Here is a 55,746-nt window from a genome sequence, read left to right as displayed (position 1 = left end):
CGCATGCAGGATATCGAGCCGCGTGCCATCGCCATAGTAGACCTTGAAACCGAAGTCGGCCGCCGCCTGGATCATCTCGACGTCGTTGTCGATGATCGACACATCGATGCCGCGAAGCAGCAGCGGCTGGCTGGCGATCTGGCCGAAGCGGCCGAAGCCGATGATCAGCACGCTGCCGCTCAGGCCGTCGGCGACATCGACCCCATCGAGCGACTGCTCGTCGCGCGGCGTCAGGTAGCGCAACGCCACGATCGCCAGCGGGGTCAACACCATCGAGATGATGACAATGGCGGTGAGCGTCGCATTGGCCTGGTTGTCGATGATGCCGACAGCGGCGGCGGCGGAATAGAGAACGAAGGCGAATTCGCCGCCTTGCGCCATGAAGACCGCGCGTTCCAGCGCTTCGCGATGGCCTGTCTTGAGGATGCGGGCGACGGCATAGATGCCGAACGCCTTCATTGCCATGTAGGCGACGACGTAGATGGCGATCAGCTTCCAGTTCGCGGCCACCACATGCAGGTCGAGCGACATGCCGACCGCGAGGAAGAACAGGCCGAGCAGGATGCCGCGGAACGGTTCGATGTCGGCCTCGAGCTGATGGCGGAAGGTCGATTCGGACAGAAGCACGCCGGCCAGGAACGCACCCATCGCCATCGACAGGCCGCTGAGCTGCATGGCGAGCGCCGACCCGAGCACGACCAGAAGTGCGGCGGCCGTCATGACTTCGCGGGCACGGGCATCCGCCAGGATGCGGAAGAAGGGGTTGAGCAAATAGCGCCCGGCTACCACCAGCCCGATGATCGCGGCAATGCCGATACCGACCTCTGTCAGCCGCTCCGACAGGCTGGTGTCGGCGCCGCCGGGCGCCAGGAACGCGATCAGGGCCAGCAGCGGCACGATGGCGAGGTCTTCCAGCAGCAGGATGGAGACGATGCGCTGGCCTTTCGGCGAGGCGATCTCACCGCGTTCCTCGAGGAGCTGCATGACGATTGCCGTCGAGGTCAGCACGAATCCGGCGCCGGCGACGAAGGATTGCGAGACTGGAAACCCGCCGGCCATTCCAACGCCGGTCAGCAGGACCGCGCAGACCCCGACCTGAAACGCGCCGAGCCCGAAAATCTCGCGGCGCAAGCTCCAAAGCCGCGACGGCTGCATTTCCAGCCCGATGATGAACAGGAACATGACGACGCCGAGTTCGGCGACATGGAGGATGGCTTCCGATTCGGAAAAGATGCGCAGTCCGAACGGTCCGATCACCACGCCGGCGGCCAGGTAGCCGAGAATCGAGCCCAATCCCATGCGCTTGAAGATGGGAACGGCGACGACGCCGGCGGCGAGCAGCGCCACCACCTGGACCAGATCGCTGCCCGATACCTCTGCCGCCATGCCGTCATTCCGCTCGTTCGAGGATCGTTTCCGATTGTGAAGTCGTGTGACAAGGGCGCAAAGATACGGGCTTCGGCGGGGATCGAACAGCCCCGAATCCCGAACCAGGGCGATGTTGCAGGGCGATACACAAGTTGACGCCGCAACCACGTTGCTTCTTGCCACAATCAGAGGTTAAGGACGCTCGGCTTCGGCCATTGGAGGGCGCGACGATCAAGTCGCGCCCTTTTTGAGGAGATGACTGACATGAAGAAGTTTTTGTTTGTGGCCGTCGGCCTGGCGGTGCTGGCCGGTTCGGCTTGCTCCAAGGCGCCCGAGTGCACGGCGGAGATCGCGACCAAGAAAGCGCAGGACATGGCCGCCGCGCTGCAGGAAGCGATCACCAAGGATCCGTCCAAGGCGGCTGACCTGACCGCCAAGGTGCAGGCGGTGACAACGAAATACCAGGGCGCCACCACGCTGGCCGACGCCTGCAAGGCCTATGACGAGTTGACTGTGGCGATCAAGGGCTAAACGCCTGATTCGATGGGATCAAAACCGAGCGGCGGCCTGTTGGTCGCCGCTTTTTTGTTTCGGGCAAGATCCAGGATGGTCAGTTCGGGGCGATGGAACCGACTTCGACGGTGTCGACGCGTTTCAGGCTCATGCCGATCACCGGGACAAGCTGATCGGCGACGCGGACGGCAACGGTCACGGTCATCGAATTGTCGTCGGGAATGCGGGCCTGCATGACGCCGCGCAGCTGGTTTCGGTTGATGGTGAAGACCACTTTGCGGGCATCGACCACATTGCCGCCAATAATGTCGAGGCCGGAACCGGCCGCGCCGCCCATGAAGGAACCCTTGTAGTCGCGGCCCCTGCGCTCGATCTTGGCCGACATCTGCTGGGTGAACATGCCGACCCGGCAGCCGCCGTCGAGCGTCATGCCCATCTGGCCGTCGGGCGTCGAGCCGGTGAAGCTGCAGTTGAATTTCGTGCCCTTGTACTTGCCGGCGACGATCTCGCCCGGGCCAACCCATTTGCCTTCGGCCGAATGGAAGAACTGTTTGTCCGGCTCCGCCGCCGACGCCCCCGAGGCGATGCCGGCGACCGCTGTGATCGCGGCGGCGAGAGGCAGGATGCTGGACAGAATTACGCTTTTCATCGACGACACCCGGCAACAAAGAGGCTGTTTGAAACCGGTTCGACCATGAAGAAGATTGGTTAATGCTTCGTCACTTTCGGTGTTCGAAAGCGCAATCTGTCAACCATCTCGAATGCTCGAACCTTGTTTGCCGGGCTCGGCGGTTTCGGCGCCTTTCCTTGTCGCAAACGATGTCAGCGCCGAGAGGAAATCGCCCAGGCCCGGGCGCTTCGCGGCGCTAAAGGGCAGGGGACGAGCGGTCTCCATCGCGGCGATGCCGATGCGCGCCGTCATCATGCCGTTGACGACGCCCTCGCCAAGCTTGGCCGAAAGGCGTGCCGCCAGGCCGTGGCCGACGATCTGCTGGACGAAACTGTCGCCAACGGCGATCGAGCCGGTGACCGCCAGATGCGCCAGCACGCTGCGCGCCAGGCGGAAGAACCCCAGCGTTCCCGGCCGCCCGCCATAAAGTTCCGACAGGCGGCGAATGAGGCGCCCGGCCTCGAAGACGACATAGGCGACATCGACAAGCGCCCGCGGGCTGACCGCCGTCACCAGCGAGACGCGTTTGGCGGCCTCGAGGATCATCACCTTGGCCCTGGCGTCCAGGGGGCCGAGAATTTCCGCTTCGGCCAGGCGCACCAGATTGCCGCCATCGATGATCTCGCCGCGCAGTTCGGTCAGGGCGCGGCGGCCAGCCGCCGTCTCGGGTTTGGCCGCGACGAAAGCCGACAGTTCGTCGACCACCGACCGTGCCGCCTTCGGATCGTCGCGGGCGATGGCGTCCAGCGCCCGCTTCTGCAGCTTTTCGACTTCGGCGAGGCGGGCGATCGCCAGGAATTCGCGGATGAGTATCACCAGCAACGCCAGTACGGCGACTGCGGCCATGCCGGCGGCCAGCCAGCCCAGCCATTCGGCGCGCGCGAACAGATCGCGGATGAGCTGGTCGGTCCACAGGCCGACAGCCAGCGAAACCAGCACGCCAATGGCGCCGAAGAAAATGCCGCCGAACAGCGAGCGTTTCCTGGGAGCGATCGCCGGTGGCGGTTCGGCGGCGATGATATCGGGTTCGTCGAAGACGTCGACTTCCGCCGGGATGACCAGCGCGACGCCGGGCTTCATCGCACGAGGTTTGCGCGAGGGCTCGTCCGGGCGCGCCTGTGGCGTCTGTTGTCTCGGCGCGGCCTCCGGCTCGATGCGGAAGGCCGCCGGCTTGCGGGGCGCGGTCATGCCAGATGGTCTCCGATCAGGAACTGCAAGGCACGGTCGAGCCTGATATGCGGCAGCGACAGCGTGACGCCTTCGGCAGTGCGTTCGAGTTTTGGCGGACGGAACCGGACAAAACGGATTGCCGGGTCGGCAGAGTCCTGCCTGTGGTCGGGACCCGAAACGTCGAACACCGCATCAATTTTTTTCGGTAAATCACCGGGAAATATAGCAGTTTCCGTCTTTCCGTCGAACGTTTCACCGTTGATCTTCTCGCCGGCGATCGGCGTGCCGATGATAACCGGCAATGTCTCGCGGCCATGCTTGACGGTGCCTTCGCGGGTCGCGCGCACCGCCGCCATGGCGACCACATCGACGTCGGCGCCGGTGAAATTCGCCCGCGCCACGGCACGGTCGGCCAGGCGACGTACGATCGCCTGCAAGCGGTCATGGCTTTCGTGGTGCAGGTGATCCGCCTTGGTCGCCGCGACCAGGATGCGGTCGATGCGCCGTGAAAACAGGTCGGTGAGGAAACTGCCCCGCCCGGGACGGAAACAGGCCAGAATCTCGGTTACCGCCCGCTCCAGGTCGGCCATGGCGCCGGGGCCGGCGTTCAGCGCCTGCATGGCGTCGATCAGCACGATCTGGCGGTCGAGACGGGTGATGTGTTCGCGGAAGAAGGGTTTGACGACATGCGTCTTATAGGCCTCGTAGCGCCTTTCCATCATGGCATGGAGCGAGCCGCTGCGTGGGCGCCTGTCGCCGAGGCCGGCCAGCGGCGCGAAGGTCAGCGCCGGCGAGCCTTCGAGATCGCCAGGCATCAGGAAGCGGCCGGGCGGCAAGGTCGAAAGTGCCCTTTCGTCGAGCTTGCAGGCCTTGAGATAGGCGGCGAAGCTTTCGGCCAGGCGGCGTGCGGTCATCTCGTCGGCGTCGGCATTCGGGTCGATCTCGGCAGATATTGCCCGCCAGGCCCGCGACAGGTCCTCGCGCACCGGCAAAGCGGCCATCTCAATGGCCTCGCGCGAAAAATCGGCGAAGGATTTGCCGAGCAGCGGCAGGTCGAGCAACCATTCTCCGGGGTAGTCGACGATGTCGACCGACAGTTTGCCTGACGAGAACATGCGGCTCCAGCCGGAGGCCGATTCATACTCGATGGTCAGCCGCAGTTCCGAAATGGCGCGCGTCGAATCAGGCCAGACGCGGTCGTTGACCAGTGCGGCGATGTGATCCTCGTACTGGAAGCGCGGCACGGCGTCATCCGGCTGTTCTTCGAGGAAGGCGCGCGCGATTCGCCCGGACTTCTGCGCCTCGAACAGCGGCAGGCGCCCGCCGTGGATCAGATTGTGGACCAGGGCGGAGATGAACACCGTCTTGCCGGCGCGCGAAAGCCCTGTAACGCCCAACCGCATCGATGGAGAAAAAAGCCCTGAGGCGCGTCCCGACAGCGTATCGAGGGCAATTCTCGCCTCGTCGGTGAAGGTGGTCAGCGATGATGCCAAAATGTGATCTCTCGGGCTTCGGTCCGTCCGATATAGGCTCTGGAACCCAGCTTTGAAATGGCGCCGGAAATCGGGATCAAAGATCGGCCGGTGTCAGAAACGCTTCGAGATAGCCCGCGTGCTGGGACGCTTTCGCCAGATCGTCGAGGAAACGCACCACCGCCAGGCCCGAGGTCGGGAACCCATGATTGAGCATTGCGCGCGCCGTCTCGTCGCCGTCGCCGGAAACCGCCATGGCCAGATCCTCCGTCATCGGGTTGTGGCCGATGACCAGCAGCGAACCCGAGCCGCCGTGCTCCTGGATGAGGCGGAGATAGCCGGCCGCGTCCTCGCTGTAGAGCGTGTCGAAAAACAGAACCTTGCCGGTGTCGGTCTGGCCGGCCAGGCCCTCGAGTGTCTCCTTGGCGCGCTTGGCATTGGAGCACAGCGTCAGGTCCGGAACATAGCCCCGTGATCGCATGGCCGTTCCCATGATCTCGGCATCGGCGCGGCCGGATGCATCGAGCGGGCGATCGAAATCGCGCATGCCGGGCAGCGCCCAACCGGCCTTGGCGTGTCGTAACAGATAGAGCCTGCTCACCCAACCTCCATGACGCCGAAAGCCGAAACCGCACCGCGATTAGCCACGAGAACGGCTTGGCGCACAATGGTTCGTGTTCTCGGCTCGATGAATCACAGGAGACTGCGCGGCAAAGGGTTGACGCACTTTCTCCATCGAATCAGGGGCATCTCGCCCCAAGGAGGGCCGCCGGGATACTTTAACAATTGCGTGAGTCGGTCGCCGATTGCGCTTGTGCAGGCGTTTGGTCGCGAATATATAGGCGCCAAATTTGGGGCTGTTTGGGTGAGTCGAATGAACGACATCGTTACCGCCGATTACGTACCCTCCGAAGACGAGCCGTTCATGAACGAACGACAGAAATCCTACTTCCGCCAAAAGCTCGTCACCTGGAAAACTGACATACTGCGCGAAGCGCGCGAAACTCTCGAAATCCTGCAGCAGGAAAACGCCAACCACCCGGACCTCGCCGACCGCGCCTCTTCGGAAACAGACCGCGCCATCGAGCTCAGGGCCCGCGATCGCCAGCGAAAGCTCATCTCGAAGATCGATTCGGCGCTGCAGCGCATCGACGAAGGCACTTACGGCTATTGCGAGGAAACCGGCGAGCCGATCGCGCTGAAGCGGCTCGATGCGCGCCCGATCGCGACATTGTCGATCGAAGCGCAGGAACGGCATGAGCGCCGCGAGAAAGTCTACCGCGACGACTGAGCCGTACTTCCCGCGCTGAGGTGCAGTGACATCGATGTTGAAATGGCCGGGAAACCGGCCATTTTTATCGAGAACTCAGCGCCGAATCGGCCCAGCCCACCGGCAAGCGGCTCAGGCGCGCTACCTCTTCTGGCTGGACAGTTCGCCCAGAAGCTTGGTCATTTCGTCGTCGAGGGACTGCGGCGCCTTGGCCGCCGGTTTGCCCGCCGGGACGCCGGAGCGGGGCTGGTCGAGCGAAACCTCGAGTTCCCTCATCAGCGTGTCGTCGATGCTGTCCTGCCTTGACGGCGGCGGCGCGTGCTTGACGACATTGGCGTTGGCGGAGCCATAGGCGGGCAGCGGCGTGACATTGGTCGACTGATAGGGTTGCGTCGCCGGCTTCGGTGCGGGCGCCGGTGGCGGCGCTGCCGGGCGCGGGCGGGCGGGCATCGCCGCGGTCACCGGCTGCGGCGCCGGTGCCTGTCTTGGAGGCGCGGGGGCGGGCTGGGGCGGCCGCGGTTTTGCCGGGGCCGCGGTGGCAGGGACAGGCTGCAGGCCGCCATCTCCGGTCAGCGCCGGACGGCGCGGCGCGGCAAGGCGAATGTCGCGTTCGACGACGACATCGGTCGGGCCGCCGATCAGAAGCAGGTGCTCGATATCGTCGCGGCGCACCAGCACCAGCCGGCGATGGCTGTCGACGGCGGTGGCGTCCATGACGGCCAGCCGCGTCTTGCGGTTGCGGCCGCCGGCGACAAAGGTTCCGAAGGTCAGGTTGCGGACAAGCCTGATGATGACGAGCACGATGACCAGCAGGATCAGCGCGGCGAAGGTCCACAGGAGTGCTGCCGCATAACCGGGGCCCGCCACGCTATCCAGCCACTGCATTGGTTTCCCCTGGTCGGTTTTGGAAAGTGAGGCGACACTAGACCGTTGCGGCTGGCCACCGCAAGTTACCTTTCACGCATCGTGAACAGCTTGAAACACTGGGAGGCCGGTCGGCATCATTTTTATCTGACATTTGCCGCCCGGGCCTTTTCCGGACTAGGAGAATGTGATTCAACCGGCTAAAGCGCGTCGCGCTGAAGCCGATTCATGCGACGCGCCTTAGGTCCTTGTTTTCATGCAGGTCGTTTTCCCAAAACCGAAGTCATTTTTGGGCGACATGCATTAGGGGCGGGTGTCGGAACGTCGGACTTCACGAGCAGGGGGCATATGGCCAAGGAAGCGCGAGCCGATTTCTATCCGGTACCGATCGTCGACCAAAACACGCGACCCGGCGCGGTCACCCGGCTCATCATCTTCATCGTCGTTCTGACGGGGGCCGCGATCGTCTTCGGCCTGTTCCGCGAGCGCCTTGGCGATCCCTTCCTGCTCGGCATGCTCGGCGTGCTGGCGATGATCGGCGTCGGCTTCCTGTTCGCGACCGCGATCGGCTTCGTCCAGATCACGCCTCGCTCGACCGGCGACGAACTCTCCAAGGCCTTCGTCGATTCGATGTCGCAGGGGCTGCTGGTCACGGACACCAAGGGCCGCGTCGTCTACGCCAACCGGGCTTACGCCGACATGACCGGGGCGTCGTCGGCCGCCGACCTGAAGACAGTCGAAGGGCTGCTTTCGGATGTTCCCGAGGCCTCGGTGACCATCTACCGGCTGGCCTCCGGCCTGCGCGACGGCCAGCCCGGCGACGGGGAATTCCGGCTGGCGCAATCGATCCGGCCCGGCGCCGAACCGGGCGCCCGCTGGTACCGCGCCCGTGCGCGCGCCTTCAGCGTTCCGGGCCAGCGGCTGCCCATGCTGGCCTGGCAACTCGCCGATATTTCGCAGGAGCGGGCCGAGCAGGAGCGTTTCTTCCTCGACCTGCAGAAGGCCATCGACCATCTCGACCACGCCCCGGCCGGCTTCTTCTCCGCCGATCAGGACGGCCGCGTCACCTACATCAACGCCACGCTCGCCGAATGGCTGGGGATCGATCTCGCCAGCTTCACGCCTGGCGCGGTGAGCTTGCCCGATATCGTCGCCGGTGACGGCATGGCGCTGGTGCGCTCGGTCAAGGCCGATCCCGGCACGACACGCAACGCCGTCATCGATCTCGACCTGACGACGATGACCGGCGAAGCCCTGCCGGTGCGCTTCATGCATCGCGTTTCGGCCAGCCGGGAAGGTATCGGCGGCCCGACGCGCACGATCGTGCTCAACCGCACGCAGGGCGAGGATGCTTCCGCCGATCTGCGCGCTTCGGAAGTGCGCTTCACCCGGTTCTTCAATTCGACGCCGATGGCGATCGCCGGCGTCGATGCCAGCGGGCGCATCCTGCGCACCAATGCGCCGTTCCTGTCGCTGTTTTCCTCGGTCGTCGATCGGGATGCCGTGGATCGCCGGGTGCGGCTCGATACGGTGATCCACGGGCGCGACCGGCCGGCCTTTGCCGCCGCCTTCGAGAAGGCCCGGCAACGGCAGGCCGACATCGATCCGATCGACACCGTGCTGCCCGGCAACGAAGACCGGCATATCCGTTTCTACGTCAATGCCGTCGCCGACGGCACCGGCGGCGAGGGCGCCGAGGAATCGGCCATCGTCTACGCCGTCGACACCACCGAGCAGAAGGCGCTCGAAGGCCAGATGGCGCAAAGCCAGAAGATGCAGGCGGTCGGCCAGCTTGCCGGCGGCATCGCGCATGATTTCAACAATGTGCTGACCGCCATCATCATGGCGTCGGACCTGCTTTTGACCAATCACCGGCCGTCGGATCCGTCCTTCCCCGACATCATGAACATCAAGCAGAATGCCAACCGGGCGGCTTCGCTGGTCAGGCAGTTGCTGGCATTCTCGCGCAAGCAGACGCTGCGGCCGGAAGTGCTGAACCTGACCGATGTGCTCGCCGATCTCAGGATGCTGCTTGCCCGCCTGGTCGGCAACGACATCAAGCTGAAGGTCGACCACGGCCGCGACCTGTGGCCGGTCAAGGTCGATATCGGCCAGTTCGAGCAGGTGGTGGTCAACCTGGCGGTCAACGCGCGCGATGCGATGCCGGCCGGCGGCGATCTCACGGTGCGGACCCGCAACGTCACTACCGAGGAATGCAAGACCTTTCCCTACCGGGAGCTTACCGCGGCCGACTATGTCGTGGTCGAAGTCGAGGACACCGGCAGCGGCATCGCGCCGGACGTGCTGAAGAAGATCTTCGAGCCGTTCTTCACCACCAAGGAAGTCGGCAAGGGCACGGGCCTTGGCCTGTCGATGGTCTACGGCATCATCAAGCAGACCGGCGGCTTCATTTTCTGCGATTCCGAAGTTGGCAAGGGATCAACCTTCCGCATCTTCCTGCCGCGTCACATCGCGGAAGCAAAGACGGCAGGCGAGCCCGGTGAAGCGCCGAGCGCGGCGCCGGCCAAACCGGCCGACAGCACCAAGGACCTGTCCGGATCCGCCACGGTGCTGCTGGTCGAGGACGAGGATGCCGTGCGCATGGGCGGCATGCGGGCGCTGACCTCGCGCGGGTATACGGTGCACGAGGCGTCCTCGGGGGTCGAGGCGCTGGAAGTGTTCGAAGCGCTTGGCGGCAAGGTCGACATCGTCGTTTCGGACGTGGTGATGCCGGAAATGGACGGGCCGACCCTGCTTGGCGAATTGCGCAAGCGTCAGCCGGACATCAAGTTCGTCTTCGTGTCCGGCTATGCCGAGGACGCATTCGCCAGGAACCTGCCGGCGGACGCGCAATTCGGGTTCCTGCCGAAGCCGTTCTCGCTCAAGCAACTGGCAACGATCGTCAAGGACGTGCTCGAATCGTAAATTAGGTGCTCCTGCTGCTCTGCCCTTGCGCAACGCGCTGACAACGCCATGATTGCGGGTGAAGGGCAGGCGGGTTCGGGAGCAGCTGTTGACGCCGCACATCGAAGCAGACAGGGGCGACTACGCCGATACGGTATTGCTGCCGGGCGACCCGCAGCGCGCCGAATGGATGGCGCGGACATTCCTGGAAGCCCCGCGCTGCGTCAACCGCCGGCGGGGTTCGCTCGGGTTTACCGGTCTGTTTCGGGGCCAGCCGGTCAGCATTCAGGCGACGGGTATCGGTGTTTCATCGTTCCTGATCTATGCCCATGAATTGCTTGACTACTATGGCGTCCGAACATTGATCCGCACCGGCACCTGCGGCGGTCTGAGCGCGGAGGTCAAACTGCGCAGTCTCGTGATCTCACGGTGGGCACGGCCGGAAAATACCGAGAACGGTCAGGTCTTTGGCCTTTACGACGACGACGCCGGTCCGGATGCGGGCCTTCTCGCTTGCGCATTGGCCAAGGCAGCCGAATTGGGCATCGACCACCACGCCGGTCTGACGGCCTGTACCGACATATTCTACCATCCTGAAGCGCATGCCCGCTATGCCGAAGCAAGAGCGCTTGGAGCGCTGGCCGTGGACATGGAAACCAGCGCGCTCTACCGCATCGCGGCGCATTTCGGAGCGAGGGCGTTATCGCTGCTGACCGTCGTCGACAATCTGGTTACCGGCGAACTGACCGACTATTCCGAACGCCAGGGACTCTTTGCCGATATGGGCCGGCTGGCGCTCGAAATCGCTGCGGAAGGGCGCCAGAGCGGTCCACGGTTTCACCGAAAACCGCCCTAACTCTTTGTTTTGTCGCAATTCCCAAGGGAAAGCGCTACGCGCTTTTCCCAGGAAAACTGTTTCACTCTTTCCTGAAATGTCTCTAGGCCGCTTCCCGCTTCAACGCCATTCGCTCATCCATGTCGGGCCGATGGCCGCGCAGATAGAGCGCGCAGGTCGTCCGCAGCATGGAGGCGAAGTTCGGGATTTCGCCGTTGATCTCGATGGCCTCGTCGTACAGCTTCGAGATGAATTTGGGCGTCGTCAGGTTCTGGCTTTCGGCGATTTCATCGAGCAGGGCCCAGAACGTCGCCTCGAGCTGGATGCTGGTCGAATGTCCGTCGATGCGGATCGACCGGTTGATCTGGCGATAGCCTTCCGGATCCTGCGCGGCAAAGACTCGGCACATTGTTACCTCCCGTTTTTGTTAGTCTTGGGTGCCGACGGAGCCGCCGGCGCCTTTTGAACACTGCCTGCAATTTCATCTTCGGTCGGACCGCCGACAACGGCAATCAGACTTTCGTCCTTGAGACGGCATGACACTAGCCGTTTTCCTGTCCCACGCGTGGTAATCGGCTGCCACCACCTTTCCTGGCCGGCGCGCATAATCATCTTCGAAGCATGAAAGCTGCGGAGACTGATTTGGCGAAGGCGATCCACACCATGATCCGGGTTCTCGACGAGATCCGGTCCATCGATTTCTACAACAAGGCCTTCGGCCTCGATGTCGCCCAACGGCTGGATTTCGAGACCTTCACGCTCGTTTACCTCAGCAACGCCGATACCCCTTTCGAAGTCGAGTTGACCGTCAACAAGGGTCGGCAGGAGCCTTATGCGCTCGGCGATGGCTATGGTCATCTCGCTGTCTCCGTCGCCGATCTCGACAGCGAACACGACCGGCTTGGCGCCCTCGGCCTTAACCCGAAGAAGATCGTAGAGTTCGATCGCGACGGTTCACTCATCGCCCGCTTTTTCTTCATCGAGGACCCCGACGGCTACAAGATCGAGGTCCTGCAGCGTGGGGGACGCTTCCAATAGGAGATAACCCGCCGCGCGAACCGGCGCGGCGCCAGCAACGGCACCTCAGGGTGCGAACAGCAAGCAGGGAGGAAACTATGGTCACGATCTATGAGAGTAAGCCTGGCTACGAAAGGAAGCCTGGCCTGTCACGGCGCGAGCTTCTCAAACGCGGCGGCATCGGCGCGATGCTCGTCATCTCCGGCAGCGCCGTCATCAGCCCCGAACATGCCTGGGGGCTTGAGACATCGGCGCTGAAACCCGAGACGATGGCGACGCTGATCCAGGTGGCGCGCGACATCTATCCGCACGATCAGGTTCCGGACAAATATTACGCTGTCGCCGTCAAGGGCCATGACGAGATGGCCGGCAAGGATTCGGCCCACAAGGCGCTTATCGAAAACGGGATCGCCGACCTCGACAAGAAGGCCGGCAAGGACGGCTACCGCGGGCTTGGCTGGGAAGAGCAGCGGGTCGCACTGCTCAAGGACATCGAGAACTCGCCCTTCTTCCAGGCGGTTCGCGGCGGCCTCGTCGTCAGCCTCTACAACCAGAAGGAGGTCTGGCCGATCTTCGGCTACGAGGGCGAGGCCTATTCCAAGGGCGGCTACATCGCGCGCGGCTTCAACGACATCGAGTGGCTCTGAGCTGCCTGGCTCAACCGCATCCAATTGATTTCATGGGAGGAAACCATGGCAGCAGCATTTGATCTGAAGAACGATGGCGTGGTCGTCATCATCGGCTCGGGCGCCGGTGGCGGTACGCTCGGCAACGAACTTGCGCAGAAAGGCATCGACGTCGTTATCCTCGAGGGCGGCGCGCGACACGAATATGAAGATTTCATCAACGACGAGTGGGATTCCTTTGCCCAACTCGCCTGGAAGGACAAGCGCACGACCTCAGGCGACTGGCGTGTGGCCAAGGATTTTCCGAACCTGCCGGCGTGGATCGTCAAGTCGGTCGGCGGTTCGACCACGCACTGGGCCGGAGCGTCGCTGCGCTTCCAGGAACATGAGTTCAAGACGCTGTCGACCTACGGCAGGCTGGAAGGCGCCAACCTTCTGGACTGGCCGGTCACATTGGCCGAGATGGAGCCCTATTACGCCAAGGCGGAAGCCAAGATGGGGGTGACCGGCACCAATGACTGGCCGCGGCTGCCCGGCAACAACAACTTCAAGGTGCTGAAGGCCGGCGCCGACAAGCTCGGCTACAAGGAATGCCACACCGGCAACATGGCGATCAATTCGGTCGAGCGCGACGATCGCATGTCCTGCCAGCAGACCGGCTTCTGCTTCCAGGGCTGCAAGTGGGGCGCCAAATGGTCGACGCTCTACACCGAGATCCCCAAGGGGGAGGCGACCGGCCATCTCGAAGTCCGGCCGAACGCCATGGCGGTCAAGATCAATCATGACGCCTCGGGCAAGGTGACCGGCGTGGTCTATGCCGACAAGGACGGCAAGCTGCAGGAGCAGAAGGCCCGCATCGTCGCCGTTGCTGGCAACTCCATCGAAAGCCCGCGGCTGCTGCTCAACTCGCAATCAGCCAAGTTCCCGCATGGCCTCGCCAATTCGTCGGGCCAGGTGGGCAAGAACTACATGCGTCATACCACGGGCTCGGTCTATGCCATCTTTGACAAGCCCGTGCACATGTATCGCGGCACCACCATGGCCGGCATCATCCGCGACGAGGCGCGCCACGATCCATCGCGCGGCTTCGTCGGCGGCTACGAGTTCGAGACGCTGTCGCTCGGCCTGCCGTTCATGGCGGCTTTCCTCGATCCGGGCAGTTGGGGCCGCTCCTTCACCACGGCGCTCGACCATTACGACCATATGGCGGGCCTGTGGATCGTCGGCGAGGACATGCCGCGCGCGGAAAACCGCATCACGCTGCATGCCGACGAGAAGGACGAGCACGGCATGCCCATCGCCGACGTGCATTTCGACGACCATCCCAACGACACTGCGATGCGCAACCATGCCTACAAGCAGGCTTCGGCGCTTTACGCCGCGGTCGGCGCCACACGCACCTTCCCGACGCCGCCCTATCCCTCGACCCACAACCTCGGCACCAACCGGATGAGCGAGAAGGCTGAGGACGGCGTCGTCAACAAGCATGGCCAGGCGCATGACATCAAGAACCTGTTCGTGTCCGACGGCAGCCAGTTCACCACGGGTGCCGCGGAAAACCCGACGCTCACCATCGTGTCGCTGGCGATCCGCCAGGCCGACTACATCGCCGCCCAGATGTCGGCCAAGACGATCTAACCTCCCGACTGCCTGCTGGCGCGGGGCCCGACAGGGTTCCGCGCCTTTTTTCGTTTTAGTTCTTGGTGCAGGTCGAGGCGGTGAAGGCGCCGTCGGGCTGCTTCATGATGATGTCGAAGGAGGGCGGGTCCTGGCCGTCCAGCGTCGCCTGGGTCATCGACAGCGCGTTGCCGCCGGTGGTGTAGCCGCCCAATGGCCCCAGCCAGGTGATGACGCCGTTGGCATCCATCTGATAATTGTAACCCTGTTGGGCGGTGCCGAAGGTGACAGGGCCCGTATAGACATTTCCCTTGATGGTGATGTCGCCGAGGCTGAGGAACATGCCGAGCAGATAGACTTCGCAGTGGTAGGTGCCGTCGGGCATCTTGCCGTCGCTGAAGTCGGCCCGCGCGGCCCCGGTTGCTGTCGCCAGAAACGCGATGCCGATGAAAATGCGTGAAATCAGGGATGCCATGACGTCGCTCGGTTGAGAAGCGAGCTTGCCCTATTTTTGCGCTGTGCCGCAACATTTGTAATTCGCGACCTGTGCATTTAGACCAAAATCTAGGCATTTACTAAAAATGGGCAAAATTTAGGCAGATGCCGTATGCGGTGCGCAAAATTCCCTCAACCGATTTTTAACCGGCTCTCTTTGATTTGCTCAATTTAATATAATAACTGCCTGATAATGTTTGTCTATTTGTCGGTTTTCTATGCCCCGGAGGCGTTTGGCATGGGGGTTGCATTGCATTGTTGCGGTGCAATCAACCAGCTTGGGAGTCTTCGCTATGAGGGGTAATTTCTCGACAATAACAAAAATATTCTCGGCAGGTGCGGTCGCCGCCGGCCTGCTGATGTCGGCGCCCGCCAGGGCGGCCGACGATACGATCAAGGTCGGCATCCTGCATTCGCTGTCGGGGACCATGGCGATTTCGGAGACGACGCTGAAGGACGCCATGCTGATGCTCATCGCCGAGCAGAACGCCAAAGGCGGCCTGCTCGGCAAGAAGCTCGAGGCCGTTGTCGTCGATCCGGCTTCAAACTGGCCGCTGTTCGCCGAAAAAGCGCGCGAGCTGATCTCCAAGGACAAGGTCGCCGCGGTGTTCGGCTGCTGGACCTCGGTATCACGCAAATCGGTGCTGCCGGTATTCTCCGAGCTCGACAACATCCTGTTCTATCCCGTCCAGTATGAAGGCGAGGAAAGCGAGCGCAACGTGTTCTACACGGGCGCCGCTCCGAACCAGCAGGCGATCCCGGCTGTCGATTACCTGATGAGCGAAGATGGCGGCTCGGTGAAGCGCTGGGTGCTTGAAGGCACCGACTACGTCTATCCGCGCACCACCAACAAGATCCTCGAAGCCTATCTGAAGGCGAAGGGCGTCGCGGCCGAGGACATCATGACCAACTATACGCCGTTCGGTTTCTCCGACTGGCAGACGGAAGTTTCGGCGATCAAGAAGTTCGGTTCGGCCGGAAAGAAGACCGCTGTCGTCTCGACCGTCAACGGCGACGCCAATGTGCCGTTCTACAAGGAACTCGGCAACCAGGGTATCAAGGCCGAGGACATCCCGGTCATGGCCTTCTCGGTCGGCGAGGAAGAACTTGCCGGTCTCGACACCAAGCCGCTGGTCGGCCATCTCGCCGCCTGGAACTATTTCGAGAGCGTCAACACGCCCGAGAACAAGAAGTTCATCGCCGACTGGCACAAGTTCATCAAGAACAACAAGCGCACCACCAACGACCCGATGGAAGCCCACTATATCGGCTTCAACATGTGGGTGAAGGCGGTCCAGAAGGCCGGCACCACCGATCCGGACAAGGTCATCGATGCCATGATCGGCGTTTCGGTGCCGAACTTGACCGGCGGCTATTCGACGATGATGCCGAACCACCACATCACCAAGCCGGTGTTGATTGGTGAGATCCAGGCCAATGGCCAATTCGAAACGGTTTCGAAGACACCTGGTCTCGTGATGGGCGACGAATGGTCCGACTATTTGCCAGACTCCAAGGATTTGATCTCCGATTGGCGCAAGCCTCTGTCCTGCGGCAACTTCAACGTCGCTACCGGCAAGTGCGGCGGCAAGGGCACGAACTGATCCTCCCGGGCTGGACCTTGCGGTCCATGCCCAAGACCGCGCGCGTCCGGACGGTTTCCTCCACTGTCCGGACGCCCATTCAACCTTCAAGGATCACCAAGACCCGATGAAGATTTTCCATGCGATGGGCCTGACGCTTTTGTTCCTGGTGACGACGCTGTCGTCTTCGGGCGCCGCGGAAGCCGATCTGCGTGCAATTATTGCCAAGTTCGCGACGGTAACGGACTTTTCCGAGACGGGAGCCGTCGTTCACGAATTGACCGCCACAGGCGATCCCGCCGCCGAACCGACGCTTGCTGCATTGGCTGACGGCAATCTTTACATTCGCACCGCCGACTCGATGGTGTTTGTCGGCAAGGAAGGCGATGAAAGCGTCCAGCTTTTTGACCCGTTAAGCGGTGAGGCCGCTGGCGAGGCCTCCGAGGACGACATAACCAAGATCACTGTCAACAACACGCTGCGCCGCACCATCCGCGACGCGCTGGGCACGCTGACGCTTGGCGCCAAGGATCCGGCAGTGCGCATCAGTGCGGCCGACACCATGTTCAAGACACCCGACGCGGCCAACATCGAGCCGCTCGACGCGGCGATCGCCAATGAGACCGTCGCCAGCGTCAAGGCTCTGCTCGAACAGGCCCGCGCCGCATCGGTCCTGGTCTCGGATCGGCCGGAGGCCGACAAGCTTGCAGCCGTGGCGCTGATCGGGGCGCGGGGCGATCGCGACGCGGTTTCACTGCTGACGTCGGTCGAGGCGAACGCTTCGGGAGCCGTGAACGAAGCCGCGACCGCAGCGATCGCCAACATCAATTCGACGCTGGCCTTCTGGGATGCCGGCCAGAACATCTGGTACGGCATTTCCCTGGGCTCGGTGCTGTTGCTTGCCGCCATCGGCCTTGCCATCACCTTCGGCGTCATGGGCGTCATCAACATGGCGCATGGCGAGATGGTCATGCTCGGCGCCTACACCACCTTCGTCGTCCAGCAGGTGATCCGCACATCCTTTCCCGGCCTGTTCGACTGGTCGCTGGTAATCGCGCTGCCGCTTGCCTTCCTGGTTGCCGCGATCGTCGGTCTCGCCATCGAGCGCGGCGTCATCCGCTTCCTCTACGGACGGCCGCTGGAAACGCTGCTGGCGACATGGGGTGTGTCGCTGATCCTGCAGCAGGCGGTGCGCTCGATCTTCGGACCGACCAACCAGGAGGTCGGCAACCCCTCCTGGATGTCGGGTTCGTTCAATGTCGGACAGCTTGCGATCACCTGGAACCGGCTTTGGATCCTGGTCTTCGCGCTCACCGTCTTCGGCGTGCTGCTCTACGTGATGAAGCGCACGTCCTGGGGGCTGCAGATGCGCGCCGTCACCGCCAACCGGCGCATGGCCGCCTCGATGGGCATCAGGACGCCATGGGTCGACGCGCTGACCTTCGCGCTCGGCTCCGGCATTGCCGGCATTGCCGGCGTCGCGCTCAGCCAGATCGACAATGTCTCGCCCAATCTCGGCCGCGGCTACATCATCGACAGTTTCATGGTCGTCGTCTTCGGCGGCGTCGGCAATCTGTGGGGCACGCTGGTCGGCGCCTTTTCGCTCGGCATCGTCAACAAGTTCCTCGAGCCTTACGCAGGCGCCGTGCTCGGCAAGATCGTCGTGCTGGTGCTGATCATCCTGTTCATCCAGAAGCGCCCGCGCGGCCTGTTCGCGCTCAAGGGCAGGGCGGTGGAAGCATGATCACGGGGCGCTTCTTCGCCGCCGGCGCGGACCGCCGCATCGCCATCACCATCTTCATCTTGTTGGCTGTCGCCATCATCGTGCCGCTGCTCAATCTCGCGGTGTCCCCGGCGAGCGCCTTCTACATCCCGTCCTATATCGTGGCGCTGACCGGCAAGTATCTTTGCTACGCGCTGCTGGCGCTGTCGCTCGACCTGGTCTGGGGCTATTGCGGCATTCTCTCGCTCGGCCACGGCGCCTTCTTCGCGCTCGGCGGCTATGCGATGGGCATGTATCTGATGCGCCAGATCGGCTCGCGCGGTGTCTATGGCAACCCGATCCTGCCGGATTTCATGGTGTTCCTGAACTACAAGGAATTGCCCTGGTTCTGGACCGGTTTCGACCATTTCTGGTTCGCGGCGATCATGGTGCTCGCGGTGCCCGGCCTGCTTGCCTTCGTCTTTGGCTGGTTCGCCTTCCGCAGCCGCGTCACCGGCGTCTATCTCTCCATCATCACCCAGGCGATGACCTATGCGCTGCTACTTGCCTTCTTCCGCAACGACATGGGTTTCGGCGGAAATAACGGGCTGACCGATTTCAAGGATATTCTGGGCTTCAACGTACAGGCCGACGCGACGCGCTCGGCGCTGTTCGCGGCCAGCGCCGTGATGCTTGCGCTTGCCGTGTTCCTGACCTGGGCGATCGTCGGCTCGAAATACGGCAAGCTCCTGATGGCCGTGCGCGACGCCGAGAGCCGCACGCGCTTCCTAGGCTGGCGGGCGGAGAACGTAAAACTGTTCGCCTTCACTGTCTCTGCCGTGATGGCCGGCATTGCCGGCGCGCTCTATGTGCCGCAGGTCGGCATCATCAATCCCGGCGAGTTCGAGCCGTCCAACTCGATCGAGGTGGTGATCTGGGCAGCCGTTGGCGGCCGCGGCACCATCGTCGGGCCGATCATCGGTGCGTTGCTCGTCAATGCCGGGAAATCCTGGTTCACCGGCGTGCTGCCGGAACTGTGGCTGTTCGCGCTCGGCGGCCTGTTCGTCGCCGTCACGCTGCTGCTGCCGAAGGGGATCGTCGGCATGTGGGACAGCTGGCGCGGCAATGCCAGGGCGTTGCGCGCGGTCGCCGCCGCTGAGGAAGCCGGCGCCAGGGTTGGAATGGCGCCCGCGACACCGAAGCCCGTGCGCTCGCCGGCAAGGAATCCAGGCGAATGGTCCTTGTCCGACCCTGAACCGCAGGCGGCGGAGTAGGCGACCATGAGCAAGTCGAACACCATCCTCTACCTCGACGGCGTCTCGGTCTCCTTCGACGGGTTTCGCGCCATCAACAATTTGTCGCTGGTGCTCGACAAGGGCGAGATGCGGGCCATCATCGGCCCCAACGGCGCCGGCAAGACGACGATGATGGACATCGTCACCGGCAAGACGCGGCCCGACGAGGGCGAAGTGTTCTTCGACGGCCAGGTCGATCTGACCCGGCATGACGAGGCCGAGATCGCCATGATGGGCATCGGCCGCAAATTCCAGAAGCCGACGGTCTTCGAAAGCCACACGATCGAGGACAATCTGATGCTGGCGCTGAAGGGACCGCGCTCGATCTTCCCGGCGCTGTTCCATCGCCACTCCGCAGCCGAGGCGCGGCAGATCGACGATATTCTCGGCATCATCCGGCTTGGCGACAAACGTGGCGAAATCGCAGCCAATCTCAGCCACGGCCAGAAGCAGTGGCTGGAGATCGGCATGCTCCTGGCGCAGGATCCGAAGCTGTTGCTGGTCGACGAGCCGGTCGCCGGCATGACCGATGCCGAGACCGAGGAAACCGCGCGGCTGCTCAGGGATATCGCACGCGATCATTCGGTCATCGTCGTCGAGCACGACATGCATTTCGTGCGCGAGCTTGGCGTCAAGGTCACCTGCCTGCATGAGGGCTCGGTGCTCTCCGAAGGCTCGCTCGACTTCGTCTCGGCCGACGAGCGCGTCGTCGAAGTCTATCTGGGGAGATGAACATGGTGTGGCGGGTGCAATTCCATCGCTTCGATCTGTCGTTCCTCCGCTTCTGGAAAAGGCGCTGACATGCTCGAGGTTTCCAATGCCACGCTCCACTACGGCGCCGCCCAGGCGCTGCGCGGCGTGTCGCTGAAGGCGGGCGCCGGCAAGATCACCTGCGTGCTCGGCCGCAATGGTGTCGGCAAGACCAGTTTGATGAGATCGATCGTCGGCCACCACCGGCTGACGAGCGGAAGCGTTGCCTTCGAGGGGAAGGCGCTCGACCGGAGCGCGGCGTATGACCGCGCCCGGTCGGGCATCGCATTCGTGCCGCAGGGCAGGGAGATCTTTCCGCTGCTCACGGTGCGGGAAAATCTCGAATCCGGCTTCGCGCCGTTGAAGCGGGCCGACCGCAACGTGCCGGCGCATGTCTTCGAGTTGTTTCCAGTGCTCAAGCAGATGCTTGGCCGCCGCGGCGGTGACCTGTCCGGCGGCCAGCAGCAGCAGCTCGCCATCGGTCGGGCGCTGGTGATGCGGCCGAAACTCCTGGTGCTCGACGAGCCGACGGAAGGCATCCAGCCGTCGATCATCAAGGATATCGGCCGCGCCATTCGCTATCTGCGCGACCAGGCCGGCATCGCGGTGCTGCTGGTCGAGCAGTATCTCGACTTTTGCCGCGAGCTCGCCGACGAGGTCAACATCATGGACCGCGGCCAGATCGTCCATACCGGCCCGGCCGAAGATCTAGACCGGGCTGATGTGCGGAAGTTCCTTACCGTCTAGAATCGGCGGTGAACTTCAGTTGACGATCCGAAGTTCTTGGCAAGGCCAATATTTCTCCGATCCGATCACCTGTGTCTCTGGCACGCTCAATATCGCGTGCTAGTCTTTCCCTTGGCTTTGTGAGTCGGCCGCTTCCGTATCAGTCTGGTTATCGCGGATCGAGGAGCACGGCCAATGCCGGGCAAGTTTCACGCAAGCAAAGCTGCCTAGCTTCCCTCCTGCGATCTCTGTCGTTCAAACGCGTTTGGGCACACAGGCTAAGGGACAGCCATGGAACGTTACGTCGAGGATTACCAGAAGCGGCGGCTTACCGAACGCGTCGACATCATCGCTGCCATCAACATCTTGAGATCACAGGGCTGCGACTACGACGATCTGATCGAGGAGATCACCAAGGTCTTCTATGTCGATCTCGATACCTTCAATGAGATCGTCATTGCGGCATAGGAGCCGCGTTCGTCCACCCGCGATCAGAGGCTGGTATTAATAGGCGTGATCAGCTCGCGCGCCGGAACGGAGAAGCGATGACGACGCGGTTGCGGCCGCCGCGTTTGGCGTCGTAGAGTGCCTTGTCGGCGGCGCTGAGCACCTTGTCAAAGCTGGGGCCGTCCTTGGCGCCGAAGGCAAATCCGGCGCTGACCGTGCATGTCAGCGAGCCCATCTCGGTTTCTATCCGGCGCGCCGCGAAAGCGGTCCGGATGCGCTCTGCCGCTGCCTCCACGGTCTCCGGCAGGGTGCGTTTCAGCACCAGCGCGAATTCCTCGCCGCCCATGCGCGCGGCGACATCGGTCTGGCGAAGATTGCCGGCGAGTTCGCTGGCGAACACCCTCAGCACCTCGTCGCCCGCCGCGTGGCCGAATTCATCGTTGATGGTTTTGAAGTTGTCGAGGTCGAAGACGACGACCGCGGTAAAAGCTCCGACCGGCGCATTGCCATGCATGTCGAACAGCGCGCGCCGGTTGAGCAGGCCGGTCAAGGGATCGGTCAATGCATCGCGGCGGTGATGCCTGGCCAGACGCCCCTGGTTGAGGGCAAGCGACAACGCGCCGATGCCGGTCATGCTGGCGATGACCACGATCAGGCTCAGTTCCTCGGCCCAGTTGCTCGGCGCATGCCCCAGGACCAGTCTTCCATCCCAGGCGAGAACCATGGCGCACAGTACAAAGGACGTGGCCGTGGCCGAATAGAGCGCGGTGATGCCGATCGTCAGGGCGGGGGCTTCGTCGCGACCTCTCCAATATTCGAACGCCGTCGCGAACAGAAGCAAGGCCGCGAACAGGTTCTCGAACATGAAGCCAAGGCCGTCATAGCCCAGAGCCATGGGCGGCAGCGCCACCGCCAGTGAAACGCAGCCCAACAAAGCTCGCGGCATCGGCGAGCCACCGGTCCTGAACTGATAGGCGGCGCCCAGCATGGTCGAAAAACCAATCAGCAGGAAGGCCAGCGCGGCGATGCCCAGCAGGCGGCCGGGCATGTCGATATAGGCGTCATAGACAAAGATATCGCCGACAACGAACACCAGGCTGGTCGCCCATGTCAGCAGGAATCGCTCCGACCGGGCGGTCAGCCACATGCCGAACAATGTCAGGCCGAGGCAAGCAGCGGAAAAACCGACAGCCAGCAGAAGTGAAGTGTAGTCGAGCGACATGCCCCTCTTTCCCTGCCGACGGCGGTTCCAGCTCTGCGGCTTGGCGTCGTCGCATTCATGCGGCAAGGAAGTGTCGATAAGGTTACGATCATGGCGAAGATGCCGCGAATAGGCGCTTTGCTACGCGTACAAAGCATAGATGACGCGCTTTAAGCATGTGGCCGGATACGACTGAAGCTCGTCAGCCAGCCACTCGCTTCATCAGCGCCATCGCCCCGAACGGCGCGCGCACCTTGCCCTCGGTGATGAAGTAGACGAACACGTCGCGCGGCTGGACCGGCGCATCGGTCTTGGGATCGGCCCGCCGCAGGTCTTCCGGCTGCTTGCCCTGCGCCCAGGTCTTTGCCCGCGCCGCCCACTCGTCGAGACCCTTTGGCGTGTAGCAATCGGGATTGTCGTCCGAGCCCGTCTGAAGCCGCGCATAGACGAAATCGCTGGTGACGTCGGCGATGTCAGGATATTTGGCATGATCGGCATAGACGATCGCCGCCTTGTATTTGCGCGCCAGGGCCGCGAACTCCGGCACCACGAAACTGTCGTTGCGCACTTCGAGCGCGTGGCGCAGCGCGACGCCATCCTGCTTTTCCGGCAAGAGTTTCAGAAAGGCCTCGAAATCGTCCGGATCGAATTTCTTGGTCGGCGCGAACTGCCACAGGATTGGCCCGAGCTTGTCGCCAAGTGCCGCAACGCCGGAGCCGAGGAAGCGCATCATCGATTCGCCGGCTTCGCCGAGCACGCGCCGGTTGGTGACGAAGCGGTTGCCTTTCAGCGAGTAGACGAAACCATCCGGTGCCTCGTTGGCCCATTTGACGAAGGTCGGTTCCTTGAAGCTGGAATAATAGGTGCCGTTGACTTCGATGCTCGGCACCTGCCGGCTGGCATATTGCAGCTGCTTGGCCTTCGACAGCTTGTCCGGATAGAAGGACTTATCCCATGGCTCGAAGGTCCAGCCGCCCATGCCCGCGCGGATTGTTCCGGATTTGGTCATTATCATCCTCCCAAGTTCAGAAAAATCAGCCCGTCGTGTTCTCGTCGATCGGTTTTGCCATGTCGACAAGCATCCATCCTGGCCGATAGGGATTGGGCCGGCGACCCGTTTCGCGATAGCCGTATGCGAGATAGAGCGCGATGTTCCGTTCCATTTTCGCATTGGTGTAGAGCCGTGTCTCCGGCAGGCCCCACAAGCGCGTCTGTTGATCCGCGTGATTGAGCAGCTTTATGCCAAAACCCTTGCCCTGGAAGGCGGGCGACACCGCGACGGAGAAGATCATCGCGTGGTCCGCATGCCGCTCCAGTGTAAGCACGCCCGCCAGTTCGCTGCCGCTCTCCAGCAGCCAGACCTCGCCGCGCCCGATCCGCGGCGCATAGTCTTCGGTGACCGGGATCGGCGGTCCGCCGAACAGCGCGGTATAGGGCGCGTACGCCGCTTGCGTCAGCGAAACGATTGCGGCGAGATCCTCTGGGCGGGCCGCTCTGAGGTTCATACTCACTCCGCCGCTTCGCGCTTGCCTCCGGGGCGCCGCTCCAGAAGCTCCTTGAGGAACTGGCCGGTGTAGCTGCGTTTTTCGCGCACGATCGCTTCCGGCGTGCCGGACGCGACAAGCTCGCCGCCGCCGTCGCCGCCTTCGGGGCCGAGGTCGAGCACCCAGTCGGCGGTCTTGATCACTTCGAGATTGTGCTCGATGACCACCACCGTGTTGCCCTGGTCGACCAGTTCGTGCAGCACTTCCAACAGTTTGGCGACATCGTGGAAGTGCAGGCCGGTGGTCGGCTCATCGAGGATGTAGAGCGTCTTGCCGGTCGCCTTGCGCGACAGTTCCTTGGCGAGTTTTATCCGCTGCGCCTCGCCGCCGGACAGTGTCGTCGCCTGCTGGCCGATATGGATATAGCCGAGGCCAACCTGCTTCAGCGTGTCGAGCTTGTCGCGCACGCCGGGCACGGCGGCGAAGAAATCGACGCCTTCCTCGACCGTCATGTCGAGTACGTCGGCGATCGACTTGCCCTTGAACAGCACGTCGAGCGTCTCGCGGTTGTAGCGCTTGCCGTGGCAGACATCGCAGGTGACGTAGACGTCGGGCAGGAAGTGCATTTCGATCTTGATGACGCCGTCGCCCTGGCAGGCCTCGCACCGGCCACCCTTGACGTTGAAGGAGAAGCGGCCGGGCTGGTAGCCGCGTGCCTTGGCTTCCGGCAGGCCGGCGAACCAGTCGCGGATCGGCGTGAAGGCGCCGGTATAAGTCGCGGGGTTCGAACGCGGCGTGCGGCCGATCGGCGACTGGTCGATGTCGATGACCTTGTCGAGGAATTCGAGGCCCTCGATGCGGTCATGCTCGGCCGGATGCTCGCGCGAGCCCATGATGCGGCGCGAGGCCGCCTTGAACAGCGTCTCGATAAGGAAAGTCGACTTGCCGCCACCCGACACGCCGGTGACGGCGGTGAAGGTGCCGAGCGGGATTTCGGCGGTGACGTTCTTCAGATTGTTGCCGCGCGCGCCGACGATTTTCAGGCGGCGATTCTTTTTCGCCTCACGCCGAACACCAGGGGTGGCGACTTCCAGCGCGCCCGACAGATATTGGCCGGTGATCGAATTGGGGTTGGCCATCACCTGCTGGGGCGTGCCCTGGGCGATGATCTCGCCGCCATGGATGCCGGCGGCCGGTCCCATGTCGACGACATAGTCGGCATGCAGGATGGCGTCCTCGTCATGCTCGACGACGATCACCGTGTTGCCGATGTCGCGCAGGTGCTTCAGCGTGTCGAGCAGCCGCGTGTTGTCGCGCTGATGCAGGCCGATCGACGGCTCGTCCAGCACGTAGAGCACGCCGGTCAGGCCCGAGCCGATCTGCGAGGCCAGCCGGATGCGTTGGCTCTCGCCGCCCGACAGCGTGCCGGAATTGCGCGACAATGTCAGGTAGTCGAGACCGACATCGTTGAGGAAGCGCAGCCGCTCGCGGATTTCCTTCAGCACCCGCACCGCGATCTCGTTCTGCTTGTCGTTGAGCTGGGCGGGCAGGTCGGTGAACCATTTGTCGGCATTGCGGATCGACTGCTCGGTGACCTCGCCGATGTGTTTGCCGCCGATCTTCACCGCCAGAGCTTCCGGCTTCAGCCGGTAGCCCTTACAGACCGGGCAAGGCGTCGCCGACATGAAGCGCTCGATCTCCTCGCGCATCCAGGCGGATTCGGTCTCCTTCCAGCGCCGTTCGAGATTGGGGATGACGCCTTCGAAGGTCTTGGTTGTCTTGTAGGAGCGCAAGCCATCATCGTACTGGAAGGTGATCTCGCGCTCGCCGGTGCCGCGCAGGATCGCGTCCTGGGCCTCGGTGGTCAGATCCTTGAACTTGTCGCCGAGCTTGAAGTTGTAGGCCTTGCCAAGCGCTTCGAGCGTCTGCGAGTAGTAGGGCGAGGTCGATTTCGCCCACGGGCTGACGGCGCCGTCGCGCAGCGATATGTTCTCGTCGGGCACGACGAGGTTGGGGTCGATGGCACGCTGGCTGCCGAGACCGTCGCAGGTCGGGCAGGCGCCGAACGGGTTGTTGAACGAGAACAGGCGCGGCTCGATCTCGGGAATGGTGAAGCCGGACACCGGACAGGCGAATTTTTCCGAGAACAGGATGCGCTCATGCGTCTCGTTCTTCGACTTGTTGACCGAATCCTCGCCGGTCTGGCTGGCGTCGAGCGGCTTGTCGGCGAACTCGGCCACCGCAAGCCCCTCGGCGAGCTTCAGCGCCGTCTCGATGGAGTCGGCAAGCCTTGTGGCAAGTTCGCCGCGCACGACGATGCGGTCGACGACGACGTCGATGTCATGCTTGTATTTCTTGTCCAGCGCCGGAACGTCGGCGATTTCATAGAAGACGCCGTCGACCTTGACGCGCTGGAAGCCCTTCTTCTGCAGTTCGAGGAGCTCCTTGCGGTACTCGCCCTTGCGGCCGCGCACGATGGGCGCCAGCAGGAACAGTCGTGTGCCTTCCTCGAGCGCCAGCACGCGGTCGACCATCTGGCTGACCGTCTGGCTCTCGATCGGCAGGCCGGTGGCCGGCGAATAGGGAACGCCGACACGCGCGAACAGCAGACGCATGTAGTCGTAGATCTCGGTGACGGTGCCGACCGTCGAGCGTGGGTTCTTCGATGTGGTCTTTTGCTCGATGGAGATGGCCGGCGACAGGCCGTCGATCTGGTCGACGTCAGGCTTCTGCATCATCTCGAGGAATTGGCGCGCATAGGCCGACAGGCTTTCGACATAGCGGCGCTGGCCTTCGGCATAGATGGTGTCGAAGGCAAGCGACGACTTGCCGGACCCCGACAGGCCGGTCATGACGATCAGGCTGTCACGCGGCAGGTCGAGATCGACGTTCTTCAGATTGTGTTCGCGCGCCCCGCGAATGGAAAGGAATTTATGGTCGGCCATCGCCGGTCGCCGCCTCAGATCTGGAATTCATGGGATTGGCGGGCTTTTCCCGGCCATCCCCTATGTAGGTGTTTTTGCCGCCACGTCGAGAGACGCCACAACTCCCGACGGAAGTCGTTTAACCGTCTTTCGCGCGAAGGGGCAAGCGGAAAGAACAAAGGCCGAACACGCTCCTGACAAAGTTGTGCAAAAACTGACCTGCACGTAACCTCCCGGCGATCACATTTTTCCGTAACCGGCTATAGGCGGTTGACGCCGCCGGCTCACGGGAGCAGTCTCAAGGCGTCAACGAAGCCGGCCGTCTTTCGATGGCCTCGCCGCCCCAAGGCGGTCTGCGAGACGCCGCAGGCATGTGCGATTTGCGCTTCGAGACGAATGTCGCAACGGACAAAGGAGCGGAGCATGACGCCACCTGATAGTCCCCAAGGGCTCCACATCTAGCTGGAGCCGCGGCAGGCGCAAGTGTGAGGGTCAGCTTCAACGCTGCCCCGACAAACCGTGACCGGCCGTACCCCACAAAAATCAGAGACTACTAGTCGGATCGTCGGTTGAACGCCGCGAAGCATCCGAAATCAAACGCCGGCAGTACACTCCCGGCAAGATTGGATTTGAGATCCAGAAAAGCCCCGTCCGTTTGCCCTAGGGCACGGCGGGGCTGTTCTTTTGTGCTGGGCCGGCCGCGGCTATCCCTACCTTCGAGGTTTCATTCCGCCCGTGGCGACATCGACCGTGATGCTGCCGGAAATCCTGACATCGGTATTGCCGATCTTGAACTGGCCGTTGCCGCTGCTGGGGAACGCATCGTCGGGCTCGGGCTGGGGGACCGGCTTGGCAATGTGATAGCCGCCAGTCACGCCGGGCAGGGCCTTCTGCGGCGGCGAGCCATCCTCTGCGAGGGCCGTGCCGGACACGAGGCCGGCAATGGCGAGCACTGCGGCGGCGATCACACGATGCGATGGTCTGGACGGATGCGTGTCGGTCATCCCCCGATTATAGGGAGGTGCCGCCATCGGAACCAGACCGGTCTCGTCAATTCTTCGGCAAGCCGAAGAAAATCCGATCTGCCTTCGCCTCACGCCGCCTTTTTGCGCGTGTCGAAGACGTGGTCGACAATGCCCCATGCCTGTGCCTCGCGGGCGGTCATGAAATGGTCGCGGTCCAGCGTACGTTCGACCTCTTCGTAGCTGCGGCCGCAATGCTGCGCGTAAAGTTCGGCCATGTGGCGTTTGGTCTTCACGATGCGCTCGGCATGGCGCTGGATATCGGACGCTTGGCCCTGGAAGCCGCCCAGCGGCTGATGCAGCAGGATGGTGGCGTTCGGCAGCGAGATACGACGCCCCGGCGTGCCTGCCATCAGCAGGAACGATCCCATCGACGCCGCAAACCCCATGCACACGGTCGACACTGGGCAACTGATGTACTGCATGGTGTCGTAGATGGCGAAGCCGCTGGTCACCACGCCGCCCGGCGAGTTGATGTAGAGCGAGATCTCCTTGTCGGGATTGTCCGACTCCAGCGATAAAAGCTGTGCGCAGACCAGCGCCGAGATGTCGTCGTTGATCTCGCCATTGATGAAGATGATGCGCTCGCGCAGCAGCCGCGAGAAAATGTCGAAGGCGCGTTCGCCGCGGCTCGATTGCTCGATCACCATCGGCACCAGATTGGCAACACCGCTCATTTTTTCGTCTCCGATTTCTATGTTCACGCCGCGCGCAGCAGAAGGCGCGGCGTGTTCGCGGCGATGGGCTTCCCGGCCTCGTGCAACCCCAGCGAAAGCCGGCAGCCGGCACCAGCCATGGCGACGGCGGGCATGGCTTTGCGGGCAAAGCCGTCATGGACGATGCGCAGATGCGTGCCGCCGGAAACGGTGCGGGCAAGCGTGAAGGTGACGGTGCTGTCGAGCGGGTCCTGCCGTGTCGCATCGCCCGGCTGCTCCCGCCAGGAATAGCGCAACAGGCGTTCGGGCTCGGCGTCGAGGATTTCGCATTCGATCGGAGCCTCCGGTCCCGCGAAGGCAAAACGGCTGCCGGCCTGCGGCCTGATGTCGTTCGGCATCATCCAGGCGGCGAGCAATTCCGGCACCGTCAGCGCCCGCCACACCTTTTCGGGCGGCTCGGAAAGATCGTATTCGAACTCCAGCGCATCCTGGGCGACTTCGTTTTGGTTTTTGGCGTTCATCGATCCCAAATCCTTCACTGGTCCAAACCCTTCACTGATCCATATCCTTCAAAACCGTCTTCAACCTTTCGATACGCTCCGGCCAGAAGGTCCGGTAGCGCTCGATCCAGGAGAGCAGGGGGGCAAGCCCCTGCGGATCGGCGCGGTAGTAGGCATTGCGGCCGGCCCGCCGCTCGACCACGAGGCCGGCGCTGCGCAGCACCGCCAGATGCTGCGACACGGCCGGCTGTGACACCGTCAGGCCGCTGCGCAGTTCCGACACGCTCATCTCTGCCGTGGCGAGACGCTCGAAGACGGCGCGGCGCGTCGGGTCGGCGAGGGCGCGGAAAATCTCTGCTTCGATCATGGGAAAGCATAAGTCGATACTTATTGATTTGGCAAGTGGTGTTTTGAAACCCATATGCGGGGCTCGGGCATTGTTGCCATTCCTTGACAATCAGCGGCAGTGCATATAGGAACGAAAAGGGAACAAAAACCTTGTGGGAAAAGCCAGCCTTAGCAGGCGGCTGACATTCGCAGCCTGTAAGGTGCTGCGACAAAAATTTGTTTCGGATGAGCGCGGAGAAATATCATGGCGGGTAGCGTCAACAAGGTCATTCTGGTCGGCAATCTCGGTGCGGACCCTGAAATCCGCCGCCTGAACTCGGGCGAGCCGGTCGTCAACATTCGCATCGCCACGTCGGAAAGCTGGCGCGACAAGAATTCGGGCGAGCGCAAGGAAAAGACCGAGTGGCACAACGTCGTCATCTTCAATGAGGGCATAGCCAAAGTCGCCGAGCAGTACCTGAAGAAGGGCATGAAGGTCTATGTCGAGGGCCAGCTGCAGACGCGCAAATGGCAGGACCAGACCGGCGCCGACAAATACACGACGGAAGTCGTGCTGCAGAAATTCCGTGGCGAGCTGCAGATGCTCGACGCGCGCGGCCAGGGCGAGGGTGGCCAGGTCGGCGGCTATTCCGGCGGCAACAGCCGTGGTTCCGATTTCGGCCAGTCCAGCCCGAACGAGAGCTTCAACCGTGGCGGCGGCAGCGCTCCCAGGGGCGGCGGTGGCGGCGGTTCGTCGCGCGAGCTGGACGACGAAATCCCGTTCTGATCAAGGCGGGCTCTGATCGAAACCGCGGACGCCAGTTTTGGCTAGGCGCAATTTTGGTTCAGGCCCAATGTTGGCTCAAGTCGAACGTTGGCTCAAGCATTGTGCCCCGAGAGTCCCAATGGACTTTCGGGGTTTTGCATTGTCGATTGAGCGCTGGCCGAGCGGTCAAGGAAACACGGTGAAGGACGAGTTCGATGAAAGCACGCGTGAAATGGGTGGAGGAACGCACCTTCATCGGTGAGTCCGGCAGCGGTCATAAGGTCGTGCTGGGAACCGCGTCCGGCCCGGAAGGCAAGACGCCGGGGCCGAGCCCGATGGAACTGGTGCTGATCGGCACCGGCGGCTGTTCGGCCTATGATGTCGTCCACATCCTTGAAAAGGGCCGTGAGGCGGTCGAGGACTGCGTCGTCGAGCTCGATTCCGACCGGGCCGAAACCGAGCCCAGGATATTTACCCGCATCCACATGCATTTTATCGTCAAAGGCCGTGCGCTGTCACCCGACAAGGTCAAGCGGGCGATCGACCTGTCGATCGAAAAATACTGCTCGGCTTCCGCCATGATGGCCAAAACCGCCACGATCACCCACGATTTCGAAGTGATCGATACGACGACGAGGTAGGCAGTAGGCAGTAGGCAGTAGGCAGTAGGCAGTAGGCAGTAGGCAGTAGGCAGTAGGCAGTAGGGATTACTGTTCAACTCGCCATCAGCGCCTTGATGCCGTCGGCGACGAACTGTACGGCCAATGCCGCTAGGATGACGCCGAGCAGGCGGGTCAGGATCGAACGCCCGGTTTGGCCGAGGATGCGGTCGATGCGCTCCGACAGCACGAACACCAGATAGGTGATGGCGAGGCAGACGAAGATGATGCCGACCAGCGCGGCTTGCGCCGCAAAACCCTGAAACGAGCCGGAGAGCAGCACCGTCGCCGAAATGGCGCCGGGGCCGGCGATCAGCGGGATCGCCAGCGGGAAAGCGGCGATGTTGTGGATCATGTCCTTGGTGATGGCGACGTCGCCGATCTTCTCCTTGCGGTCCTGCCGGCGCTCGAACACCATTTCAAAGGCGATGAAGAACAGCAGAAAACCGCCGGCGACACGGAAGGCTGGCAGCGTGATGCCGAACACCGACAGGATGGAGGCGCCGGCGACGGCGAACAGCGCCATCACTAGGAAGCCGATGACTGAGGCGCGGATCGAGACCTGCTGGCGCTCCTCGCGGTTCATGCCGCGCGTCACGGCGAGGAACAGCGGCGCCAGGCCGGGCGGGTCGATGGTCACCAGAATGGTGACGAAGGCGTTGAACAAGCTGTCGAAGCTCGGCATCTCTGACCCCTCCCGCCGGGCCGAGCCCGTGCCTGCAATTGGTAGAGCAAAGCAGGGGTACTGAAAACAGGCTGTGGCGTGAAATGCTGGCAGGCCAGAGGGGGCGTGAGGGACCGCTACCTTTCATTTCGAACTTCGTTCGCGCGGCGGGCCAGGAATTCGACTTCGAGCCGCCATGTCGTGCCATCGTCGTGCGAACGCTCGCCAAGCCAGCGGAAGCTGTCTTCGGTGATGCGCGAAAAACTCCAGCGCACCGAGGAGCCGGTGCCGTCGGCGCCGACCTGCACGATCGTGTCGCCCTCGGCGCGGCCAAGCTGGCGGCTGAAGTACTGGTTGCGCGGATCGCTCCAGAAGATGTGCCAGGCGTCCGCGGCGGGATCATAGACCCGCAGCGTCGTGCCATAGAACGTCCATTTGCCGAGCGAAGGCTGGGAGCCAATGTTCCGTGCGGGCAGGATCCAGACGTCCTGGATGGCGCGGCCTTCCAGCACCCAGCCGAAATGCACCTCGCCACGCCCGGTCAGCACCGTGCCGTCCTCGAGGTGGCGCGAGGCGTCGAATGTCCAGGCACCGACGAAGCGGCCGTAAAGATTGAGTTTTTCGGCAAGCCCGCCGATCGGTCCGGGGCTGTGCAGTGCTTCGGCAAAGGGGTCGAACATGGCCGTGGTCTCTTTTTGTCAGGAGACCGTGAGGATTAGCCGGTGACGGGGTTCTGGGCTTGGGAAAAATTGCTATATTTCGGCCCATGATGGCCACAACGCATACGCTCGCATTTGGACCTGGCTGGCATGTGGCGGATGTGATCTGCACGGCCGGCGCCGGCGATCGGCCGTTTGAGGAGGCGCATCGGGATTTTTGTGTCGCGGCGGTGACCAGCGGCACGTTCCGCTATCGCGCGCAGCAAGGCACCGCGATGCTGGCAGCCGGCGCGCTGCTGCTCGGCAATCCCGGCACCTGCTACGAATGCGGGCACGAGCATGGCGGCGGCGACCGTTGCCTCTCGTTTCATTTCAGGCCGGACTACATGGAACGGATCGTCGCCGATGTGCCAGGCGCCAGGAAACCTGCCTTCGACGCGCCACGCCTGCCGCCTTTGCCGGCCTTGGCACCATTGTTGGCCGAGGCGGAAGCCGCGCGCGCAATGGCCAACAAGGACGCCTTCGAGGAACTTTCCCTACGCATTGCCGCTGCCGCAGTCGCCACGGTTTCCAGCGCCACGCCTGCCAGGCGCGCCCCGAGCCGCCGCGACCAGAAGCGGGTCGCCGAAGCCGTTCGGCGCATCGAGCTGGATGCCGACGGCCCGGTTTCGCTTTCAGTGTTGGCCGATGAAACGGCGACCAGTCCCTATCATTTCCTGCGCACCTTCCGGCAGGTCGCCGGCATGACGCCCTATCAGTTCCTGCTCAAGACCCGGCTGCACCGCGCGGCGGTGCGGCTGCGCATGTCCAAGGATGCGATCTCGGCGATCGCCTTCGAGGCCGGCTTCAACGATTTGTCGACTTTCAACCGCCGTTTCCGGCGCATCATGGGCGAGACGCCGGGCAACTATCGCGCTCGCCGATCAAGCGCCCTGGCAAGCGGGCGTCTCGGCTGAAGCGGGCTCAGTCCGACGTCGGCACGTACCGCCAACCTGCGATCAGTCGCCGTCGAGATCGCGGCGCAGCCACCCGCTCAGCGCTCGCAAGGCAGCCACGGGCTCCAAATTCAGGGCGTCCGCGGCTTTCGTTCGGCGAAGTTGGTCCATTGCGGGCTTTTGCCTTGGCGGCCAAAAGCGCTGTGGCCATATCGTCGCAATCAGCGGTATCCTTTTGAAATTACCACCAAAAATGACACTGGAAAAGTGCCGCGAATATTGGAGTTTCGGCCGTGCTTCCTATATAAGCGTCAAGTGATTCCTGATTAGATTGTGATCCGATTTGACCGACCAAAAAACACCGCGCGGCGCCGACGGCGGCCCTACCGGCATCGAGCCGATCTCCATCATCGAGGAGATGCAGAGCTCCTACCTGTCTTACGCCATGAGCGTGATCGTCAGCCGTGCGCTGCCCGATGTGCGTGATGGCCTCAAGCCGGTGCATCGCCGCATTCTCTATGCGGCGCATGAGAGCGGCTACCACTGGAACCGCAAATACGTGAAGTCGGCACGCCCGGTCGCCGATGTGATGGGTAAATACCATCCGCACGGCGATGCCTCGATCTATGACGCCTTGGTACGCATGGCGCAGGATTGGTCGCTGCGCGTGCCGCTGATCGACGGGCAGGGCAATTTCGGCTCGATCGACGGCGATCCCCCGGCGGCGATGCGCTACACCGAATCGCGCCTGACCAAGGTCGCGCACGAACTTCTGGAGGATATCGACAAGGAGACCGTCGATTTCCAGGACACGTATGACGCCTCCGACACCGAGCCGAAGGTGCTGCCGGCGCGCTTCCCCAACCTTCTGGTCAACGGTTCCGGCGGTATTGCAGTCGGCATGGCCACCAACATTCCGCCGCACAATCTGAGCGAAGTCTGCAACGGCGCGATCGCCATCATCGACAATCCGGCGATCGACCTGCCGGCACTGATGGAGATCATTCCGGGGCCGGATTTCCCGACCGGCGGCATCGTGCTTGGCCGTTCGGGCATCTACAGCGCCTATGCGACCGGCCGCGGCTCCATCGTCATGCGCGGCAAGGTCAACATCGAACAGCGCGGCAATGACCGTGAATCGATCATCATCACCGAGGTTCCTTACCAGGTGAACAAGGCCTCGATGATCGAGAAGATGGCCGAACTGGTGCGCGACAAGCGCATCGAGGGCATTTCCGACATCCGTGACGAAAGCGACCGCCAGGGCTACCGCGTCGTCATCGAACTGAAGCGCGACGCCGTTGCCGACGTCATCCTCAACCAGCTTTACCGCTTCACGCCGCTGCAGACCTCGTTCGGCGCCAATATGGTGGCGCTGAACGGCGGCAAGCCGGAAGTGATGAACCTGACCGATATGCTGAGGGCGTTCGTCTCCTTCCGCGAAGAGGTGATCACGAGGCGCACGAAATTCCTGCTGCGCAAGGCGCGCGACCGCGCCCATGTGCTGGTGGGTCTGGCCATCGCCGTCGCCAACATCGACGAAGTGATCAAGCTGATCCGCACCGCGCCGGATCCGCAGACGGCGCGTGAGCAGTTGATGGAGCGGCGCTGGCCGTCGGGCGACGTCGAATCGCTGATCCTCCTGATCGACGATCCGCGCCATCGCATCAACGAGGACGGCACCTACAATCTGTCCGAGGAACAGGCGCGCGCCATCCTCGAACTGCGCCTGCAGCGCCTGACGGCACTTGGCCGCGACGAAATCGCCGACGAGTTGAACACGATCGGCGCCGAAATCATTGATTATCTGGACATTTTGTCGTCACGCGCGCGGGTCCAGCAGATCGTCAAGGACGAGCTTGCCGCCGTGCGCGACGAGTTCGGCACGCCACGCCGCACCGAACTCACCGACGGCGGCGCGGACATGGAAGACGAGGACCTGATCCAGCGCGAGGACATGGTCGTGACGGTGAGCCATTCCGGCTACATCAAGCGCGTGCCGCTTTCGCTCTACCGGGCGCAGCGCCGTGGCGGCAAGGGCCGCTCCGGCATGTCGACCAAGGAAGAGGATTTCGTGACCCGGCTGTTTGTGGCCAACACGCACACGCCGGTGTTGTTCTTCTCCTCGCGCGGCATCGTCTACAAAGAAAAGGTCTGGCGGCTGCCGATCGGCAACCCGCAATCACGCGGCAAGGCGCTGATCAACATGCTGCCGCTTGAGCAGGGCGAGCGCATCACCACCATCATGCCGCTGCCGGAGGACGAGACGAGCTGGGGCGAGCTCGACGTGATGTTCGCCACGACGCGCGGCACCGTGCGCCGTAACAAGCTGTCCGACTTCGTCCAGGTCAACCGCAACGGCAAGATTGCGATGAAGCTGGAGGAGGAGGGCGACGAGATCCTCGGCGTCGAGACCTGCACCGACAATGACGATGTGCTTCTGACGGCGAATTCGGGTCAGTGCATCCGCTTCTCCGTCGGCGACGTGCGCGTCTTCCAGAGCCGCAATTCCGTCGGCGTGCGCGGCATCACCATGGCTGCGACCGACCGCATCATCTCCATGTCGGTGATCGAGCATGTCGATGCTTCTCCGGCGGAGCGAGCCGCTTACCTCAAGCGGGCGGCGTCGGAGCGGCGGCTTGCCGCCGAGACGGCGGGAGAGGAAGAAGAGATCGCGCTCACCAATGAGGAGATCGGCGAGGAGACGGAGCTTTCCGACAGCCGTTACGAAGAGCTCAAGGCGCATGAACAGTACGTTCTGACTGTGACCGAATATGGCTACGGCAAGCGCTCCTCGTCCTACGATTTCCGCCTGACCGGCCGCGGCGGCAAGGGCATCCGCGCTACCGACGTGTCGAAAACCGCCGAGATTGGCCAGCTGGTGGCGACCTTCCCGGTCGGCAATGACGACCAGATCATGCTGGTGTCGGACGGCGGCACCGTCATCCGGGTGCCGGTCAACGGCATCCGTTTCGCCAGCCGCGCCACCAAGGGCGTGACCATCTTCAACACGGCTGAGGGTGAAAAAGTGGTTTCGGTCGAGCGGATATCCGAACCGCAATCGGACGAGGAAATCGAAGAAGCCGTCGAGGGCGGTTCTGAGGCCAGCCCTACACCAGACGCTGGCACCGATAGCGCGGAATAACTGCCGCGGCAGGTTCTGGACATAGCAACGCCGGCCTGTTGGCCGGCGCGGCAGCAAGTCTGGACTGACTTAGTAGTGACGGAAGGGCTTGCGGGGGCCGAAGCCTTCGAAGCGCTTGGTGGTGGCCTTGACGCGGACCCGTTGCGCCTCCTGATGCAGCCCGAATACTGTGGCGATCAGCATGGCGACGGTCATTGCGGTGGCGAGCATGTAGATCAGCATGTGCGTGTTCTCCTGCGCCTTACAACGGATAGATGGGATTTTGGTTTCATCTTATTAAGGTGCAACCTAGTGAACGCTGCGTGAAGGCTTCGTGATCAGCGTGTTCATCTGTCGTTCATGCGGCGGAAAAGGTTCACGGCTTCAGTGCCGATCGGATTTGCCTTTGCGGCGGAGGCTCGCTAGAAGCACCAGCCATGACTGAACGAATTGCCCTCTATGCCGGCTCTTTCGATCCGCTGACCAACGGCCATCTCGATGTGCTGACAGCATCGCTGGCCGTGGCCGACGTCGTCTATGCGGCGATCGGCATTCATCCGGGCAAGAAGCCGCTGTTCTCCTTCGAGGAGCGGGTGCAGCTCATCGAAGCCGCCACCAAGGCCGAATTCGGCAGGGAGGGCGGCCGCATCAAGGTGGTCGCCTTTGACGGGCTGGTCATCGACGCCGCCAGGAGAGAAGGCGCCTCGATCATGATCCGCGGCCTGCGCGATGGCACCGATCTCGACTACGAGATGCAGATGGCCGGCATGAACGAGACCATGGCGCCGGAACTGCAGACGGTTTTTCTGCCCGCCAGCCCGTCGGTACGCACCATTACCGCCACACTTGTGCGCCAGATAGCCTCGATGGGAGGCGACATCCGCCCCTTCGTGCCGGCGGCCGTCGCCGGTGCGCTCACCGCCAAATTCGCAAAATAAGTTTCTCGGAGAAGACCATGCAGCTGAAAAAGCTCGCCTCGTTCCTCGTCGTGCTTGCCGGTCTCGTGACCGCATCGGTCTCGGCCCATGCCGCCGATCCCGAAAACACCATGATCATCACACTGAAGGGCGGCGACGTGACCATCGCGCTGCGGCCCGACCTGGCGCCCAAGCATGTCGCGCAGATCAAGAAGCTTGTGCGTGATCATGCCTACGACAACGTCGCGTTCCACCGTGTCATCGACGGCTTCATGGCGCAGACCGGCGACGTCAAGTTCGGCAACATGGAGAAGGGTTTCAACGCCCAGGCCGTCGGCACCGGCGGTTCCGACCTGCCCGACCTGCCGGCCGAGTTCTCGCAGACCGAACACTACAAGCGCGGCGTGGTCGGCATGGCCCGCTCGCAGGACCCGAACTCCGCAAACTCGCAGTTCTTCATCATGTTCGCGCCGGCGCCGCCGCTCGACGGGCAGTACACCATCGTCGGCAATGTGGTCAGCGGCATGGACCTGGTGGACAAGATCAAGAAGGGCGACGAGGCGGACAACGGTACGGTCGCAGATCCCGACCGGATGATCAAAGTGCGCATCGCCGCAGACAAGTAAAATTGTCAAATCAATCTGTTTTATCAAAAGGATAACTGACATGGCCGAGATCAAGGACCGCGAGAACGCGCTCATCATGGAAACGACCAAGGGCAAGGTCGTCATCGAACTTCTCCCCGACCTGGCACCTGGCCATGTCGCCCGCATCAAGGAACTGGCCAGGGAAGGCGCCTATGACGGCGTGGTCTTCCACCGCGTCATCGAAGGCTTCATGGCGCAGACCGGCGACGTCAAGTTCGGCAATTCGAGCAAGCCGACCTTTGCTCCTTCCCGTGCCGGCATGGGCGGCTCCGACAAGCCGGACCTGAAGGCCGAATTCTCCAATGCCAACCACGGCCGCGGCACCTGTTCGATGGCGCGTTCGCAGAACCCGAACTCGGCCAACTCGCAGTTCTTCATCTGCTTCGACGATGCCGCCTTCCTCAACCGCCAGTACACGGTCTGGGGCCAAGTCATCGAAGGCATGGACAATGTCGACAAGATCAAGCGCGGCGAGCCGGTGCAGGATCCCGACAAGATCGTGTCGCTGAAGGTCGCGGCCGACGTCAAGTAAGGTAATACGACAATGATGGGCGTCGTCTGGTCGCTTCTCGGCATCCTGTCAGGCGCCTTCATTGCCATTCAGGCGCCGATCAATTCGCAGCTGGCGCGCGGCCTGGGGCTGCCGGTCGCGGCGGCCGCGTTCTCGTTCCTGTCGGGCGCGGTGGTGCTCGGCATCATCGCCGTCATCGTGGTCAAGCTGCAAGGCATCTCGCTCGACTGGAAGGCGCCGGCGCCCTGGCTGTTCGTCGCCGGCGGCATGCTCGGCGGCTTCTACGTCACGCTGTCGACGATCCTCACGCCCCGCATCGGTGCCGCCGCACTGATGGCGTTCCTGGTCGCCGGGCAGTTGCTGGCCGGCATGCTTATCGACCGCATAGGCTTCCTCGGTGTCGCGGTGCGTGAAATCTCGCTCGGCCGCGTTGCCGGCGCGGTGCTGCTCTTGGCCGGAGCGCTGCTCGTCCGGCTCTTCTGATGCGTGTCGATCTCTTCGATTTCGCCCTGCCGGAGGAGCGCATCGCGCTTCGACCGGCGGAACCTCGCGACAGCGCTGGGATGCTGGTGATCAGACCGGGCGAGGCGCTCGACGACCGCAGGGTTCGCGATCTGCCGTCCTTGCTCAGGGCCGGCGACGTGCTGGTGTTCAACGACACCAAGGTCATCCCGGCGCAGCTCAAAGGCATAAGGCGGCGCGGCGAGGCGCAGGCACAGGTCGAGGCCACGCTGCACATGCGCATGGCGCCGGATCGCTGGCTCGCCTTCATGCGGCCCGGCAAGCGCGTTGCCGCCGGCGACCGCATCCATTTCGGCCATGACGGCAATTCCTGTTTCCTCGGCCAGCTCGACGCGACGGTGATCGAAAAGGGCGAGGGCGGCGAGGCGCTGCTCGGCTTCGACCTTTCGGGTCCGTTCCTGGACGAGGCGCTGCATGCCGTCGGCCACATACCGCTGCCGCCCTATATCGCCTCGAAGCGTGATGACGACGAGCGCGACCGGGCCGACTACCAGACCATCTATGCCCGGGAGGAAGGAGCCGTTGCGGCGCCCACCGCAGGCCTGCATTTTACCCCGGAGCTGTTTGCCGCGCTCGACGCCAAAGGTGTCGAACGCCGGTTCGTCACGCTTCATGTCGGCGCCGGCACGTTCCTGCCGGTGAAGGCGGACGATACCGCCGACCATAAGATGCATGCCGAGATCGGTTCGGTCAGCGTGGCGACCGCCGAAGCGCTCAACGCGGCGAAGGCGAGGGGCGGGCGCATCATCGCCGTTGGCACGACGTCGCTGCGCTTGCTGGAAAGTGCCGCGCGTGACGACGGCACATTGGCTGCATGGTCCGGACCGACCGACATCTTCATCACACCCGGCCATCGCTTTCGCACCGCCGACATGCTGATGACCAATTTCCATCTGCCGCGCTCGACCCTGTTCATGCTGGTGTCGGCCTTCAGTGGCCTGGAGACGATGCGTGCCGCCTATGCGCATGCCATCGCCGAGCGCTACAGGTTCTATTCGTATGGAGACGCAAGCCTGCTTTATCGAGCGGAGACGAGCAATGGACGATGATCTGCAAGCCCTCGGTCGCGAAAGCCTGATCGCGGAGGTGAAAAAATTGCGCGCCGGCATTCGCGCACACCGCGATGCTTCCGGGCACGATCTGTGCTGGCATCATCCCGACCTCTGGGATCTGCTGCCGGAGAAGACCGAGCCATCCATTGCGGTGCCGCCTTGGCCCAAATTCATGCGCGGCTGCATCCAATATCGCCAGTCGCTCGACAGCCAAGCGCCGGACGCGCCGGTTCATGACAAGGAATTCAATGGCTAAGCCGTTCTCTTTCAAGGTTCTGGCGACCGACGGCGCGGCGCGGCGTGGCCTGATCGACATGCCACGCGGCGAAATCCGCACGCCGGCCTTCATGCCGGTCGGCACTGGCGGCACGGTCAAGGCCATGTACATGGACCAGGTACGCGGCGTCGGCGCCGACATCATCCTTGGCAACACCTATCATCTGATGCTGCGGCCCGGCGCCGAGCGCGTGGCGCGGCTTGGCGGCTTGCACGAGTTTGCCCGCTGGCCGCAGCCGATCCTGACCGACAGCGGCGGTTTTCAGGTCATGTCGCTGTCGAAGCTGCGGAAGCTGACCGAAAAGGGCGTCACTTTCCGTTCCCATATCGACGGCGCTGCTTACGAAATGTCGCCGGAGCGCTCGATCGAGATCCAGGGTCTGCTCGATTCCGACATCCAGATGCAGCTCGACGAATGCACGGCGCTGCCGGCCGAGATCAAGGAAATCGAGCGCGCCATGGAACTGTCGCTGCGCTGGGCCGAGCGCTGCAAGACGGCGTTCGGCGACCAGCCGGGCAAGGCGATGTTCGGCATCGTGCAAGGCGGCGATAACGCGGCACTGAGGGTGCGCTCGGCGCAGGCGCTGAGCGCGATGAATTTGAAAGGCTACGCGGTCGGCGGGCTCGCAGTCGGCGAACCGCAAGCGGTGATGCTGGAGATGCTCGACATCACCTGTCCGGAACTGCCTGGCGACAAGCCGCGCTATCTCATGGGCGTCGGTACGCCCGACGATATCCTGAAATCGGTGGCGCGCGGCATCGACATGTTCGATTGCGTGATGCCGACGCGGGCCGGCCGCCACGGCCTTGCCTACACCAGGCGCGGCAAGGTCAATCTGCGTAATGCCCGCCACGCCGACGATCCGCGCCCGCTCGACGAGGAAAGCGACTGCCCGGCGGCGCGGGATTATTCACGCGCCTATCTGCACCATCTGGTGCGCTCGCAGGAGGCGCTCGGCGCCATGCTGCTGACCTGGAATAATCTTTCGTATTATCAAAAGCTTATGCAGGATATCCGCGCCGCGATCGAGACCGGCGCCTTCGATGCGCGCGGTGCAGAAATTACCGAGGGTTGGGCGAGAGGCGATATTCCCGTCCTTTGAACGAGCGTGCATCTACCTGACAACGATTGACTGGTCGATTGTCCGGACGCAGAGTCCGGTCGGGGTTAAACCATGACCGTGACTTATGACTTTGGTGGCAAGACCGCGATCGTGACCGGCGGCTCAAGAGGCATCGGCAAAGCCGTTGCCACACAGTTGATACAGTCCGGTGCCGATGTCTGGATCTGGGATGCAGATCCCTTGCCTCTCGATGGGGCCCATTGCCAGACTGTCGATGTGACCAAGGCACACCAGATAAAGGACGCCTTGGCCGGGATCATAGCCAATGACAGGCGGATTGATATCCTCATTAACAATGCAGGCTACCTTGGCAGTTATCGCGGGTTCGAGGCCTTCGATCCGATAGAGTGGCAACGCATCATCGGCGTCAACCTGATGGGCGTTTTCGAGTCACCCACCAGGTTCTCCCGATCATGCGCAAAGCCGGGAGTGGTCGTATCGTCAACATGGGTTCGCTGGCGGGCAAGGAGGGACTGCCGAACCTAGCAGCCTATTCCGCGGCAAGTGCGGGTGTCATTGCCTTCACGAAGGCATTGTCGCGTGAGGTCAGTGACACCGAAATCCGCGTCAATTGTGTCGCGCCGGGGCCGATCGACACCGAACTCATCAGGCGCCTTGGCAACGATGTCGTCGACGAGATGATCAACGCCAGTCCGCTCAGGCGTCTCGGCTCCGCGGATGAGGTCGCGGCATTGGTGCTTTGGCTATGCTCCGATGCCAGCGCGTTCAACACTGGAGCGGTGTTCGATATGTCGGGAGGCAGGGCGCGCTATTAAGCGCTCTCTGCTCAGGTGCTCAGCGAATTCGACGCTCGCAGGCTGCAACCGGTGATCTGGAACGTGCCGTCGGGCTGCTGCTGCAGCGTGTAGACCGCCTCGTAGTTCTTGCCGTCGGGTCCGACGATCAGCACCTGCTGGATAATCGAACCCGGGCCCGTCTGCTCGACCTTGCTGAAGGCATAGGATTGTGGCCTGCGCACCGGCGGGTAGCCGTTGGTCACCATGTTCATGAAGGCGTCGACGGTCGGGAAGACCTGCTTCACGTTTGGCGCGGCGAAGCTGTAGGCCCTGGCGCCGTCATTGGCTATGAGGGCTTTCAACTGACCGTCGATGACAGCCTGGCCGGCCTTGATCTCGGCATCGCCGGCAAAGGCCCCTGATATGAAGATGGGCGACATGAAGATGGACGACACGAAGATGAATGGAATGACTGCGAATGCGAAAAAAGCGCGGCGCATGGCCTGTCTCCGTTGTCCTTCGAAAAGGTCTTCCTTCAAAATCGCTGTCCGAAGTCGCACTATAATATACGCTCCGCGGCATATCGCGGTTTCAGTGATTGCGAATATTCGCAAAGACGATAACCGAGCTACCGGAAGCCGGGGCCAAGGCTCGGGCGGCCAAGGATGGATTCCAACGCTTGAAAGCCCGCCTCCAGTCTGCCAGAAGGGCCGCTTGGACTTGGACGTTTAGCGGGACGAAGCCATGAAGGCGTTTTTCGTGCAGATCAAATGCGAGTTGGGCAAATCCTATGAGGTTGCCAGCGCGCTTGCCGATGCCGAGATCGCCTCGGAGATCTACTCCACCGCTGGCAACTACGATCTGCTCGCCAAGTTCTATGTCGACGATGAGGAAGACGTCGGCCATTTCGTCAACGAGAAGGTGCAGATTCTCCCCGGCATCAAGGACACTTTCACCGTCGTCACCTTCCGCGCATTCTAGCCGCCAAACGCGGTTGCCCGGGCAGGAGGCAAAGGCTGATCAAGGTCATATTTAGGCTGCCTCAATTTTAGGCAAGCGCAAGATACTGATCGCCCGCTTCCTCCAAATCACCGATTGCGCTTGATTTTCTCCGGCGACGCCAGTGAAATGGTGTCACAGGGGAGTACGCGATTGCCAGCGTTCGATGAAATGCTTCCGGAAGTCTCCGGATTGAGAAGACCGTATTCGGCTTACGATCGCTGGCTGAAGGAGCAGGATCCAGCCAGACTTACCGAGAAGATGCAGGACGCCGAACGCGTCTTCCGCAAGACCGGCATAACCTTCGCCGTCTATGGCGAGCAGGAAGCTTCCGAACGGCTGATCCCTTTCGATATCGTCCCACGCATCATTTCAGGCAATGAGTGGCGCCGCCTCACGCAAGGCATCGAACAACGCGTGCAGGCGCTGAACGCCTTTCTCGACGATATCTACCATCGCCAGGAAATCCTGCGCGCCGGCCGCGTTCCCAGGGAATTGATCGCCAAGAACGAGGCGTTTTTGCCGGAAATGATCGGCGTGCGGCCACCGGCCGGCGTCTACACCCACATTATCGGCGTCGACATCGTCCGCATCAGCGAGGACGAATTCTACGTGCTGGAGGACAATGCGCGCACACCCTCCGGCGTCTCCTACATGCTGGAGAACCGCGAAACGATGATGCAGCTGTTTCCCGAGCTGTTCCAGAAGATCAAGGTGCGGCCGGTGGAGAACTATCCGCAGCTTCTGCGCCAGTCCCTGGCTGCGGTTCGCCCGCAAGGCACCAAGGGTGCGCCGACCATCGCGGTGCTGACGCCCGGCAGTTTCAATTCCGCCTATTTCGAACACGCTTTTCTCGCCGACCAGATGGGCGTGCAACTGGTCGAGGGGCAGGATCTGCGCGTGGTCGACGGCCATGTCGCGATGCGCACGACCGAAGGCTACAAGCAGATCGACGTGCTCTACCGCCGCGTCGACGATTCCTTCCTCGACCCGCTGACCTTCCGGCCGGATTCGGCACTTGGCGTGCCAGGCATCATGGATGTCTATCGCGCCGGCAACATCACCATCGCCAATGCGCCGGGCACCGGCATCGCCGACGACAAGGCGATCTATTCCTACATGCCCGAGATCGTCGAATTCTACACCGGCCGCAAGGCGATCCTCGGCAACATCCCGACCTGGCGCTGTTCGGAAGCGGACAGCCTGAAATACGTGCTCGAGCACATCCACGAACTGGTGATCAAGGAAGTGCATGGCTCGGGCGGCTACGGCATGCTGGTGGGGCCGGCGGCGACGAAAAAGGAATGCCAGGATTTCGCCAAGAAGCTGGCGGCAAAACCTTCCAACTACATCGCGCAGCCCACTCTGGCGCTGTCGACCTGTCCGATCCTGACCGACAAGGGCCTGGCGCCGCGCCATGTCGATCTCCGGCCTTACGTGTTGGTATCCGACCGCATCCAGATCGTACCCGGCGGGCTGACCCGCGTCGCGCTCAAGGAAGGCTCGCTGGTGGTGAACTCGTCGCAGGGTGGCGGAACGAAGGACACCTGGGTGCTGGATGATTGAGATCAGTGAGTAGGCAGTAGGGAATAGTCAGTAGGGAATAGTCAGTAGTGAGTAGAAGAGGGAACGGTAAAATGCCATATTCCATTGAGATTCAAGCGCTTACTATTCCCTGTTCACTACTTGCCAATCCCTGCTCACCAATCCCTACTCACTAGCCCGAAGGGCCTTCCCATGCTTCTCGGCCGCACCGCCAACGGGCTCTACTGGATGAACCGCTATATCGAGCGGGCTGAAAACATGGCGCGGCTGGTCGATGCCGGGTTGCGCATGGCGCTGACCCGCACCCAGAGCGCTTCGGAAGAGTGGAATTCGGTGCTGCTCAGCGCCGGCTCGGATGTCACCTTCACGCAGAAATACCAGGACTATACGGCCGCCAACGTCTCCGATTTCCTGCTTCGCGACACGTCGAACCCTTCGAGCACGATGTCGTCGATCGAGACGGCCCGCAACAATGCGCGCATGGTGCGCACCGCGCTGACGCGCGAGACTTGGGAAAGCATCAACGAAGCCTGGATGGCGCTGAAGCGGATGCTGGCAAGGCCGATCGACGAGCGCGACCTGCCGACCGTCCTAGACGCGATCAAGCGCGAAACGGCGCTGATCCGCGGCTCGTTCTACGGCACCATGCTGCGCAACGAGATTTTCGATTTTTCGCAGCTCGGCACCTATGTCGAGCGCGCCGACAACACGGCGCGCATCCTCGACGTGAAATATTACGTGCTATTGCCGTCGATTTCCTGGGTCGGCTCGACACTCGACAACTACCAGTGGGAATCGATCCTGCGCTCGGTGTCGGCGCATCGCTCCTACCGCTGGGTCTACGACGCCGACTACAAGCCGACCAACATCGCCGATTACCTGATCCTCAATGTGCGCATGCCGCGTTCGCTGACCTTCTGCTATCGCTTCCTGTCGGAGCATCTGAAATTTCTGGGCGACGACTATGGCGAGCGGCATGCCTGTCACGCCACGGCGGACAAAACACAGGCGATGCTGAGGGCCGGATCGATCAAGGATATATTCGACACCGGCCTGCACGAGTTCCTGGCGGGGTTCATTCGCGACAACACCAGGCTCGGCGACGAGATCGCGCAGGATTACCGGTTTTATTGAGCATGATCCCGCAAAGTGGAAACCGGTTTGCGGACAAGATCATGCTTACAAACGGAAAATGACCCCATGCGGCTCAAGATCACTCACCGGACGGAATACCGCTACGATGCGCCGGTGCAATATCTGCTCCAGAGGCTGCGGCTGCTTCCGGTGAGCGGGCCGACGCAGACGGTGCTGTCCTGGGCGCTGAAGATCGAAGGCGCGCGCGAGGAAGTGCGATTTACCGATCACTACGGCAACGATACCAGGCTGCTGAGCGTCGAGGGTGACCGCGACTTCATCACTGTCGAGGCGTCCGGCGAGGTGGTGACGCGCGATACATCAGGCGTATGCGGACCACACCAGGGCTTCGCGCCGCTCTGGCTGTTCGCGCAGGAGACGTCCTTGACCACGATCGGCAACGGCATTCGCGATCTTGCCGAGACCGTCGGCAAGGGGACCGACATCGAAAGGCTGCATCGGCTGATGGCCATCATCTGCGAACGCGTCGCCTATACGCCGGGCACCACCAACGCGACGACGTCGGCGGAAGAAGCCCTGGCGCTTAAGACCGGGGTCTGCCAGGACCATGGCCATATCTTCGCCGCCGCCGCGCGTGCGATGGGATTTCCGGCCCGCTATGTCAGCGGCTATCTGATGATGGACGCGGCTGTCGAACAGGCGGCAAGCCACGCCTGGGCTGAAGCCCATGTTCCGGGCCTCGGCTGGGTTGCCTTCGACCCCGCCAACGGTATCTCTCCCGACGAACGCTATGTGAAGGTGGCCACCGGTCGCGATTACCGCGACGCCTCACCGGTGTCGGGAATTCGGCTGGGACAGGCGGAAGAACTGCTTGCGGTCACCGTCACGGTAGAGCAGTAATCCCGCAAGGATTGGTGCCAGAAGAGATTCCATGACCTATTGCGTCGGCCTCAAGATCGATCGCGGGCTCGTGTTCATGTCGGACACGCGCACCAATGCAGGCATGGATTCGATCTCGACCTTCAAGAAGATGCATGTCTGGGAAGAGCCCGGCGAGCGCGTCATCGTCTTGATGTCGGCCGGCAATCTGGCGACGACGCAGGCCGTGGTCAGCCTGCTGGACGAGCGCACCAAGGCCGTGGCGGACCGCCATGCGACGCTGCTCGAAACGCCGTCCATGTACCAGACGGTGCGGCTGGTCGGCGACACCGTCAAGGAAGTGATCGCGCACTCTTCGCCAGCGGGCGAGAAGGCCGATTCCTATTTCAACGCCTCCTTCATACTGGGCGGACAGATCAAGGGCAGCCCGCCCAGGCTGTTCATGATCTATCCCGAAGGCAATTTCATCGAGTCCACCGACGATACGCCGTTCTTCCAGATCGGGGAGACCAAATACGGCAAGCCGATCATCATCCGCGCCTATGAGCGGACGATGAGCCTCGCCGAGACGGTGAAGCTGCTGCTGGTTTCCTTCGATTCGACGCTGAAATCGAACCTGTCGGTCGGCCTGCCGCTCGACCTGCTTTTCCTGGAGAATGATGCCTTCAAGGTCGGCTTGAGGAAGCGGATCGGCCAGGACGACCAGTATTATCGCACGATCTCCGATGGCTGGTCGAATGCGTTGAAGACGGCCTTTGCCAGCCTGCCGGATTTTCCTGGCTAGGGCGCGTGCGGCGGGCATCAGCCGTTGCATATGCTTCACATGTTAATTAGTAATGGGTTTTGAAAGCCGGACGAAGGGTGCCGGCATTGCGATCGTGTCGAGAGGACAGGATGAACAACAATGATTTCCGGCGATGGTCGCAACGCGCCGCCGAGTGGGGCGCCGACTATCGCGACAATTTGCGCGAGCGGCCGGTGCGGCCGCTGGTCGAGCGGGCGACATCTTCAGGAGCATAGAAGCCTCGCCGCCCGAAGACGCGGAACCGATGGACAGGATCTTCGCCGATTTCGAGGAGAAGATCGTGCCGGGGATGACGCATTGGCAGCATCCGCGTTTCTTCGCCTATTTCCCGGCCAACGCCGCGCCGGTCTCGGTGGTGGCGGAGTACCTGGTGTCGGCGATGGCCGCGCAATGCATGCTCTGGCAGACCTCGCCGGCGGCGACCGAACTCGAGACGCGCACCGTCGACTGGATGCGCCAGGCGCTCGGCCTGCCGCAGGGTTTTTCCGGCGTGATCCAGGATTCGGCCTCGTCGGCGACACTGAACGCGGTGCTGACCATGCGCGAACGGGCGCTGGACTGGCAAGGCAACAAAAAGGGGCTGACCGGGCAGGCGCGGTTGCGCATCTATTCCTCCGACCAGGTACACACCTCCATCGACCGGGCGATCTGGGTGTCGGGTATCGGCGAGGACAATCTGGTGCGCATTCCGGTCGCCGGCCGTTTTCGCGCCATGGATACTTCGGCTCTCGAAGCGGCGATCATCGCGGACCGGCAAGCCGGCATGCTGCCGGCGGGGATCATCGCTTGCGTTGGCGGCACCAGCACAGGCGGTACCGACGATATTGCCGCGGTCGCCGAGGTGGCGCGGCGGCATGGGCTTTATCTTCATGTCGATGCGGCATGGGCGGGGTCGGCGATGATCTGTCCTGAGTACCGGCATTTCTGGACCGGCGTCGAAGGCGCCGATTCGATCGTCTTCAATCCGCATAAATGGCTGGGCGCGCAATTCGACTGTTCCATCCAGTTCCTGCGCGATCCCGAAAGCCATGTCAGGACCCTGGCCATCAAGCCGGACTATCTGAAAACGCATGGCCATGACGGCATCATCAATTACTCAGAATGGTCGGTGCCGCTCGGCCGGCGCTTCCGCGCGCTGAAATTGTGGTTCCTGCTGCGAGCCCACGGGCTGGAAAACCTGCGCACGATGATCCGCAACCATGTCGCCTGGAGCGAAGGCCTCGCAGCGCGGCTGGCGAAAGAGGCGGATTTCGAGATCGTCAGCCAGCCGATGCTCTCGCTGTTCTCGTTCCGGCACGAGGCGGCCCCGGGCGTCGATGCCGACGAACACAATCTGCGGCTGGTCAATGCGATCAACGACGACGGCCGCATCTACCTGACGCAGACGAGGGTCGATGGACGGGTGGCGATCCGCTTCCAGGTTGGTCAGTTCGAGGCGACGGCTGGCGACGTCGATGCGGCTTTCGCGGTCATCACCGAAGTCGCGCGCGCCATATCCTAATCAAGGCTGTTCTGGATTGCACAGGAGTTTGCCTTTGCTATCATATGCTTTTCGTTAGCCGGCTTGTGCCTTTTAATCGGTTTCGTTTTCAACTATGCTCAAGAAAAACGAAAACGGGAGCTTGCCTAAATGTATTTGTCGCCGCGCCATGCCGAAATCGTCCAGATGGCCAAGGATAATGGGCGCGTGCTGGTCGACGACCTGGCAACCCATTTCAACGTGACGCCGCAGACCATCCGCAAGGATCTCAACGACCTCTGCGACCAGCGGCTGCTTTCGCGCATCCATGGCGGCGCGTTGTTTCCCTCGGGCATAGAGAACATGGAGTACGAGGCGCGGCGCAAGATTGCCGCCGAAGAGAAAGAGGCGATCGGACGCGCGGCGGCCAAGCTGATCCCCGACAACGCTTCGCTGTTCATCAACATCGGCACCACGACCGAGTCGGTCAGCAAGGCTTTGCTCGACCACAACGGTCTCATGGTGATCACCAATAACATAAATGTTGCCAATAGGATGCGCATATATCCTTCGATTGAGGTGGTGATTGCCGGCGGGGTGGTGCGCGGCTCCGATGGCGGTGTCGTGGGTGAAGCGGCGGTCGATTTCATCAAGCAGTTCAAGGTCGACTACGCGGTGATTGGCGCCTCGGCGATCGACCATGACGGCGCCTTGCTCGATTTCGATTTTCGCGAGGTGAAGGTGGCGCAGGCGATTATCGCCAACGCAAGGCATGTCATCCTGGTTTCCGATCAGACCAAATTCGAACGCACCGCGCCTGTGCGCATCGGCCACCTGTCGCAGGTCAACACCTTCATCACCGATCGCTGCGACATCCCTTCGGTGCGCAAGATCTGCCAGGAGGCCGAGGTTCAGATGATCGAGACGTCGCTCGGCTAAGAGGTTTCACAGCCGTCTCACGGGCTCGTGATATTTCGTTTGACATTCGTTATCAGTTCGAAATAATTCCACCACGGTTTCGCAAAAGACCCAAAATGGTGCAATGCGAAATCGTGGAGGAACTAAGTGGACGCATCTTCAATCCGTGACATTTTCGTCATAGGTGGCGGAATCAACGGCTGCGGCATCGCCCGCGATGCCGTCGGTCGTGGCTTTTCGGTTTTTCTCGCCGAGATGAACGATCTCGCCAGCGGAACATCCTCCGGTTCGACCAAGCTGATCCATGGCGGGCTGCGCTACCTCGAATTCTACGAATTTCGCCTGGTGCGCGAGGCGCTCATGGAGCGCGAGGTTCTGTGGAAGAACGCCCCGCACATCATCTGGCCGATGCGCTTCGTGCTGCCCTATGCCAAGGGCCTGCGCCCGGCCTGGCTGATCCGGCTCGGCCTTTTCCTCTATGACCATATTGGCGGGCGCAAATTGCTGCCGGCGACCAGGACGCTCGACATGGCGAGCGATCCGGCAGGCAAGCCTTTGAAGCCCTTGTTCAAGAAGGCCTTCGAATATTCGGATGGCTGGGTCAATGACGCACGCCTGGTGGCGCTCAATGCGCGTGACGCCGCCGACCGCGGAGCGACGATCCGGACCCGCACCAAGGTGATCGGGGCGCACCGCGAAGGCGGCACCTGGGCGATCAAGATCGAGAACCTGCAGACGGGCGAGACCGAGGAGATCAAGGCAAGGCTGCTGGTCAATGCCGCCGGTCCATGGGTCGATCACGTCCTGTCCGGCGTCGTCGGCCAGAACGATGTCCACAATGTCCGCCTCGTGCAGGGCAGCCACATCGTTATCGCCAGGAAATTCGACGATCCGCGTGCCTATTTCTTCCAGAACAGGGATGGCCGCATCATCTTCGCCATTCCCTATGAGGAAGAGTTCACGCTGATCGGCACCACCGACCGGGATTATCCCGGCGATCCGCACGACGTGAAGATCAGCGACACCGAGATCGACTATCTCTGCGCCGCGGCCAGCGAGTATTTCGCGCAACCGGTAAAGCGCTCGGACATCGTCTGGACCTATTCGGCGGTTCGCCCGCTCTATGACGACGGCGCCTCCAAGGCGCAGGAAGCAACACGCGACTATGTGCTGAAGGCCGATGGCGGCGACGGCGCGGCCCCGATCGTCAATGCCTTCGGCGGCAAGATCACCACCTATCGCCGGCTGTCGGAATCGATGCTGGAAAAGATCGAGGGTTTTCTCGGCAAGCGCGGCAAGCCATGGACCGCCAACGCGCCGCTGCCGGGGGGCGACTTCCCCGCCACCGGATTCGACGCGCAGGTGGCGAAGTTGAAGGTGGCCTACGCGTTCCTCGACGCGCGTCTTGCCCGCCGGCTGACCCGGCTTTACGGGACGCGTGCACAGATCCTGCTCGGCCTTGCCAAATCGAATGCCGATCTCGGCCGCAATTTCGGCGGCGACCTCTACGAGGCCGAAGTGCGCTATCTCGTTGAAAACGAATGGGCTATTACGGCGGAAGACGTGCTGTGGCGGCGGACCAAGCGCGGCCTGCATCTTGGCCGCGAGCAGGTTTCCGCACTCGATGAATTCATGCGTGGCATAAGCCGGCGGCACGTCGCGGCCGCTGAATGAAGAGGTTTTGAGCTGATGCGGAAAGCCTGGGAGGAGGCGTCATGCTGGAACTGAGGAACGTCACCAAGACAGTCGGTGCGATCGAGCACATCCGCGATGTGTCGCTGACGCTTCAGCACGGCTCGCTCAACGTCCTGCTCGGCCCAACGCTTTCAGGCAAGACCAGCCTGATGCGGCTGATGGCCGGCCTCGATGTGCCGACTTCCGGCTCGGTCTGGTTCGACGGCCAGAATGTCACCGGCATGCCGGTCCAGAAGCGCAAGATCGCCATGGTCTACCAGCAGTTCATCAACTATCCGGCGATGACGGTCTATGAGAACATCGCCTCGCCGCTGCGGGTGGCCGGCATCGAGCAGGCCAGGATCGACAGCCAGGTGCGGGAAGCCGCCGCACTGCTGAAACTGACGCCCTATCTCGATCGCACGCCGCTCAACCTGTCTGGCGGGCAGCAGCAGCGCACCGCATTGGCGCGTGCCATCGTCAAGAATGCCAGCCTGGTGCTGCTCGATGAGCCGCTCGCCAATCTCGACTACAAGCTGCGCGAGGAATTGCGCGCCGAACTGCCGAGGATATTTGCCGCCGCCGGCACTATCTTCGTCTACGCCACGACCGAGCCGCACGAGGCGTTGCTGCTCGGCGGCAACACCGCGACGCTGTCGGAAGGCCAGATCACCCAGTTCGGGCCGACCATCGATGTGTTCCGCAAGCCGGTCGACCTGGTGACGGCCAGGACCTTCGCCGATCCGCCGCTCAACACCATCGTGCTGGCCAAGAAAGGCGCCGACTTCCTGCTCGAGGGCGGGGTGAAGCTGCCGGTGCCTGCCGAACTCGTCGGCATTGCCGACGGCAATTACACGATCGGCTTCCAACCGCACCATCTGTCGCTCGAACGGCCCAATGCCGTTGCCGTGCCGGTGCGGGCAAAGGTCACCATTACCGAGATCACCGGTTCCGAAAGCTTCGTCCATCTCGATTTCGCCGATGCGCGGTGGGTGATGCTGGCCCACGGCATCCGCGATTTCGAGACCGACGAGGTGGTCGAGGTGTTCATCGATCCGCGTCACATCATGGTTTTCGACGAGCACGGCCGCGCCGTGACCGCACCGAAGCTGGCGGCATAGGGGGGCGATATGGCGCGCATCGACGTCAACCACATCAGGCATTCCTACCTGCCGAACCCGCGCACGGATGCCGATTTCGCGCTGCGCGAAGTGCACCACACCTTCGAGGACGGCGGCGCCTATGCGCTGCTCGGGCCTTCCGGCTGCGGCAAGACCACGCTGCTCAACATCATTTCGGGCCTGCTGCATCCCTCGCACGGCCAGCTGCTGTTCAACGGCAGGGACGTGACCACCCTGTCGACGCAGGAGCGCAACATCGCGCAGGTGTTCCAGTTCCCGGTCATCTACGACACCATGACCGTCTACGACAATCTGGCCTTCCCGCTGCGCAATCGCGGCGTCCCGGAGGCCGATGTCGACCGCAAGGTGCGCGAGACGCTGGAGATGATCGACCTGGCGTCATGGGCCAAGAAGAAGGCGAGGGGCCTGACCGCCGACCAGAAGCAGAAGATATCGCTCGGCCGCGGCCTGGTGCGCTCCGACGTCAACGCCATCCTGTTCGACGAGCCGCTGACCGTCATCGATCCGCACATGAAGTGGGTGCTGCGTTCGCAGCTCAAGCAGCTTCACCGGCGCTTCGGCTACACCATGGTCTATGTCACGCACGACCAGACCGAGGCACTGACCTTCGCCGACCAGGTGGTGGTCATGTTCGACGGCGGCATCGTCCAGATCGGCACGCCGGCGGAACTGTTCGAGCGGCCGCGCCACACCTTCGTGGGCTATTTCATCGGCTCGCCCGGGATGAACGTCATGCCGGTGGCGATCGACGGCAAGACAGCGACGCTCGGCTCGCAGCGCATCGAATTGCCGGGGATACCCAAGACAGCCAGCGGTGGTGTCGAGCTCGGCATTCGTCCCGAATATGTCAGGCTCGGCCGCGACGGAATGGCCGTTTCCATCAGCAAGGTGGAGGATCTTGGCCGCCACAAGGTGGTGCGCGCCAAACTGGAAGGCCGCGACATCGCGGCGGTCATCGGCGAGGACGAAACCGTGCCCGCAGAACCGAAAGTGCGGTTCGATCCGGCCGGCATCAACATCTACGCCGATTCCTGGCTGGTTGAGATGCGGCGCGTCGAGATGGGGGCATAGATGGACAAGACCTGGAACAACAAGGCCTGGTTCCTGGTGCTGCCGGTGCTGGTGCTGGTGGCATTCTCGGCCGTCATCCCGCTGATGACCGTCGTCAACTATTCGGTGCAGGACACGTTCGGCAACAACGTCTTCTTCTGGGCCGGAACGGAGTGGTTCGAGGAGTTGCTCTCGTCGAGCCGCTTCTGGGAGGCAATGAGCCGCAACCTGATCTTCTCCTTCATCATCCTGGCCATCGAAGTGCCGCTCGGCATCTTCATCGCGCTCAACATGCCGAAGAAGGGCTGGGGCGTGCCGGTTTGCCTGGTGCTGATGGCACTGCCGCTGCTGATCCCGTGGAATGTCGTCGGCACCATCTGGCAAGTGTTCGGGCGCAACGACATCGGCCTGCTCGGCTACTACGTCAACGCGCTCGGCATCGACTATAATTATGTGCAGGATCCTTATGACGCCTGGGTCACCATCATCATCATGGATGTCTGGCACTGGACCAGCCTCGTCGTGCTGCTCTGCTACGCCGGGCTGGTGTCGATCCCGGATGCCTTCTATCAGGCGGCCAAGATCGACGGCGCCTCGCGCTGGGCGGTGTTCCGCTACATCCAGTTGCCGAAGATGCAGCGCGTGCTTCTGATCGCCGTGCTGCTGCGCTTCATGGACAGTTTCATGATCTACACCGAACCCTTTGTCGTCACCGGCGGCGGGCCGGGCAATTCGACGACGTTCCTGTCGATCGACCTTGTCAAAACGGCGCTCGGCCAATTCGACCTTGGGCCGGCGGCGGCCATGTCGCTGGTCTACTTTCTGATCATCCTGTTGTTGTCATGGGTGTTCTACACCGTGATGACCAACTACGACGCGGAGCGCTGAGATGGGCCGCGCCAACGAGACGACGACGGAGCGTGATCGGGTGAGCCAGGTTTCGGAAGGGCTCTCAAGCGCGCTGTCGCAGAGCGAAATCGATCGGCGCATGCGCCGGCGCGGCGAGGAATCGCGCTGGTGGTGGATCGTGCCGACACTCTACATCATCGTCCTTTTGCTGCCGATCTACTGGCTCATCAATATGAGCTTCAAGACCAATGCAGAGATCGTCTCGTCGCTGACGCTCTACCCGCACGCGCCGACACTCGCCAACTACGTCACCATCTTCACCGATGCGTCCTGGTATTCCGGCTACATCAACTCGATCACCTATGTGGTGATGAACATGGTGATTTCGGTGGCGGCAGCATTGCCGGCGGCCTACGCCTTTTCGCGCTACCGCTTCCTTGGCGACAAGCATCTGTTCTTCTGGCTTTTGACCAACCGCATGGCGCCGCCGGCGGTGTTCGCGCTGCCGTTCTTCCAGCTCTACTCGGCCTTCGGGCTGATCGACACGCATATCGCGGTCGCGCTGGCGCACTGCCTGTTCAATGTGCCGCTGGCGGTGTGGATCCTCGAGGGCTTCATGTCGGGCGTGCCGAAGGAGATCGACGAGACCGCCTATATCGACGGCTATTCGTTCCCGCGCTTCTTCGTAAAGATCTTCATGCCGCTGATCGCCAGCGGCATCGGTGTCGCCTGCTTCTTCTGCTTCATGTTCTCGTGGGTCGAATTGCTGATCGCGCGCACGCTGACGACCACCGATGCCAAGCCGATCGCCGCCACCATGACGCGTACGGTTTCGGCCGCCGGGATGGATTGGGGCCTGCTCGCCGCTGCCGGCGTGCTGACGCTGATCCCCGGCGCGCTGGTGATCTGGTTCGTCCGAAATTATATCGCCAAGGGCTTTGCCCTGGGGAGGGTATGATCATGAATTTCGACCTCACCTGGATGGCGTGGACGTGGCCGACGGCGGCGTTCTTCGCAACCATTCTGCTGCTGCTTTGCGGCATGGCGGCGTGGGAATACGCCTCGCCGGGCGGCAATCCGCGCGTCGGCGTGCTGCGCTTCGAGACGACGCGCGGCGATCGTCTTTTCCTGTCGCTGCTTGGCAGCGCCTTTATCCATCTCGCTTGGTTGGGTCTTGTCGGATCCAACCTGTGGTGGGCTCTCGCTCTCTCCGTGGTCTACGCCGTCGGCGTGTTCCGCTACGTATAGAGGGGGAAACTGTTGAAGCGGGGGGGGGGGGGGGGGGGGGGGGGGGCGGCGG

At 62.5% G+C, this 55,746-nt stretch carries 56 protein-coding genes and 2 pseudogenes (1 of these 58 only partly in view); 38 read left to right on the top strand and 20 right to left on the bottom strand.

Annotated features, from left to right (window positions below; translation table 11 throughout):
* Positions 1-1,386, bottom strand: the 5' portion of a protein-coding gene (locus tag LB577_RS19745; protein WP_224687973.1) for a monovalent cation:proton antiporter-2 (CPA2) family protein. It extends 450 nt beyond the left edge of the window; 1,386 of the gene's 1,836 nt are visible here — the first part of the coding sequence; the start codon lies at positions 1,384-1,386; its stop codon lies beyond the left edge, outside the window.
* 246 nt (positions 1,387-1,632) lie between these two features.
* Here LB577_RS19745 and LB577_RS19740 point away from each other — a divergent pair, with 246 nt between their 5' ends.
* Positions 1,633-1,899, top strand: a complete 267-nt coding sequence (locus LB577_RS19740; RefSeq protein WP_023769334.1) for a hypothetical protein — start codon at positions 1,633-1,635, stop codon at positions 1,897-1,899.
* Between the two features lie 79 nt (positions 1,900-1,978).
* Here the strand turns inward: LB577_RS19740 and LB577_RS19735 are convergent, their stop codons facing one another.
* The 4 genes from LB577_RS19735 to LB577_RS19720 all read right to left on the bottom strand — a co-directional run bounded on the left by LB577_RS19735 (position 1,979) and on the right by LB577_RS19720 (position 5,794).
* Positions 1,979-2,530, bottom strand: a complete 552-nt coding sequence (locus LB577_RS19735) for a hypothetical protein (protein WP_023769335.1) — start codon at positions 2,528-2,530, stop codon at positions 1,979-1,981.
* A 99-nt stretch (positions 2,531-2,629) separates the two neighbouring features.
* Complete coding sequence (locus LB577_RS19730; RefSeq protein WP_224687972.1) at positions 2,630-3,739, bottom strand: YcjF family protein; 1,110 nt, start codon at positions 3,737-3,739, stop codon at positions 2,630-2,632.
* Positions 3,736-5,214 carry a YcjX family protein gene (locus tag LB577_RS19725; protein ID WP_224687971.1) on the bottom strand — a complete coding sequence of 493 codons (1,479 nt, stop codon included), beginning with the start codon at positions 5,212-5,214 and terminating at the stop codon, positions 3,736-3,738. The genes LB577_RS19730 and LB577_RS19725 overlap by 4 nt, the downstream gene beginning before the upstream one ends.
* Before the next feature lie 76 nt (positions 5,215-5,290).
* Entirely contained in the window at positions 5,291-5,794 is a 504-nt protein-coding gene (locus LB577_RS19720) for a SixA phosphatase family protein (RefSeq protein WP_023780829.1), read from the bottom strand.
* Between the two features lie 273 nt (positions 5,795-6,067).
* Between LB577_RS19720 and dksA the strand changes: the two genes are divergently transcribed.
* Positions 6,068-6,484 (top strand): RNA polymerase-binding protein DksA, encoded by a 417-nt coding sequence (dksA, locus tag LB577_RS19715; RefSeq protein WP_023769339.1) that lies wholly within the window; start codon positions 6,068-6,070, stop codon positions 6,482-6,484.
* A 120-nt stretch (positions 6,485-6,604) separates the two neighbouring features.
* Here the strand turns inward: dksA and LB577_RS19710 are convergent, their stop codons facing one another.
* Positions 6,605-7,348: a flagellar biosynthetic protein FliO gene (locus tag LB577_RS19710; protein ID WP_140569318.1), complete on the bottom strand. Its 744-nt coding sequence runs from the start codon at positions 7,346-7,348 to the stop codon at positions 6,605-6,607.
* Between the two features lie 327 nt (positions 7,349-7,675).
* Here LB577_RS19710 and cckA point away from each other — a divergent pair, with 327 nt between their 5' ends.
* The gene (cckA, locus tag LB577_RS19705; protein WP_224687970.1) at positions 7,676-10,252 is read left to right on the top strand and encodes a cell cycle histidine kinase CckA; all 2,577 of its coding nucleotides are present in this window, start codon (positions 7,676-7,678) and stop codon (positions 10,250-10,252) included.
* A gap of 88 nt (positions 10,253-10,340) precedes the next feature.
* Positions 10,341-11,087: a DeoD-type purine-nucleoside phosphorylase gene (locus LB577_RS19700; protein ID WP_224687969.1), complete on the top strand. Its 747-nt coding sequence runs from the start codon at positions 10,341-10,343 to the stop codon at positions 11,085-11,087.
* Between the two features lie 82 nt (positions 11,088-11,169).
* Here LB577_RS19700 and LB577_RS19695 read toward each other — a convergent pair whose 3' ends face one another.
* Positions 11,170-11,475 carry a ribbon-helix-helix domain-containing protein gene (locus LB577_RS19695; protein WP_013895274.1) on the bottom strand — a complete coding sequence of 102 codons (306 nt, stop codon included), beginning with the start codon at positions 11,473-11,475 and terminating at the stop codon, positions 11,170-11,172.
* 233 nt (positions 11,476-11,708) lie between these two features.
* On the opposite strand from LB577_RS19695, the gene LB577_RS19690 reads away from it, so the two are divergent.
* The 3 genes from LB577_RS19690 to LB577_RS19680 all read left to right on the top strand — a co-directional run bounded on the left by LB577_RS19690 (position 11,709) and on the right by LB577_RS19680 (position 14,347).
* Positions 11,709-12,104 (top strand): VOC family protein, encoded by a 396-nt coding sequence (locus LB577_RS19690; RefSeq protein ID WP_023764833.1) that lies wholly within the window; start codon positions 11,709-11,711, stop codon positions 12,102-12,104.
* 77 nt (positions 12,105-12,181) lie between these two features.
* Positions 12,182-12,730, top strand: coding sequence for a gluconate 2-dehydrogenase subunit 3 family protein (locus LB577_RS19685; RefSeq protein ID WP_224687968.1), 549 nt, complete (start codon positions 12,182-12,184; stop codon positions 12,728-12,730).
* A gap of 45 nt (positions 12,731-12,775) precedes the next feature.
* A complete protein-coding gene (locus LB577_RS19680) occupies positions 12,776-14,347 on the top strand; it encodes a GMC family oxidoreductase (protein ID WP_224687967.1) in 1,572 nt (523 codons plus the stop codon).
* Positions 14,348-14,402: 55 nt separating this feature from the next.
* Here LB577_RS19680 and LB577_RS19675 read toward each other — a convergent pair whose 3' ends face one another.
* Positions 14,403-14,801 (bottom strand): hypothetical protein, encoded by a 399-nt coding sequence (locus tag LB577_RS19675; protein WP_224687966.1) that lies wholly within the window; start codon positions 14,799-14,801, stop codon positions 14,403-14,405.
* Between the two features lie 379 nt (positions 14,802-15,180).
* Here LB577_RS19675 and urtA point away from each other — a divergent pair, with 379 nt between their 5' ends.
* From urtA to LB577_RS19645, 6 genes are all read left to right on the top strand, one after another.
* Positions 15,181-16,425: an urea ABC transporter substrate-binding protein gene (gene urtA / locus LB577_RS19670; RefSeq protein ID WP_411969306.1), complete on the top strand. Its 1,245-nt coding sequence runs from the start codon at positions 15,181-15,183 to the stop codon at positions 16,423-16,425.
* A 106-nt stretch (positions 16,426-16,531) separates the two neighbouring features.
* The gene (gene urtB, locus LB577_RS19665; RefSeq protein WP_224687965.1) at positions 16,532-18,148 is read left to right on the top strand and encodes an urea ABC transporter permease subunit UrtB; all 1,617 of its coding nucleotides are present in this window, start codon (positions 16,532-16,534) and stop codon (positions 18,146-18,148) included.
* A complete protein-coding gene (gene urtC, locus LB577_RS19660) occupies positions 18,145-19,380 on the top strand; it encodes an urea ABC transporter permease subunit UrtC (RefSeq protein ID WP_224687964.1) in 1,236 nt (411 codons plus the stop codon). The genes urtB and urtC overlap by 4 nt, the downstream gene beginning before the upstream one ends.
* A gap of 6 nt (positions 19,381-19,386) precedes the next feature.
* Positions 19,387-20,133: an urea ABC transporter ATP-binding protein UrtD gene (urtD, locus tag LB577_RS19655; protein WP_224687963.1), complete on the top strand. Its 747-nt coding sequence runs from the start codon at positions 19,387-19,389 to the stop codon at positions 20,131-20,133.
* Positions 20,134-20,202: 69 nt separating this feature from the next.
* Positions 20,203-20,898 carry an urea ABC transporter ATP-binding subunit UrtE gene (urtE, locus tag LB577_RS19650; protein ID WP_013895283.1) on the top strand — a complete coding sequence of 232 codons (696 nt, stop codon included), beginning with the start codon at positions 20,203-20,205 and terminating at the stop codon, positions 20,896-20,898.
* A 270-nt stretch (positions 20,899-21,168) separates the two neighbouring features.
* Entirely contained in the window at positions 21,169-21,345 is a 177-nt protein-coding gene (locus LB577_RS19645; RefSeq protein ID WP_224687962.1) for a hypothetical protein, read from the top strand.
* Positions 21,346-21,394: 49 nt separating this feature from the next.
* Here LB577_RS19645 and LB577_RS19640 read toward each other — a convergent pair whose 3' ends face one another.
* From LB577_RS19640 to LB577_RS19605, 8 genes are all read right to left on the bottom strand, one after another.
* Positions 21,395-22,546 carry a GGDEF domain-containing protein gene (locus LB577_RS19640; RefSeq protein ID WP_023764841.1) on the bottom strand — a complete coding sequence of 384 codons (1,152 nt, stop codon included), beginning with the start codon at positions 22,544-22,546 and terminating at the stop codon, positions 21,395-21,397.
* 181 nt (positions 22,547-22,727) lie between these two features.
* Positions 22,728-23,534: a DUF72 domain-containing protein gene (locus tag LB577_RS19635; RefSeq protein ID WP_013895285.1), complete on the bottom strand. Its 807-nt coding sequence runs from the start codon at positions 23,532-23,534 to the stop codon at positions 22,728-22,730.
* A gap of 25 nt (positions 23,535-23,559) precedes the next feature.
* Positions 23,560-24,030: a GNAT family N-acetyltransferase gene (locus LB577_RS19630; RefSeq protein WP_224687961.1), complete on the bottom strand. Its 471-nt coding sequence runs from the start codon at positions 24,028-24,030 to the stop codon at positions 23,560-23,562.
* 2 nt (positions 24,031-24,032) lie between these two features.
* Positions 24,033-26,954 carry an excinuclease ABC subunit UvrA gene (uvrA, locus tag LB577_RS19625; protein ID WP_224687960.1) on the bottom strand — a complete coding sequence of 974 codons (2,922 nt, stop codon included), beginning with the start codon at positions 26,952-26,954 and terminating at the stop codon, positions 24,033-24,035.
* A 689-nt stretch (positions 26,955-27,643) separates the two neighbouring features.
* Positions 27,644-27,937 (bottom strand): hypothetical protein, encoded by a 294-nt coding sequence (locus tag LB577_RS19620; protein WP_083833276.1) that lies wholly within the window; start codon positions 27,935-27,937, stop codon positions 27,644-27,646.
* Between the two features lie 89 nt (positions 27,938-28,026).
* A complete protein-coding gene (locus LB577_RS19615; RefSeq protein ID WP_013895288.1) occupies positions 28,027-28,632 on the bottom strand; it encodes an ATP-dependent Clp protease proteolytic subunit in 606 nt (201 codons plus the stop codon).
* A gap of 23 nt (positions 28,633-28,655) precedes the next feature.
* Positions 28,656-29,132: an SRPBCC family protein gene (locus LB577_RS19610; RefSeq protein WP_013895289.1), complete on the bottom strand. Its 477-nt coding sequence runs from the start codon at positions 29,130-29,132 to the stop codon at positions 28,656-28,658.
* A 31-nt stretch (positions 29,133-29,163) separates the two neighbouring features.
* Positions 29,164-29,478, bottom strand: a complete 315-nt coding sequence (locus LB577_RS19605; protein ID WP_013895290.1) for an ArsR/SmtB family transcription factor — start codon at positions 29,476-29,478, stop codon at positions 29,164-29,166.
* A gap of 225 nt (positions 29,479-29,703) precedes the next feature.
* Between LB577_RS19605 and LB577_RS19600 the strand changes: the two genes are divergently transcribed.
* Together LB577_RS19600 and LB577_RS19595 are read left to right on the top strand one after the other, a co-directional pair.
* Positions 29,704-30,225 (top strand): single-stranded DNA-binding protein, encoded by a 522-nt coding sequence (locus LB577_RS19600; RefSeq protein WP_013895291.1) that lies wholly within the window; start codon positions 29,704-29,706, stop codon positions 30,223-30,225.
* Positions 30,226-30,419: 194 nt separating this feature from the next.
* Entirely contained in the window at positions 30,420-30,845 is a 426-nt protein-coding gene (locus LB577_RS19595) for an OsmC family protein (RefSeq protein ID WP_224687959.1), read from the top strand.
* 73 nt (positions 30,846-30,918) lie between these two features.
* Here the strand turns inward: LB577_RS19595 and LB577_RS19590 are convergent, their stop codons facing one another.
* Positions 30,919-31,548, bottom strand: a complete 630-nt coding sequence (locus LB577_RS19590; RefSeq protein ID WP_023764850.1) for a MarC family protein — start codon at positions 31,546-31,548, stop codon at positions 30,919-30,921.
* A 116-nt stretch (positions 31,549-31,664) separates the two neighbouring features.
* Positions 31,665-32,207: a hypothetical protein gene (locus LB577_RS19585; RefSeq protein WP_023764851.1), complete on the bottom strand. Its 543-nt coding sequence runs from the start codon at positions 32,205-32,207 to the stop codon at positions 31,665-31,667.
* An 86-nt stretch (positions 32,208-32,293) separates the two neighbouring features.
* Here LB577_RS19585 and LB577_RS19580 point away from each other — a divergent pair, with 86 nt between their 5' ends.
* The gene (locus LB577_RS19580) at positions 32,294-33,142 is read left to right on the top strand and encodes a helix-turn-helix transcriptional regulator (RefSeq protein WP_224687958.1); all 849 of its coding nucleotides are present in this window, start codon (positions 32,294-32,296) and stop codon (positions 33,140-33,142) included.
* A 322-nt stretch (positions 33,143-33,464) separates the two neighbouring features.
* Entirely contained in the window at positions 33,465-36,266 is a 2,802-nt protein-coding gene (gene gyrA / locus LB577_RS19575; protein WP_224687957.1) for a DNA gyrase subunit A, read from the top strand.
* Between the two features lie 69 nt (positions 36,267-36,335).
* Here the strand turns inward: gyrA and LB577_RS19570 are convergent, their stop codons facing one another.
* On the bottom strand, positions 36,336-36,488 hold the full coding sequence (locus tag LB577_RS19570) for a hypothetical protein (protein ID WP_224687956.1): 153 nt from the start codon (positions 36,486-36,488) through the stop codon (positions 36,336-36,338).
* A 194-nt stretch (positions 36,489-36,682) separates the two neighbouring features.
* Between LB577_RS19570 and coaD the strand changes: the two genes are divergently transcribed.
* From coaD to LB577_RS33525, 8 genes and pseudogenes are all read left to right on the top strand, one after another.
* The gene (gene coaD / locus LB577_RS19565) at positions 36,683-37,183 is read left to right on the top strand and encodes a pantetheine-phosphate adenylyltransferase (protein WP_224687955.1); all 501 of its coding nucleotides are present in this window, start codon (positions 36,683-36,685) and stop codon (positions 37,181-37,183) included.
* A gap of 110 nt (positions 37,184-37,293) precedes the next feature.
* Positions 37,294-37,788: a peptidylprolyl isomerase gene (locus tag LB577_RS19560; RefSeq protein ID WP_224688010.1), complete on the top strand. Its 495-nt coding sequence runs from the start codon at positions 37,294-37,296 to the stop codon at positions 37,786-37,788.
* A 40-nt stretch (positions 37,789-37,828) separates the two neighbouring features.
* Positions 37,829-38,341: a peptidylprolyl isomerase gene (locus LB577_RS19555; protein ID WP_013895300.1), complete on the top strand. Its 513-nt coding sequence runs from the start codon at positions 37,829-37,831 to the stop codon at positions 38,339-38,341.
* Between the two features lie 12 nt (positions 38,342-38,353).
* Positions 38,354-38,803, top strand: a complete 450-nt coding sequence (locus LB577_RS19550; protein WP_023764856.1) for a DMT family transporter — start codon at positions 38,354-38,356, stop codon at positions 38,801-38,803.
* A complete protein-coding gene (queA, locus tag LB577_RS19545; protein WP_224687954.1) occupies positions 38,803-39,891 on the top strand; it encodes a tRNA preQ1(34) S-adenosylmethionine ribosyltransferase-isomerase QueA in 1,089 nt (362 codons plus the stop codon). The genes LB577_RS19550 and queA overlap by 1 nt, the downstream gene beginning before the upstream one ends.
* Positions 39,881-40,150, top strand: coding sequence for a hypothetical protein (locus LB577_RS19540; RefSeq protein WP_224687953.1), 270 nt, complete (start codon positions 39,881-39,883; stop codon positions 40,148-40,150). Before queA ends, LB577_RS19540 begins: the two co-directional genes overlap by 11 nt.
* Entirely contained in the window at positions 40,143-41,273 is a 1,131-nt protein-coding gene (gene tgt / locus LB577_RS19535) for a tRNA guanosine(34) transglycosylase Tgt (protein WP_224687952.1), read from the top strand. Before LB577_RS19540 ends, tgt begins: the two co-directional genes overlap by 8 nt.
* 72 nt (positions 41,274-41,345) lie before the next feature.
* Positions 41,346-42,070 (top strand): annotated as a pseudogene (locus tag LB577_RS33525) (SDR family NAD(P)-dependent oxidoreductase).
* Between the two features lie 11 nt (positions 42,071-42,081).
* Here LB577_RS33525 and LB577_RS19525 read toward each other — a convergent pair.
* Entirely contained in the window at positions 42,082-42,531 is a 450-nt protein-coding gene (locus LB577_RS19525; RefSeq protein WP_224687951.1) for a DUF4864 domain-containing protein, read from the bottom strand.
* A gap of 244 nt (positions 42,532-42,775) precedes the next feature.
* Here LB577_RS19525 and LB577_RS19520 point away from each other — a divergent pair, with 244 nt between their 5' ends.
* The 13 genes and pseudogenes from LB577_RS19520 (at position 42,776) to LB577_RS19460 (ending at position 55,694) form a co-directional block, all read left to right on the top strand.
* Positions 42,776-43,012: an Lrp/AsnC family transcriptional regulator gene (locus tag LB577_RS19520; protein WP_010909609.1), complete on the top strand. Its 237-nt coding sequence runs from the start codon at positions 42,776-42,778 to the stop codon at positions 43,010-43,012.
* Between the two features lie 171 nt (positions 43,013-43,183).
* Positions 43,184-44,596, top strand: a complete 1,413-nt coding sequence (locus tag LB577_RS19515; protein WP_224687950.1) for a circularly permuted type 2 ATP-grasp protein — start codon at positions 43,184-43,186, stop codon at positions 44,594-44,596.
* Positions 44,597-44,767: 171 nt separating this feature from the next.
* Positions 44,768-45,709 (top strand): alpha-E domain-containing protein, encoded by a 942-nt coding sequence (locus LB577_RS19510; RefSeq protein WP_013895307.1) that lies wholly within the window; start codon positions 44,768-44,770, stop codon positions 45,707-45,709.
* Positions 45,710-45,775: 66 nt separating this feature from the next.
* Complete coding sequence (locus tag LB577_RS19505) at positions 45,776-46,570, top strand: transglutaminase domain-containing protein (RefSeq protein ID WP_023764863.1); 795 nt, start codon at positions 45,776-45,778, stop codon at positions 46,568-46,570.
* Between the two features lie 31 nt (positions 46,571-46,601).
* The gene (locus tag LB577_RS19500) at positions 46,602-47,333 is read left to right on the top strand and encodes a peptidase (protein ID WP_013895309.1); all 732 of its coding nucleotides are present in this window, start codon (positions 46,602-46,604) and stop codon (positions 47,331-47,333) included.
* A 110-nt stretch (positions 47,334-47,443) separates the two neighbouring features.
* Positions 47,444-48,855, top strand: a pseudogene (locus tag LB577_RS19495) (pyridoxal phosphate-dependent decarboxylase family protein).
* Between the two features lie 129 nt (positions 48,856-48,984).
* On the top strand, positions 48,985-49,752 hold the full coding sequence (locus LB577_RS19490) for a DeoR/GlpR family DNA-binding transcription regulator (RefSeq protein WP_224687949.1): 768 nt from the start codon (positions 48,985-48,987) through the stop codon (positions 49,750-49,752).
* Between the two features lie 126 nt (positions 49,753-49,878).
* Positions 49,879-51,405 (top strand): glycerol-3-phosphate dehydrogenase, encoded by a 1,527-nt coding sequence (gene glpD / locus LB577_RS19485; RefSeq protein WP_224687948.1) that lies wholly within the window; start codon positions 49,879-49,881, stop codon positions 51,403-51,405.
* Between the two features lie 41 nt (positions 51,406-51,446).
* Positions 51,447-52,526, top strand: a complete 1,080-nt coding sequence (locus tag LB577_RS19480) for an ABC transporter ATP-binding protein (RefSeq protein ID WP_224687947.1) — start codon at positions 51,447-51,449, stop codon at positions 52,524-52,526.
* 9 nt (positions 52,527-52,535) lie between these two features.
* Complete coding sequence (locus LB577_RS19475) at positions 52,536-53,618, top strand: ABC transporter ATP-binding protein (RefSeq protein ID WP_023764868.1); 1,083 nt, start codon at positions 52,536-52,538, stop codon at positions 53,616-53,618.
* Positions 53,619-54,485, top strand: coding sequence for a carbohydrate ABC transporter permease (locus LB577_RS19470; RefSeq protein WP_023764869.1), 867 nt, complete (start codon positions 53,619-53,621; stop codon positions 54,483-54,485).
* 1 nt (position 54,486) lies between these two features.
* Positions 54,487-55,404 (top strand): carbohydrate ABC transporter permease, encoded by a 918-nt coding sequence (locus LB577_RS19465; RefSeq protein ID WP_023764870.1) that lies wholly within the window; start codon positions 54,487-54,489, stop codon positions 55,402-55,404.
* 2 nt (positions 55,405-55,406) lie between these two features.
* Entirely contained in the window at positions 55,407-55,694 is a 288-nt protein-coding gene (locus LB577_RS19460; protein WP_411969301.1) for a DUF2160 domain-containing protein, read from the top strand.
* Positions 55,695-55,746 lie beyond the last annotated feature (52 nt).

Source organism: Mesorhizobium sp. B283B1A (genome assembly GCF_020165735.1).
Lineage (GTDB): Bacteria > Pseudomonadota > Alphaproteobacteria > Rhizobiales > Rhizobiaceae > Mesorhizobium > Mesorhizobium opportunistum.
Note: the sequence above shows the minus strand (reverse complement) of the source record. Positions and strands in the feature narration are given on the sequence as shown.

Excerpts from the sequence above, each read along its gene's own strand:
- LB577_RS19740 (WP_023769334.1), top strand. The coding sequence starts at position 1,633 with ATGAAGAAGTTTTTGTTTGTGGCCGTCGGCCTGGCGGTGCTGGCCGGT.
- LB577_RS19735 (WP_023769335.1), bottom strand. The coding sequence starts at position 2,530 with ATGAAAAGCGTAATTCTGTCCAGCATCCTGCCTCTCGCCGCCGCGATC.
- LB577_RS19730 (WP_224687972.1), bottom strand. The coding sequence starts at position 3,739 with ATGACCGCGCCCCGCAAGCCGGCGGCCTTCCGCATCGAGCCGGAGGCC.
- dksA (WP_023769339.1), top strand. The coding sequence starts at position 6,068 with ATGAACGACATCGTTACCGCCGATTACGTACCCTCCGAAGACGAGCCG.
- LB577_RS19710 (WP_140569318.1), bottom strand. The coding sequence starts at position 7,348 with ATGCAGTGGCTGGATAGCGTGGCGGGCCCCGGTTATGCGGCAGCACTC.
- cckA (WP_224687970.1), top strand. The coding sequence starts at position 7,676 with ATGGCCAAGGAAGCGCGAGCCGATTTCTATCCGGTACCGATCGTCGAC.
- LB577_RS19695 (WP_013895274.1), bottom strand. The coding sequence starts at position 11,475 with ATGTGCCGAGTCTTTGCCGCGCAGGATCCGGAAGGCTATCGCCAGATC.
- LB577_RS19685 (WP_224687968.1), top strand. The coding sequence starts at position 12,182 with ATGGTCACGATCTATGAGAGTAAGCCTGGCTACGAAAGGAAGCCTGGC.
- LB577_RS19680 (WP_224687967.1), top strand. The coding sequence starts at position 12,776 with ATGGCAGCAGCATTTGATCTGAAGAACGATGGCGTGGTCGTCATCATC.
- LB577_RS19675 (WP_224687966.1), bottom strand. The coding sequence starts at position 14,801 with ATGGCATCCCTGATTTCACGCATTTTCATCGGCATCGCGTTTCTGGCG.
- urtA (WP_411969306.1), top strand. The coding sequence starts at position 15,181 with ATGTCGGCGCCCGCCAGGGCGGCCGACGATACGATCAAGGTCGGCATC.
- urtB (WP_224687965.1), top strand. The coding sequence starts at position 16,532 with ATGAAGATTTTCCATGCGATGGGCCTGACGCTTTTGTTCCTGGTGACG.
- urtC (WP_224687964.1), top strand. The coding sequence starts at position 18,145 with ATGATCACGGGGCGCTTCTTCGCCGCCGGCGCGGACCGCCGCATCGCC.
- urtD (WP_224687963.1), top strand. The coding sequence starts at position 19,387 with ATGAGCAAGTCGAACACCATCCTCTACCTCGACGGCGTCTCGGTCTCC.
- urtE (WP_013895283.1), top strand. The coding sequence starts at position 20,203 with ATGCTCGAGGTTTCCAATGCCACGCTCCACTACGGCGCCGCCCAGGCG.
- LB577_RS19645 (WP_224687962.1), top strand. The coding sequence starts at position 21,169 with ATGGAACGTTACGTCGAGGATTACCAGAAGCGGCGGCTTACCGAACGC.
- LB577_RS19640 (WP_023764841.1), bottom strand. The coding sequence starts at position 22,546 with ATGTCGCTCGACTACACTTCACTTCTGCTGGCTGTCGGTTTTTCCGCT.
- LB577_RS19635 (WP_013895285.1), bottom strand. The coding sequence starts at position 23,534 with ATGACCAAATCCGGAACAATCCGCGCGGGCATGGGCGGCTGGACCTTC.
- LB577_RS19630 (WP_224687961.1), bottom strand. The coding sequence starts at position 24,030 with ATGAACCTCAGAGCGGCCCGCCCAGAGGATCTCGCCGCAATCGTTTCG.
- uvrA (WP_224687960.1), bottom strand. The coding sequence starts at position 26,954 with ATGGCCGACCATAAATTCCTTTCCATTCGCGGGGCGCGCGAACACAAT.
- LB577_RS19620 (WP_083833276.1), bottom strand. The coding sequence starts at position 27,937 with ATGACCGACACGCATCCGTCCAGACCATCGCATCGTGTGATCGCCGCC.
- LB577_RS19615 (WP_013895288.1), bottom strand. The coding sequence starts at position 28,632 with ATGAGCGGTGTTGCCAATCTGGTGCCGATGGTGATCGAGCAATCGAGC.
- LB577_RS19610 (WP_013895289.1), bottom strand. The coding sequence starts at position 29,132 with ATGAACGCCAAAAACCAAAACGAAGTCGCCCAGGATGCGCTGGAGTTC.
- LB577_RS19605 (WP_013895290.1), bottom strand. The coding sequence starts at position 29,478 with ATGATCGAAGCAGAGATTTTCCGCGCCCTCGCCGACCCGACGCGCCGC.
- LB577_RS19600 (WP_013895291.1), top strand. The coding sequence starts at position 29,704 with ATGGCGGGTAGCGTCAACAAGGTCATTCTGGTCGGCAATCTCGGTGCG.
- LB577_RS19595 (WP_224687959.1), top strand. The coding sequence starts at position 30,420 with ATGAAAGCACGCGTGAAATGGGTGGAGGAACGCACCTTCATCGGTGAG.
- LB577_RS19590 (WP_023764850.1), bottom strand. The coding sequence starts at position 31,548 with ATGCCGAGCTTCGACAGCTTGTTCAACGCCTTCGTCACCATTCTGGTG.
- LB577_RS19585 (WP_023764851.1), bottom strand. The coding sequence starts at position 32,207 with ATGTTCGACCCCTTTGCCGAAGCACTGCACAGCCCCGGACCGATCGGC.
- LB577_RS19580 (WP_224687958.1), top strand. The coding sequence starts at position 32,294 with ATGATGGCCACAACGCATACGCTCGCATTTGGACCTGGCTGGCATGTG.
- LB577_RS19570 (WP_224687956.1), bottom strand. The coding sequence starts at position 36,488 with ATGCTGATCTACATGCTCGCCACCGCAATGACCGTCGCCATGCTGATC.
- coaD (WP_224687955.1), top strand. The coding sequence starts at position 36,683 with ATGACTGAACGAATTGCCCTCTATGCCGGCTCTTTCGATCCGCTGACC.
- LB577_RS19560 (WP_224688010.1), top strand. The coding sequence starts at position 37,294 with ATGATCATCACACTGAAGGGCGGCGACGTGACCATCGCGCTGCGGCCC.
- LB577_RS19555 (WP_013895300.1), top strand. The coding sequence starts at position 37,829 with ATGGCCGAGATCAAGGACCGCGAGAACGCGCTCATCATGGAAACGACC.
- LB577_RS19550 (WP_023764856.1), top strand. The coding sequence starts at position 38,354 with ATGATGGGCGTCGTCTGGTCGCTTCTCGGCATCCTGTCAGGCGCCTTC.
- queA (WP_224687954.1), top strand. The coding sequence starts at position 38,803 with ATGCGTGTCGATCTCTTCGATTTCGCCCTGCCGGAGGAGCGCATCGCG.
- LB577_RS19540 (WP_224687953.1), top strand. The coding sequence starts at position 39,881 with ATGGACGATGATCTGCAAGCCCTCGGTCGCGAAAGCCTGATCGCGGAG.
- tgt (WP_224687952.1), top strand. The coding sequence starts at position 40,143 with ATGGCTAAGCCGTTCTCTTTCAAGGTTCTGGCGACCGACGGCGCGGCG.
- LB577_RS19525 (WP_224687951.1), bottom strand. The coding sequence starts at position 42,531 with ATGCGCCGCGCTTTTTTCGCATTCGCAGTCATTCCATTCATCTTCGTG.
- LB577_RS19520 (WP_010909609.1), top strand. The coding sequence starts at position 42,776 with ATGAAGGCGTTTTTCGTGCAGATCAAATGCGAGTTGGGCAAATCCTAT.
- LB577_RS19510 (WP_013895307.1), top strand. The coding sequence starts at position 44,768 with ATGCTTCTCGGCCGCACCGCCAACGGGCTCTACTGGATGAACCGCTAT.
- LB577_RS19505 (WP_023764863.1), top strand. The coding sequence starts at position 45,776 with ATGCGGCTCAAGATCACTCACCGGACGGAATACCGCTACGATGCGCCG.
- LB577_RS19500 (WP_013895309.1), top strand. The coding sequence starts at position 46,602 with ATGACCTATTGCGTCGGCCTCAAGATCGATCGCGGGCTCGTGTTCATG.
- LB577_RS19490 (WP_224687949.1), top strand. The coding sequence starts at position 48,985 with ATGTATTTGTCGCCGCGCCATGCCGAAATCGTCCAGATGGCCAAGGAT.
- LB577_RS19480 (WP_224687947.1), top strand. The coding sequence starts at position 51,447 with ATGCTGGAACTGAGGAACGTCACCAAGACAGTCGGTGCGATCGAGCAC.
- LB577_RS19475 (WP_023764868.1), top strand. The coding sequence starts at position 52,536 with ATGGCGCGCATCGACGTCAACCACATCAGGCATTCCTACCTGCCGAAC.
- LB577_RS19470 (WP_023764869.1), top strand. The coding sequence starts at position 53,619 with ATGGACAAGACCTGGAACAACAAGGCCTGGTTCCTGGTGCTGCCGGTG.
- LB577_RS19465 (WP_023764870.1), top strand. The coding sequence starts at position 54,487 with ATGGGCCGCGCCAACGAGACGACGACGGAGCGTGATCGGGTGAGCCAG.
- LB577_RS19460 (WP_411969301.1), top strand. The coding sequence starts at position 55,407 with ATGAATTTCGACCTCACCTGGATGGCGTGGACGTGGCCGACGGCGGCG.